This window comes from Calditrichota bacterium (genome assembly GCA_013151735.1).
Classification (GTDB): domain Bacteria; phylum Zhuqueibacterota; class JdFR-76; order JdFR-76; family BMS3Abin05; genus BMS3Abin05.
The window spans coordinates 1-46,446 of record JAADHR010000056.1 but is presented as its reverse complement, the minus strand read 5'-3'; the positions used below and the strand labels follow the sequence as shown (position 1 = coordinate 46,446).

General features: G+C 47.4%; 41 protein-coding genes and 1 pseudogene (1 of these 42 only partly in view). 41 read left to right on the top strand and 1 reads right to left on the bottom strand.

Annotation, left to right across the window (positions count from 1 at the left end; translation table 11 throughout):
- The 28 genes and pseudogenes from iorA to ccsB form a co-directional block, all read left to right on the top strand.
- Positions 1–1,107: pseudogene (iorA, locus tag GXO76_03905) on the top strand (indolepyruvate ferredoxin oxidoreductase subunit alpha); it begins 657 nt to the left of the window's first position.
- A gap of 78 nt (positions 1,108–1,185) precedes the next feature.
- Positions 1,186–1,782, top strand: coding sequence for an indolepyruvate oxidoreductase subunit beta (locus GXO76_03900; GenBank protein ID NOY76996.1), 597 nt, complete (start codon positions 1,186–1,188; stop codon positions 1,780–1,782).
- Between the two features lie 24 nt (positions 1,783–1,806).
- Positions 1,807–2,211: a hypothetical protein gene (locus GXO76_03895; protein NOY76995.1), complete on the top strand. Its 405-nt coding sequence runs from the start codon at positions 1,807–1,809 to the stop codon at positions 2,209–2,211.
- A gap of 117 nt (positions 2,212–2,328) precedes the next feature.
- The gene (locus tag GXO76_03890) at positions 2,329–2,823 is read left to right on the top strand and encodes a hypothetical protein (GenBank protein ID NOY76994.1); all 495 of its coding nucleotides are present in this window, start codon (positions 2,329–2,331) and stop codon (positions 2,821–2,823) included.
- Positions 2,824–2,831: 8 nt separating this feature from the next.
- Complete coding sequence (locus tag GXO76_03885; protein ID NOY76993.1) at positions 2,832–3,743, top strand: bifunctional enoyl-CoA hydratase/phosphate acetyltransferase; 912 nt, start codon at positions 2,832–2,834, stop codon at positions 3,741–3,743.
- A gap of 475 nt (positions 3,744–4,218) precedes the next feature.
- On the top strand, positions 4,219–6,297 hold the full coding sequence (locus GXO76_03880; GenBank protein NOY76992.1) for a hypothetical protein: 2,079 nt from the start codon (positions 4,219–4,221) through the stop codon (positions 6,295–6,297).
- Positions 6,298–6,401: 104 nt separating this feature from the next.
- Entirely contained in the window at positions 6,402–7,901 is a 1,500-nt protein-coding gene (locus GXO76_03875) for a hypothetical protein (GenBank protein NOY76991.1), read from the top strand.
- 15 nt (positions 7,902–7,916) lie between these two features.
- On the top strand, positions 7,917–8,843 hold the full coding sequence (locus GXO76_03870; GenBank protein NOY76990.1) for a hypothetical protein: 927 nt from the start codon (positions 7,917–7,919) through the stop codon (positions 8,841–8,843).
- Positions 8,844–8,865: 22 nt separating this feature from the next.
- Positions 8,866–9,393, top strand: coding sequence for an SH3 domain-containing protein (locus tag GXO76_03865; protein ID NOY76989.1), 528 nt, complete (start codon positions 8,866–8,868; stop codon positions 9,391–9,393).
- Positions 9,394–9,662: 269 nt separating this feature from the next.
- Complete coding sequence (locus GXO76_03860) at positions 9,663–12,347, top strand: beta-propeller fold lactonase family protein (GenBank protein ID NOY76988.1); 2,685 nt, start codon at positions 9,663–9,665, stop codon at positions 12,345–12,347.
- A gap of 566 nt (positions 12,348–12,913) precedes the next feature.
- Complete coding sequence (locus tag GXO76_03855; protein NOY76987.1) at positions 12,914–15,325, top strand: 3-hydroxyacyl-CoA dehydrogenase; 2,412 nt, start codon at positions 12,914–12,916, stop codon at positions 15,323–15,325.
- A 75-nt stretch (positions 15,326–15,400) separates the two neighbouring features.
- Positions 15,401–16,579 carry a thiolase family protein gene (locus GXO76_03850; GenBank protein NOY76986.1) on the top strand — a complete coding sequence of 393 codons (1,179 nt, stop codon included), beginning with the start codon at positions 15,401–15,403 and terminating at the stop codon, positions 16,577–16,579.
- A gap of 125 nt (positions 16,580–16,704) precedes the next feature.
- Complete coding sequence (locus GXO76_03845) at positions 16,705–18,498, top strand: acyl-CoA dehydrogenase (protein ID NOY76985.1); 1,794 nt, start codon at positions 16,705–16,707, stop codon at positions 18,496–18,498.
- Between the two features lie 276 nt (positions 18,499–18,774).
- Positions 18,775–19,512, top strand: coding sequence for an ABC transporter ATP-binding protein (locus GXO76_03840; protein ID NOY76984.1), 738 nt, complete (start codon positions 18,775–18,777; stop codon positions 19,510–19,512).
- Positions 19,505–20,455 (top strand): hypothetical protein, encoded by a 951-nt coding sequence (locus GXO76_03835; GenBank protein ID NOY76983.1) that lies wholly within the window; start codon positions 19,505–19,507, stop codon positions 20,453–20,455. The genes GXO76_03840 and GXO76_03835 overlap by 8 nt, the downstream gene beginning before the upstream one ends.
- A gap of 49 nt (positions 20,456–20,504) precedes the next feature.
- A complete protein-coding gene (locus GXO76_03830) occupies positions 20,505–21,020 on the top strand; it encodes a hypothetical protein (protein NOY76982.1) in 516 nt (171 codons plus the stop codon).
- Positions 21,021–21,092: 72 nt separating this feature from the next.
- Complete coding sequence (locus GXO76_03825) at positions 21,093–21,779, top strand: 1-acyl-sn-glycerol-3-phosphate acyltransferase (GenBank protein ID NOY76981.1); 687 nt, start codon at positions 21,093–21,095, stop codon at positions 21,777–21,779.
- A 97-nt stretch (positions 21,780–21,876) separates the two neighbouring features.
- Positions 21,877–22,617: an NAD-dependent deacylase gene (locus GXO76_03820; protein NOY76980.1), complete on the top strand. Its 741-nt coding sequence runs from the start codon at positions 21,877–21,879 to the stop codon at positions 22,615–22,617.
- A gap of 247 nt (positions 22,618–22,864) precedes the next feature.
- On the top strand, positions 22,865–25,120 hold the full coding sequence (locus GXO76_03815) for a tetratricopeptide repeat protein (GenBank protein NOY76979.1): 2,256 nt from the start codon (positions 22,865–22,867) through the stop codon (positions 25,118–25,120).
- Positions 25,121–25,936, top strand: a complete 816-nt coding sequence (locus GXO76_03810; protein ID NOY76978.1) for a dihydroorotate dehydrogenase electron transfer subunit — start codon at positions 25,121–25,123, stop codon at positions 25,934–25,936.
- Entirely contained in the window at positions 25,936–26,871 is a 936-nt protein-coding gene (locus GXO76_03805; GenBank protein ID NOY76977.1) for a dihydroorotate dehydrogenase, read from the top strand. The genes GXO76_03810 and GXO76_03805 overlap by 1 nt, the downstream gene beginning before the upstream one ends.
- A gap of 27 nt (positions 26,872–26,898) precedes the next feature.
- Entirely contained in the window at positions 26,899–27,726 is an 828-nt protein-coding gene (locus tag GXO76_03800) for a phosphatidate cytidylyltransferase (protein ID NOY76976.1), read from the top strand.
- Between the two features lie 139 nt (positions 27,727–27,865).
- On the top strand, positions 27,866–29,326 hold the full coding sequence (locus GXO76_03795) for a hypothetical protein (GenBank protein ID NOY76975.1): 1,461 nt from the start codon (positions 27,866–27,868) through the stop codon (positions 29,324–29,326).
- On the top strand, positions 29,304–30,128 hold the full coding sequence (locus tag GXO76_03790) for an ABC transporter ATP-binding protein (protein ID NOY76974.1): 825 nt from the start codon (positions 29,304–29,306) through the stop codon (positions 30,126–30,128). The genes GXO76_03795 and GXO76_03790 overlap by 23 nt, the downstream gene beginning before the upstream one ends.
- A 33-nt stretch (positions 30,129–30,161) precedes the next feature.
- Entirely contained in the window at positions 30,162–31,355 is a 1,194-nt protein-coding gene (locus GXO76_03785) for an aminotransferase class I/II-fold pyridoxal phosphate-dependent enzyme (protein ID NOY76973.1), read from the top strand.
- An 87-nt stretch (positions 31,356–31,442) separates the two neighbouring features.
- Positions 31,443–32,750: a citrate (Si)-synthase gene (locus GXO76_03780; protein NOY76972.1), complete on the top strand. Its 1,308-nt coding sequence runs from the start codon at positions 31,443–31,445 to the stop codon at positions 32,748–32,750.
- Positions 32,751–32,995: 245 nt separating this feature from the next.
- Positions 32,996–34,387 (top strand): cytochrome c biogenesis protein ResB, encoded by a 1,392-nt coding sequence (locus GXO76_03775; protein ID NOY76971.1) that lies wholly within the window; start codon positions 32,996–32,998, stop codon positions 34,385–34,387.
- Between the two features lie 18 nt (positions 34,388–34,405).
- On the top strand, positions 34,406–35,224 hold the full coding sequence (gene ccsB / locus GXO76_03770; GenBank protein ID NOY76970.1) for a c-type cytochrome biogenesis protein CcsB: 819 nt from the start codon (positions 34,406–34,408) through the stop codon (positions 35,222–35,224).
- A 42-nt stretch (positions 35,225–35,266) separates the two neighbouring features.
- Here the strand turns inward: ccsB and GXO76_03765 are convergent, their stop codons facing one another.
- On the bottom strand, positions 35,267–35,524 hold the full coding sequence (locus tag GXO76_03765; GenBank protein NOY76969.1) for a hypothetical protein: 258 nt from the start codon (positions 35,522–35,524) through the stop codon (positions 35,267–35,269).
- Between the two features lie 285 nt (positions 35,525–35,809).
- On the opposite strand from GXO76_03765, the gene GXO76_03760 reads away from it, so the two are divergent.
- The 13 genes from GXO76_03760 to GXO76_03700 all read left to right on the top strand — a co-directional run.
- Positions 35,810–36,589: an ABC transporter permease gene (locus tag GXO76_03760; protein ID NOY76968.1), complete on the top strand. Its 780-nt coding sequence runs from the start codon at positions 35,810–35,812 to the stop codon at positions 36,587–36,589.
- A gap of 23 nt (positions 36,590–36,612) precedes the next feature.
- Positions 36,613–37,404 (top strand): ABC transporter ATP-binding protein, encoded by a 792-nt coding sequence (locus GXO76_03755; GenBank protein NOY76967.1) that lies wholly within the window; start codon positions 36,613–36,615, stop codon positions 37,402–37,404.
- Positions 37,405–38,781, top strand: a complete 1,377-nt coding sequence (gene radA / locus GXO76_03750) for a DNA repair protein RadA (protein NOY76966.1) — start codon at positions 37,405–37,407, stop codon at positions 38,779–38,781. It begins immediately after the preceding gene.
- Positions 38,782–38,796: 15 nt separating this feature from the next.
- Positions 38,797–39,966, top strand: coding sequence for a tRNA guanosine(34) transglycosylase Tgt (gene tgt / locus GXO76_03745; GenBank protein NOY76965.1), 1,170 nt, complete (start codon positions 38,797–38,799; stop codon positions 39,964–39,966).
- Positions 39,967–40,016: 50 nt separating this feature from the next.
- The gene (yajC, locus tag GXO76_03740; GenBank protein ID NOY76964.1) at positions 40,017–40,271 is read left to right on the top strand and encodes a preprotein translocase subunit YajC; all 255 of its coding nucleotides are present in this window, start codon (positions 40,017–40,019) and stop codon (positions 40,269–40,271) included.
- Between the two features lie 90 nt (positions 40,272–40,361).
- Entirely contained in the window at positions 40,362–41,327 is a 966-nt protein-coding gene (locus GXO76_03735) for a methionyl-tRNA formyltransferase (GenBank protein ID NOY76963.1), read from the top strand.
- A 53-nt stretch (positions 41,328–41,380) separates the two neighbouring features.
- On the top strand, positions 41,381–42,736 hold the full coding sequence (rsmB, locus tag GXO76_03730) for a 16S rRNA (cytosine(967)-C(5))-methyltransferase RsmB (GenBank protein ID NOY76962.1): 1,356 nt from the start codon (positions 41,381–41,383) through the stop codon (positions 42,734–42,736).
- Between the two features lie 256 nt (positions 42,737–42,992).
- Positions 42,993–43,751 (top strand): PASTA domain-containing protein, encoded by a 759-nt coding sequence (locus tag GXO76_03725; protein NOY76961.1) that lies wholly within the window; start codon positions 42,993–42,995, stop codon positions 43,749–43,751.
- Positions 43,747–44,415: a ribulose-phosphate 3-epimerase gene (locus GXO76_03720; GenBank protein ID NOY76960.1), complete on the top strand. Its 669-nt coding sequence runs from the start codon at positions 43,747–43,749 to the stop codon at positions 44,413–44,415. Before GXO76_03725 ends, GXO76_03720 begins: the two co-directional genes overlap by 5 nt.
- Positions 44,399–45,025: a phosphatidate cytidylyltransferase gene (locus GXO76_03715; GenBank protein ID NOY76959.1), complete on the top strand. Its 627-nt coding sequence runs from the start codon at positions 44,399–44,401 to the stop codon at positions 45,023–45,025. The genes GXO76_03720 and GXO76_03715 overlap by 17 nt, the downstream gene beginning before the upstream one ends.
- Positions 45,026–45,252: 227 nt before the next feature.
- Positions 45,253–45,453, top strand: a complete 201-nt coding sequence (locus tag GXO76_03710; GenBank protein ID NOY76958.1) for a cold-shock protein — start codon at positions 45,253–45,255, stop codon at positions 45,451–45,453.
- A gap of 176 nt (positions 45,454–45,629) precedes the next feature.
- Complete coding sequence (locus tag GXO76_03705; GenBank protein NOY76957.1) at positions 45,630–46,064, top strand: hypothetical protein; 435 nt, start codon at positions 45,630–45,632, stop codon at positions 46,062–46,064.
- A gap of 11 nt (positions 46,065–46,075) precedes the next feature.
- Positions 46,076–46,446: hypothetical protein (locus GXO76_03700; GenBank protein NOY76956.1), on the top strand; the 371-nt coding region annotated here is incomplete at its 3' end.

Sequence of the window (46,446 nt, the reverse complement as noted above, 5' to 3'; positions counted from 1 at the left end):
GGCATGAACTGGGTGGATTGGGGCGATCGAAAAATTGGTATTATTACCAACGGAATTGCTTACCAGTATGCCCGCGAGGTTTTTCCGGATGCATCTTATTTGAAATTGGGAATGACGCATCCCCTGCCCGAAAAGCTTATCAGAGAATTTGCCGAACGGGTGGAAAAACTTTATGTGATCGAAGAATTGGATCCTTTCATTGAAGAACAGGTCCGGGCCATGGGCATAACCGTGACCGGAAAGGAGATTCTTCCCGTCCTGGGTGAACTAACGCCTGACGTTGTTTCCGAGGCGCTTTTAAAGAAGGCTCTGCTTGAGGAAGATTCCGCAAAACTGGATGTTAAACTACCCGCCCGGCCGCCGGTTTTGTGTCCCGGGTGCTCGCACCGCGGCGTATTCTGGGCACTTAAAAAGCTGCGGGCTGTTGTTACAGGAGACATCGGTTGTTACACCCTGGGGGCGCTTCCCCCTCTGGATGCCATGGATTCCTGTCTGAACATGGGGGCGTCCGTGGGAATGGCTGAAGGAATGGTAAAGGTTGCTCCGGAAAAATTCCAGAGGAAGCTTGTGGGGGTGATCGGCGATTCCACGTTTATTCATTCGGGAATTACTCCCCTTATCGACATGGTGTACAACCGAGCGATTACAACCATCATTATTCTCGACAATCGCATCACGGCCATGACGGGACATCAGGAAAATCCCGCCTCAGGAGTAACATTGAAACAGGAACCGACCACGCCTCTTGATCTGGAAAAATTGGTACAAGCCGTTGGTATTACACGTGTCAGAAGAATAGACCCGTACAAGCTGAAAGAAATGACAGCCATTATCCGGGAAGAAATGAATGCCCCGGAGCCGTCGGTCATCATTGCCGATGCCCCTTGTGTGTTGTACAAGAGGGCAGTGTTAGGGCCAACCTATTATGTGGATCAGGAAAAATGTGTGGCGTGCGACCTGTGTTACAAAATTGGCTGTCCGGCAATTATGCCGGGCCCCGATGGCAAAAAGCCCGTTATTGATCCCTTGCTTTGCATCGGATGCGACCAGTGCGCGCAGGTCTGTCAGTTGGATGCGATTCTTCCCATGGAAGAAGAGCCCGGGTAGAACCTTGGAGTGTGCCCTTTAAATGAGGATGTTCAGAAAAAGCCCTGCACAAATTTACGAATAGATTGAGGAAACGGCATGAAGACAATAAATGTAATTTTTACGGGTGTTGGCGGTCAGGGGGTCCTGCTTGCCAGTGATGTTTTGGCGGAAATTGCCCTTCGGCACGGATTTGATGTCAAGAAAAGCGAGGTACACGGCATGTCCCAGCGAGGCGGGAGTGTGATCAGTCAGGTTCGTTTCGGGAGGAAGATTTATTCGCCTCTGATTTCGTTGAATCAGGCTGACTTTATTGTGGCATTTGAAAAATTGGAAGCCGTTCGCTATTTGGATTATCTGAAACCCAACGGGTGGATCATCATAAATGATTATGAAGTGATTCCGGAATCCATTCAATACGACCATGCGGACTACCCGAAAGACGTAGTTTCCATCTGCAAGAAAAAAACCAACCATATTGTTTTGGAAGATTTTACGCATCTGGCGACAAAATTGGGAAGTGTAAAGATCTTGAATATTACCATGCTGGGAACCCTTTCAAATGATCTGGAAATCCCGGAATCTATCTGGACAGAAGTCATTCAGGACAAGGTGCCGAAGAAATTTCTGGAGTTGAATCTGAAAGCATTTCGGGCAGGCCGTGCCGTACAGCAGAACGCGGTTGTGGAAACATAAAACAAAACAGTAGAAAGGTAAGAAATGAAGAAGAATTTTTTTGGGATCGTTTGGATTGGAATGGCATGGGTCATCTTGTTGACGTCTTGTCAATCCAAAAAGAAAGAAGCGGCCCCGTCTTCCGTTATGAAAAATCCACACAGTTTTTCCATGGCGCAAGCCAATCCTCCTTCAGAAAAAAAAGAGGCTAAAATTGTACGCGAAAATCTCGATGGGTTTTTATCCTTTGGTGATTCGCTGGCGATTTATCCCGTCTGGAAGGAACACGGGGCGAAAGCGGATACGCTAAAAGCCATTATTAAGCGGTTGAAAACCCAAGGGGCCGAATTGCGTGAGCTGGCCAAAGGGAAGGATGACCATGCCTTGGTTGTGACCTTTTCTGCCTATCATAAAACAATTCGGGATTTTATGCGGGAAATTCGAAAATAAATTCAAAAAAATAGTATTTGCCGGAAGATTTTGCTTGACATTTTTATTTTTTCCATTAATTTTTGAAAGACAGGTGATTAATCACAAATAAAACGAAGAAAATGAAAGGAACAATGAATGAGAAATCGTGGATTGGTAATGGGTTTGATTTTACTCATGGCGGCTCTGGTGGTCTTCTCGTGTCAGTCAAAAAAGGAGGCCGCGAAAGAAACGGCCAAGGCTCCTCAAAAGGATTTACTGGCGGCAATTAAGGACTTTCACAAGGTTCTGCGCCCATTGCAACACGAGGCCTACCCGGCAGACAATGCCCAGGCGATTCGGGATAGCCTGGATCACCTTTTGTCTCTGGGCGATTCTCTCGAGATAGTACCCGTTCCAAAAGATTGGGAAGACATGTCGGACACGCTCAAAACATTGACCCAAAAACTGGCGGAAAGCGGGAAAAAATTGCGCGAGACAGCAAAATCGGGGGATGACAAGAAACTGCTGGACGCCTTTGAAAATTATCACGATCATTTTGAGTCCATCATTATGGCGCTTCGTGAAAAGGGGAAACTAAAAGCGGAAGACCATGAACACGAAGGCGAAAAGGAAGGCGAAAAAGAAAAATAGGCCAAACCATGATAGTAAATTTTGACGCCCTCTTGAATCACGCACTGGGTTTGGGCAAAAAAATCGTGGCCATTGCCAATGCCCAGGATCGGGCGGCATTACAGGCTCTGGCAGACGCCCGAAAATTGGGGTTGGTTGAGGGAATGCTTTTTGGTGACGAACCCCAGATTCGGGCCATTTTGAGCGAATTGGATGTGCCTGATGCCCAAAAGATTCCGATTTATCATTTTTCGACGGAAGCGGAAGCCGTGCGTAAAGCCGTGGAAGCGGTCAGCCGCCGGTCCGCCGATATTTTGCTCAAAGGGCGCGTCAAAACCAGTACCTTACTAAAGGCGGCCCTGAATCCGGAGGGCGGACTTCGAACCGGCCGTCTTTTGAGTGACGTGTTTCTGTTTGAAAACCCCGCCCGCAGCGGGAATCAGCTGGTTATGATTACCGACGGCGGGGTTACTATTTTGCCCGATCTGGAGCAGAAAATTCAAATCATCCAAAATGCGGTTGAATTAGCCCATTTTCTTGGAAATTCCCTTCCCAAAGTGGCCCTGCTCTCTGCGGTGGAAACCGTCGTTCCAAGCATACCGTCCACAATAGATGCTGCCATTCTTTCAAAAATGAATCAGCGCGGGCAAATTAAAGGCTGTATAATTGATGGCCCTCTGGCTCTGGACAATGCTGTCTCACCGGAGGCCCTGAAAATGAAGGGGATTCAGTCCCCTGTTGAGGGAATGGCCGACATCCTGGTGCCGCCGGAAATGGTTTCGGCCAACCTGCTGGCAAAAAGCACCACTTACTGGGCAAAATTTCGTTTGGGACACGTGATAATGGGGGCCAAAGCACCTATTCTGATTCCGTCCCGGGCAGACACCCCCGATGCCAAGCTGCTTTCGATGGCCATTGGAGCCATTGTAGCCAATCGCTGAAAACGCACAGAGGCAGAAGTCCTTGTGATATTTTGTCCAAATATGGACGTCTTAGTCCATTTTGGGGAGTTCTTCAAAACACAGGCACCACATTTTGATAGCCGCGAGGGCGGGAATAAGGGATTTCGCTTTTTGCGGGTCCTCTTTTCCCGGGATCAGGGGGTATTTGAATCCTTAATATCCTTTTTTTTGTGTTCCTTCCCACCGGCGTGCCTATTAATCCGGCGATAATGCGACGCACCCGTTAAATGAATCATCATTAAAATACCTTAAAATACCTTCTTCCCCAATTCAAACTTGCTAATGAAAGATAAAATTTGCTATATTTATGACGTTATCCATTGAATGGTGGGTTGAGCGATGCCTTTGCCGAAAATATCGAAATGGGCCAATGTATTTTGGCTCGTTTATAACGTGTCCAACACCGTCTTTTATGAGAATTACAGGGAACACAGTAACTATGAGGGTTTAAATTATGAAAAAAATCATTGTTTTTTCAATGGGTTTTCTGGCCTTTCTTTTTGGGGTGAATCTGCTGAAGGCCGAAACGAAATCGATCCGGCCCATTCATGCGACGGTCATCGATGTTTCCGGGGATTGGAAGATTGACGGGGACCTGTCCCGCCAGGCATTGCTCATCAGCTTGGAGGGCGTTGTGAATACCCACGGCCCTCAACTCTACCTGCTTTACGGGAAGAATTATCCCTACACAAATGTTCAGTCCCTTCTGGATTACTATCAGAAAAGACACCATGTTATCCCCGCTCCGGCAGCAACGGTTGAAGCGGTTCTCCAAAAGTTTAAGCGCTACGTAAAGGGTTATGTGGTCTGGGATAAGGCCGTTCGAACCTCGCTTATTGTATCGTTTACCGTGGCCGGGTTGGAACGCGCCATTGTTGTTTCTGAGGACCAGCTGCCGCTTATGAAAAAAATGGGATTCAAGCGCATTGAAGATTTTCGGGGCAAATTCACCGGTCAATCGGATTACACCATTTACAAATGGGCGTACGATCGCTATTGGTCCCGGTGCAGCCACCGGTACATCACCTTCATCGGGGGCGTCGGAGGCGATAGAATGCAGCCGGCTATCGCTGACTTTGGGATGTACCACCGTACCTTTTTTACGGATTTGTCCACACGGGAAACCGATGTTCAGGAATACGCGCTGGCGTCAAAACTCTTCAGTGAAATGGAACCCTTCGGGATTGTTCTGGGATGGCATGCCTACACAAAAGACCTTGAGGAGGAATATGTCACGCTGGCATCCCATTATGCGCTGCGGGTAGAGGGGTTAAACACGGCACCCAACCTGAGTTTCCACTGTCAGATTCCGGCAACACCCGGGTTTAAGTTTGTACAAAAACACCATGTTAATAAAAATCCGAAAATTGAAAAAAAGGTTTATATTACACTCATTCAAAGTGATGGACTGGGTATTGGTGCCTGGTTGAAGCCCGGAAGGGGACAGATTCCGTACGGCTGGGAAGTCATTATGAATTGGATTGATATGGCTCCTGCCATGCTCCAGTTTTATTACGAACAGGCAACTCCCAATGATTGTTTCATCGGAGCGCTTGGCGGTGCCGGCTATATGTACCCAAAGGCGATTCCTCCGGACCGGCTTCCCCAATCCATTCGATTGGCCCGCCAATTTATGGATAAACTGGATTTACACATTTTTGAAATTTTCGACGCCTCCGAACCCGGAACCCGGGATCTTCCCAAAAATGTGGTCGATGCCTATTACAAGGAAATGCCCGATGTTTTTGGCTTTTTTAATGGTTACGGCCCGGCCAATACGTTTGACGTAAGAAAGGGTAAGCCCTTTGTTTCTTACGATTATTACCTCTCGCCCAAAACGTCCAAAGAACAGGCCGTTGCCGATCTGAAGGAATTGGCCACCATTAATCCCAGGCGGCCGTATTTTTTGGCATTTCACGTGCGGGAAAGCAATGATGTCCGGCGTGTCAAGGAAATCATGGATGCTTTGGGCCCGGAATTTGAGATCGTAGCTCCCGATGAATTTCTGATCATGGCCGGAAAATCCCACACCATTACAACCCGATATGAACAAATTTTGCCGCCTGACTTTTCCGGCGTCTGGAAATTGGATAAGAAACTGAGCACGAATATTGGAATATACGCTAATTCGTCCTTCGGATTGGTGAAGAAAATCGCTCAAAAGGGATCTCATTTTTCGATTGAAACAATTTCAAATTATGGGCGGCGCATTCGCAACAGCTTTATGGACATCACAGCGGGAGGCCCTCCGGTCATGGCTCTGGATCGCATCCGAAGAATGGGTTATCTTGGAGCCGTTGACGATTCCATTAAAAGCCGCCTGGTGTGGGGCCCGAACCATAAGAGTCTCGTCTTTCACTCATCCGTGATCCTGAAAACATCTCAGGGAACGTATCCGTTGGAAATCCGTTCCGTTTACCAGCTTTCGAAGGACAAACGGCAACTAATCGTAACCGAAACCCGTTCGTCACAAAAGGGCGGCTCGCCAGCCGTTTTTGTTTTTCAGAAAACCCTGCCGGTTTTTAAGTGGTAACGGAATACAAAACTTAGTTTAGTTTTTCGAATTCAGATTCAATAAAATTAATTCGTGAAAATTCGAGAAATTAGTGGGCTGAAATTTTTAAAGCGTTATCCAATATGAAAAAACCCTCTTCTCAAAATCCGTCTGCTCTTTTATGGAAAGAAAACCTCCGGTATTTGGCCGGAATCGGTTTGGTTGCGCTGGTTCTGTTCGGGTTATTTTTTCTGTTTGTGCGAAATTACACGCACAGCAAAAGGGTCAGTCAGAAAAGCGTGATTCGGGTATTTCCGAAAAACCGGGCCGACCGGCAAAAGCTGCTTGAACTCCATTACATTTCCCGGAGTCATCTGAACGATAGTGTACTGGAATTTCGAGGAAGCTTTTCTGATGTCAGTCGGTTGAAGAAACTGGGTATTCCCTGCGCGTTTATGGCGGAAGCGGATTACAATTTACGCGTTGGGAAGAACTACCCCTCATTCGCCCAAATTGAGAAGAGGCTTTTTGATCTTACAAAAAAATACCCGCACTGGACCCAATTAGACACAATCGGGCGCACGGCCTTTTACAAAAGGCCCATTCTTATGCTGAAACTTTCGAATCACCCGGGAAAAAATCAGGACAAACCGGCCATTCTGCTCATGGCAGGGCAGCATGCCCGGGAGCCTCTTGGCACGCTTTTTCTTCTCGCTCTGGCCGATTCGCTTTTGCGGGCAGAAAGGCGTCATTCTTCGAATAATAGCTTTATCCAAAAGGAAGAAATTTTCATCATTCCACTTGTAAATGTGGACGGATATTCGTATCTTATCAAAAATCATATTAAATTTCCTTTCTGGCGGAAAAACCTACGGGACAATAATGGCGACGGCGTTTTTTCGCCGGCCGTCGATGGCGTCGATCTCAATCAAAATTATGATTTTAATTGGGCGAATTCCGGGGATGCGGATTCCCGGAGCTGGTATTACAAAGGTCCCCGGCCCTTTTCCGAACCGGAGACACAGGCCATTCGGGATGTGGCCCTGAAAAAGCATTTTGTTTTGATGATCGACTACCACGCCTACGGACAGTCGGTGATGTTTCCCTGGACGAAGGAAATTCGGCCGCCGGACTATGACGTGCTTCACGAACTGGCGCTGGGATACGCCCGAAAATGCCGAAAGTACAGGAGCCGTCGTCACTACGAGGTGCGCCCGTTAAACGGGAAAAGCGGATTCAGCGTCAATTGGTTTTATGCCCGTTTTCGCACATTGAGTTTTATGGTTGATCTGGGGACGGAATATTTCCCGCCGCAGAAAAAGGTCGATTTTGTCATTCGGCAGAACATGAAGGGGATTCGCTATATGTTGCGCAGGGTGTTTCAGACGGGAATAGAGGGGCAGATCACCGACCGGATGTCGGGAAAGCCGGTAGCGGCGATTGTCCAAATTCAAAATGATTTTTCTCCTGTTGTCGCCCCTTTACGGAGCGATTCGACGTTTGGACATTACTGGCGCATTTTGTTACCGGGAGAGTACACCCTTTCGTTTCAGGCGGAGAAGTTTAAAACAGCCGTACGAAAAATTCACCTTTCTCAGGGGGAACACAAAATCCTGAATGTTCAATTGATTCCCGTTCATTAAAATGAAGGAGACTGTGTGGCCGGCTCAAAGGAATTCGACTGCGTGGGGCTGGGGCTGTGTCCGATTGATTATTTGTGTGTGGTTCCCGCGTATCCCAAACCCAACGAAAAAACGGAAGCCGTGCGCTTTTCGCAGCAGGGCGGGGGACCGGTGGCAACGGCCATGGTTGCACTTTCGCGCCTGGGCGGAAAAGCGGCCTTTGTGGGAAGGGTGGGCGCCGACACGGAGGGAGAATTTGTTCGGGCCCAATTTCAATGGGAGGGCGTCGATTATTCCCACGTTCTTGTTGATAAAGAGGTTCGCACCCCTCAGGCATTCGTCTGGATTGACGAAAAAACCGGGGAGCGGAGCGTCGTTTTAAATCGAACGGAATGGACACCGCCCGCCTGGGAACAAATTGACCACGATGTGTTTACAAAAACACGGTATCTTCACATCGACGGCCGATTCCCGGAACTGGAAATTCCGGCCGCAGAAATGGCAAAAGCGAACGGAGCAAAAATTGTAATGGATGTGGGCAGCGTCCGGGATGAAATGGAGTCCTTTTTTCGTTTAGTAGATTATTTTGTAGCATCCGAAACGTTTTTTGACCTGCATTTTCCAAACCGGCCGCTGGAAGAGGGCTTGCAGGAAATTCTCCGCAAAGGGCCGTCTGTCGCGGTTGTAACCCTGGGTGAAAGGGGAGTTTGGGGAGCCGACCGGTTTCATCTGTACAAGATTCCCGCCTTTTCCGTTCCTGTGGTCGATACCACGGGTGCCGGGGATGTTTTCCACGGTGCGTTTATTTTTGCTCTCCTGAAAAAGTGGGATTTGAAAAGGCAGTTGATTTTTGCCAGTGCGGTTGCAGCACTGAAATGTACCCAATTGGGCGGCCGGAAGGGCATCCCATCATATTCGGAAACGATTCGATTTTTAAGAGATAATGAACAGTTAGACTTTTAGATCAAACAAAGGAGGCTCTGGAATGAGGCGCATTTTTATAGCCATTGCTGCAATGGCATTACTAACATCCGGTGTTTTCGGACAGACATCCAAAAAAACATATTACGTAAAACCGGTAAAGGAAAATCTTCGGTCAGCACCTGGTGGCAAAATTCTGGGTCAGCTTCGAGCGGGAACCCGGTTAAACGTGCTTTCGAGAAAAGGGAATTGGGCCAAAGTACAGCTCACGGGATGGATGTGGCTGCCCTCGCTGGCAACGGATATTACCGAGGTCAGCGGGTATGAAATCCATGCGGCGCATATTCTTGTGAAGGATCGGGCAACCGCTGAAAAGATTCTGGCAGAATTAAAGGCGGGTGCCAAGTTCTCCGATCTCGCCAAAAAGTATTCAATCGACCCCAGCGCAGCCAATGGCGGCGATCTCGGCTATTTCCACCGCGGTGATCTGCTTCCCGCTTTCGAAAAGGCTGTGTTGAAATTGAAACCCGGGCAGGTGTCGGGTATTGTTCACACCAAATTGGGCTACCACATCATCAAGCGGCTCAAATAAGAACAGAGACCGATGGTAGAAGAGTGCTTTGAACAGACAGACACCACAATAAATTGTGGTGATTGTACAAGAGAGTCCGAGGGTTGTTTTTTTATTGGGGGATTGTTTTTTAAAAAGGGGTACCTGGAGCGGTCTTAAATTCCATAAGAGTGCTTTGAACAATCACCACAATTTATTGTGGTGACTGATTGATTGTGGTAAAATATTTAGAATCCCAAAAAACAGGAAGAAAGAAGATGAAACGAGTCTTTATGCACACGTTTGGTTGGATGGGGGTTTTGTTTGGAATTTTGAGCTGTACACCGGTCTTGGTTCAGAAAAAATCGGCAACGCTGCCGCCGGTTGCACAAGCGGTTAATTACGATGCTCAAACCCTCGCCCGGAACACCCTTCCGGTACTCATGCCGTACAACAAAGTCATCGATCCTGCAGGGAAGTCGGTCTATTTTGGTGATCCCGGAAATGAAGATCACGCCCTGGATTGTGCCCTTTCGCCGGACGGGAAAATTTTGGCTGTCGAAACCCGTTACGGGGTTGTTTTCGTGGATACCCGAAGCCAAAAAGTGGTTTCTCAAATTGAGCTGCGCAAAATAAAATCTTTCAGACGGTATATGAACACGCTTTCGGGAATTATCTGGTCTCCGGACGGGAAGACGGTTTTTTGGAGTGCGGATAATAAGCGAAACGATTCGGCCGTCCTTCGCGCGGAATGGACTCCCGACTCCGGAGCCCGGCTTCTTCCGGATAAGGCCCTTCATTTTAAAGGGCAGAAGAAACCGCATGGGCGCTTCTTAACCGCGATTCCCAATGAGGTGGTTTTATCGGGTCATTTTCTGTTCGTCGTCTTAAACGGAAATAACCAGGTGGTTAAAATCGATTTGCAGTCGGATCAGCCGGTCTGGACAACCACGGTTGGTGTGGCGCCTTTTGGACTTACATTGGCTGCCGGAAAAATGTACGTCACCAACTGGGGAGGGCGACAGCCCAAACACGGTGAGGAAACGGCCGGAACCCCCTGGGACCCGGCGGCGGTGGATTCCGTAACGGGAGCGGTTTCCAACGGAACGGTTACGGTACTGGATCCGAATACGGGAAAAATCCTGAAAGAGATCCCGGTGGGACTGCATCCCAACGACATCGTAAAGAGTCCCGACGAATGGTTTGTTTACGTGGCCAATGCCAACAGCGACAATGTGTCTGTAATTTCGACGGAAACGGAAACCGTAACCGAGACCATTTCCGTGCGCTTGATGAAAACAGCCCAGAATTTTGTAGGCGATTCGCCCAATGGTCTGGCCGTTTCTCCCGATGGAAAGCGTCTTTACGTTGCCAACGGCATGGACAATGCTCTGGCCGTTGTGGAGCTGGGAAAAAAGGCCTCGCGCAGCGGGACGGCTCACTCAAGCCGACTGCTGGGGTTTATTCCCACCGAGACGTACCCGGGGGCCGTCGTTGTTTCCCGGAATGCATCCACACTGTACGTGGCCAATATTGAAGCAATTGGCTCCCGAATTGCTTTTCGGAAGGCAAACGGTGCGGTAGCCTCCCCATCGTCAGCGGGATTTTTTAATGCGCATCATGAAAAGGCGTCGATTTCAATCATTCCTGTTCCGAATGAAAAAACGCTTCAGAAATTTACGGCACGCGTGAAAAAAAATAATCTCACCTTTCGAATGGAATTATCGAAGCTTCTTCCCCGAAAAAATCGGAAGCCGGTACCGGTTCCGGAAAGAATCGGAGAGCCCTCTGTTTTTAAACACGTGATTTACATCATCAAAGAAAACCGCACCTACGATCAGGTGTTGGGTGATATGAAAGAGGGAGATGGTGAAGCCAAGCTTTGTTCGTTTGGAGAGAAGGTTACTCCGAATCACCACAAGCTTGCCCGAGAGTTTTCGCTACTCGATAATTATTACGCCTCCGGAAAATGCTCGTCTGAGGGTCACCAGTGGACGGATTCGGGAATTGTGACCGATTATATCGAAAAAAAGGTACGCGCCTGGTTCCGCAGTTACGACCACATTCAGTACGATGCGATGGTGTACCCGGAATACGGCTTCATCTGGAATGATGCGCTGGCCAATGGGAAACGTGTCCGAATTTTCGGAGAAGCCTGTTTTGTTCAGTGGGATCACAACCGGTGGAAAACCTGGAATGATATTTACACTGATTTTGTTTCGGGGAAAAAGGCGTTCCAATTTGTGAATAAAAGTACCATTGCTCCCGTAAACAAGATTCTGTCCCAGAAATTCCCGGCATACGACCATAAAATTCCGGATATTTTGCGGGCGGCGGCCTTTATTGAAGAATTAAAAGCCTATGAAAAAATGCCCGGCGATCAGCTGCCCCAGTTGATGGTTATGGCTCTTCCTTCGGATCACACAGCCGGAACACGCCCGGGTTACCCCACACCGCGGGCCATGGTTGCGGATAACGATCTGGCTCTGGGGCAGATTGTGGAAGCCGTTTCAAAAAGCCGGTTCTGGAAAAATACCGTTATTTTGGTGACGGAAGACGACTCGCAGGCCGGTTGGGATCACGTCTCGGCGTATCGAACGGTGGGATTTGTGATCAGCCCATACTCCCGGTTGAAGAAAACCGTTCACACCAACTACAACCAAACCTCCATGCTTCGGACGATCGAGCAGATTCTTGGCATTCCGCCCATGAATCAAATTGACGCCAGCGCCAGCCCAATGCGGGATTGTTTTAGCCGTAAACCGGATTTTTCTCCGTACACGGCTGTTTCCAACCAAATTGCCCTGAATGAGATGAATCCTCCGTTGAAGGCCCTTAACGGAGAGGCTCTGAAATATGCCAAACTTTCTCTGCTGCCGGAATTTGACAAAATCGATTCCGGCCGGGATGACATTCTGAATCGGATTATTTGGTTTGCCACAATGGGAAATCGGCCCTATCCTGCCAAGTACGCCGGTCGGGATGATGATGATTAATTTTGATATCAGAGACCCTGCCTGACATGGCGGCGAATTGAAATCATGCTCCCGGTTGAATGGATACTCCGGGAGCATGTCTTTCTGTGGTGTTCTGTACCTCTCGGCGGTACTCTGTGTAACTCCGAAAATAATAACACAGAGAACCCCGGAGAAAAAAAGAGAGAATCATTCAAGTAACCAATCTTGATATCCTATTGAAAAATTTTGCGCTAAGCCGGGATATTTTTATTTTTCCCTTGAGAAAGTGAAAAAAAATTGTTAATATAAATAAGTATTATTCGGAGAATTGTTCATGACAAAAAAATTCTTTCATAAAATGAAGACCCCAGTTTTCATGGAAGGGAGGTGAAACGGATGTCTGTCCTTATCCTTCACCCAAGGTAACCTTCACGTTGTCCGCTCTTTTTTCGCATCAAACCATTCGCGTTTCCAGTAAAATGTCAAGAAAAATCAAGTACTCCAACAAAAGCACAAGATTTCGAATTTAAAGATTTTATTTGAGAAGAGCAGGATGTGTACGGTAAGATAATCACTGGAATCATAAATTAATTTGGAGAATAATCATGGGTTATCATATAAAAAAAGTTGCCGTGTTGGGATCGGGAGTGATGGGATCACAAATTGCAGCCCATCTCGCGAATGCGGGAATCCCATCCTATCTATTGGATATTGTCCCCAACACACTAACGGACGAGGAAAAGGCAAAAGGGTTGACGTTAGAAAGTCCTCAGGTTCGAAACAGATTGGCGGCTCAGGGTTTAAAGAATGCACTTAAAGCAAAACCGGCCGCTTTTTTTGTGCCCGAACGTGCCGAGCTGATCACGGTTGGAAACTTCGACGACAATATGGATTGGCTGAAGGATGTGGATTGGATTATCGAGGTAGTTGTTGAGCGTCTGGACATAAAGCAGCAGCTTATGAAACGCGTGGCGGAACATCGCAAACCCGGAACCATTGTCACGTCCAACACATCGGGTATTTCCATTGCACAAATTGCCGAGGGCCAGTCTGAAGAATTCAAGCAGCACTTTTTGGGCACCCACTTCTTTAATCCCCCGCGTTATATGCACCTGCTGGAAATTATTCCCACAAAAGAGACCGATCCGGAGCTGGTGAAATTTATGGCCGAATTCGGTGAAAAGGAATTGGGCAAGGGAATCGTTTACTGTAACGATACGCCGAACTTTATCGCCAACCGCGTGGGCGTTTTTGGAGTGATCTACACGATTCAGCAAATGCTAAAAGACGGCCTGACCATTGAGGAAGTTGATGCCATCACGGGGCCGGCCACCGGCAAGCCGAAAAGCGCCACGTTCCGAACAGGTGACCTGGTGGGAATCGACACATTAGTACACGTTGCGGAAAACTTATACGAAGCGGCCAAGGACGATGAAATGCGGGAAATCTTCAAGGTGCCCGACTTCATTAAAAAGATGGTTGAAAATAAATGGCTGGGTGACAAAACCGGCCAGGGCTTTTACAAGAAAGAGAAGAGCCCGGATGGCAAGCGTGTGATATTGGCTTTGCGCCCGGATACCATGGAATATGTTCCCCGCGAAAAGGCCAAATTTGCATCCCTGGAAATGGCCAAGCAAATTGAAGATGTGGGTGAGCGCATCAAGGCCGTGGCGAATGCCAAAGATAAAGCCGGTAAGTTTTTCTGGGAAACGACCAGTGCCATTCTAATTTATTCAGCCAATCGCATCCCCGAAATTACGGATTCGATTGTAAACGTGGACAATGCCATGAAATGGGGTTTTAACTGGGAGCTGGGTCCCTTTGAAACCTGGGATGCCCTGGGCGTTGAAGAATCGGTTAAGCGAATGGAAGCAGAAGGCAAACCGGTTCCTGAGAAGGTGAAAAAGATGCTGGCCGCCGGCAAAAAGTCATTTTACAAAAAGGAAAAAGGAAATCTGTATTATTATGATTTTGCCTCGGAAGATTACAAGCCGGTTTCATTCGATAAGGATGTAATTATTCTTTCCCTTGAAAAGGAAAAGGAAGGGAAGATCATCAAATCGAGTGCGGATGCCACCCTGTACGACATCGGTGACGGCGTCGCCTTGGTGGAATTTCACACAAAGATGAATGCCATTGGCGAAGGTATTCTGTCGATGGTCAGCTATGCCGTAAAAGAGGTTGAAAAGAATTACGAAGGATTGGTAATTGGCAACCAGGGAAAGCATTTTTCCGCCGGTGCCAATTTAATGCTCATCCTCATGCTTGCGCAGGAAGAGGAATGGGACGAGCTGGATCGGGCTGTCCGCATGTTTCAGAATGTAAACATGCAGGTGAAATACTCCGAAAAACCGGTTGTTGTGGCCCCCTTCGGGATGACGCTGGGCGGTGGATGCGAAATGACGCTTCATGCCCCGCGCGTTCAGGCGGCAGCGGAAACCTACATCGGCTTGGTTGAAGTGGGAGTCGGCGTGATTCCGGCAGGCGGCGGCACCAAGGAAATGACCCTCCGTACCCTGAAGAGATTTAGCGGCATTAACGATGTGGATGCCCTCCCGTTTATTCAAAATCTCTTTCAGATCATCGGAACGGCCAAAGTGGCAACCAGTGCTCTCGAAGCCAAAAAGCTGGGTTTCCTGCGCGACTATGACCATATTTCAATGAATCAGGACCGGCAGATTGGCGATGCGAAGAAGACCGTTCTGGCGATGGTGAAAGAAGGCTATAAAAAACCCCTTCCGGAAAAAATGGTTGCATTGGGTGAGAATGTCCTGGCGCCTATTTATCTGGCTCTTGATCAGATGCGCGAATCCGGTTACATTTCCGAATACGATCAGCACATTGGCCGAAAACTGGCCTACATCATGACCGGCGGAAATATAACGGCTCCTCAGGAAGTTTCGGAGCAATATTTTCTCGATCTGGAGCGTGAGGCGTTTGTGAGCCTGTGCGGAGAAAAGAAAACGCAGGATCGAATTGCGCACATGTTAAAATACGGCAAGCCTCTGAGGAACTAACCCGGCTTTGGGGTGATTCCAATAAGGCATTTTCACGATGAGGCTTAAAAAATTCTTTAGAAAAGGAGATTTAAAATGATAGATGCTGTCATTGTAACAGGTGTTCGAACAGCGGTAGGAAAGGCCAAAAAGGGGACGCTGAAGAACTTTCGCCCCGATGAAATGGCTGCTGCTGTAATCAAAGAAGCCGTGGCGCGCACTCCCGGTTTAAAGCCGGAAGAAATTGATGATGTCCTGATGGGCTGTGCATTTCCTGAAGCCGAACAGGGTATGAATGTGGCCCGGGTTGCTCTGTTTCGGGCAGGATTACCCGTAAGTGTTCCGGGCGCAACCGTAAACCGCTTCTGCTCGTCCGGTTTGCAGACCATTGCCATGGCTGCCGAAAAAATAATGGCCGGTTTTGCCGATGTGGTTCTGGCCGGCGGGACGGAAAGCATGAGCATGGTTCCCATGATTGGCAATAAGTTCCGGCCCAATCCGTATCTGAGCGACAACTGGCCCGGATCGTTTCTGGCCATGGGATTAACGGCTGAGCGTGTGGTGGAACAGTACCACATTTCAAGGGAAGAAATGGATGAGTTCTCCTACGAAAGCAACATGAAGGCCGTTCAGGCCATTAAGGAAGGGAAATTCAAAGATGAAATTGTTCCCTTGAAATTCAAGGAACGCCAGGTGGGACCCAATGGAAAAATCGTGGAAAAAGAGATCGTTTTCGATATGGACGAAGGCCCCCGCGCGGACACGTCTGTAGAGAAATTAGCCAAATTACGCCCGGCATTTAAGGTGAACGGAACGGTAACCGCCGGAAACTCGTCGCAGATGAGCGATGGGGCTGCCGCCGTGGTGGTGATGTCCAAAAAGAAGGCTGACGAACTGGGACTTAAACCCCTGGCCCGATTCGTGGGTTTTGCCGTGGGCGGCGTGGATCCGGAAATTATGGGAATGGGGCCGACAGCCGCCATTCCAAAGGTATTGAAGCGCACCGGAATCTCATTAGACGAGATTGACCTGATCGAGCTGAACGAGGCGTTTGCATCTCAATCGCTGGCTGTCATCAAACAATTGGGGTTGGATAAGAGCAAGATCAACGTCAACGGCGGGGCTATTGCCCTGGGTCACCCGTTGGGATGCACCGGCGCCAAACTAACCGTCCAGATTCTGAATGAAATGAAACGACGGGAATCCCGGTACGGCATGGTGACCATGTGTATTGGCGGCGGCATGGGCGCAGCCGGCATTTTTGAAAGGCTGTAAACCGGTTCAAAAAAGCTTTATTGCCACAGAGCTTCCGGGGAGCGGTAAGAAGCAACCCAAAGCTCTGTGGCTGAACCTTATTTATTTTAACATAGATCAATTCCCCAAAAAAGAAGAGGTGAAAAATGCAAGAAGCAAAATTGGCGGAAAAGTATATTTTAGGTGGCAGTTTTCTGTACGAAGATATCCCCGTTGAGGAGATGTTTACGCCGGAAGACTTTACCGATGAACACAAAATGATTGCAGAGACAACAAGGGATTTTGTAGATAACGAAGTCATGCCCAAGGCGGATGAAATTGAAAAAAAGATCAAAGAACTGAGTCTGGGCCTGATGAAAAAAGCCGGCGAAATCGGCCTGCTGGGCGTGGATATACCGGAGGAATACGGGGGTCTGGGACTGGACAAAACGTCCTCCATGCTGGTGGCCGAAAATGTGGGTAAATCCGGTTCCTGGGCGGTTACATTTGGCGCCCATACAGGCATCGGAACCCTGCCCATCGTTTATTTTGGAACACCGGAACAAAAAAAGAAATATCTGCCCAAATTTGTAACGGCCGAGTGGATTTCTTCCTACTCTTTGACCGAACCGGGATCGGGATCGGATGCCCTTTCGGCGAAAACGACGGCCAAACTGAGCGATGACGGGAAATATTACATTCTCAACGGCACAAAAATGTGGCTCACCAATGGGGGATGGGCCGATGTTTACATCACATTCGCAAAAGTGGATGGTGACAAATTTACGGCTTTTATTATTGATAAGGAAACCGGTGGAGCAACCTTCAGCAAAGAAGAAGAGAAAATGGGAATCCATGGGTCATCCACAGGCGAACTTATCCTGGACAATGCCAAGGTTCCCGTGGAAAATGTGCTGGGCGAAATTGGAAAAGGCCACAAAGTGGCGTTTAATATTCTGAACATCGGTCGGTTTAAACTGGGTGCCGAAGTTCTGGGAGCCATGAAATTAGTGACCACGGAAGCCGTTCAATATGCCAAACAACGCCACCAATTCGGACAACCCATTTCCAATTTCGGGCTTATTAAGCACAAATTGGGTGAAATGGCTATTCGTACCTGGGTAACGGAATCGATGGTCTACCGGACATCCGGGTTAATTGATTCCATTCTGGAAAGCGTTGAACTCGGCGCCCCCAATTACGAAGATGTCACATTACAGGGCATTGAAGAATACGCCGTGGAATGTTCCATTAACAAGGTGTATGCCAGCGAGGCTCTGGATTACGTGGTGGATGAAGGCGTTCAAATATACGGCGGATACGGATATTCCGAAGAATACCCCATGGCGCGTGCCTATCGTGACGCCCGGATCAACCGCATTTTTGAGGGCACTAATGAAATTAACCGCCTGCTCATTCCGGGAATGCTGATTCGGCGCGCAACCCGGGGACAATTGCCCCTCCTGCAAAAAGCACAGGCATTGATGGACGAGATTCTGGGTTTCTCGATGCCCGAAGAGCCGGGCGAGGAATTCCTGGCTGAAGAGACGCGAATTCTCAGAAATGCCAAGAAAATTGCTCTTCTTTTGCTGGGTGGCGCGGTTCAGAAATACATGGACAAGGTTAAAGATGAGCAGGAAGTTCTGGGACATATTGCCGATATTTCCATGGAAGTGTACGCCATGGAAAGCGCCATCAATCGGGTCAAGAAATTGGCAAAAACAAAAGGCGAAGACAACATTTCAATCTACACCAACCTTGCGCGCGCTTATGTGAACGATTCTCTGAATCGCATCAATTTCTCGGCGCAGCAGGCCATGCCGCTCATTGCCGAAGGAGATACCCTTCGCACGTATCTGACCATCTTGCGGCGGTACACCAAGTACACGCCGATCAATACAGCGGCTATTCGCCGCATGATTTGCGATTATATGGTCGACGCGGAAAAATACAATTTGTAGGATGACAGGAGAAGAAACAAACCTCCCGGTCTTATGTTCCGGGAGGTTTTTTTATGCAAACACGGTCTTCGGTAAATTTGGGAAAGATTGCATTTCTTCCTTGTAAATATCTGTATTTTTTCATAAATTAATTTAAAGATTGCCCGAAAAACCTTGGCCCACGAATTTCATAAATTTTTGTGAATTAGTTTTCATGAAATAAAATTGGCTTAATTTCTGAAATTCGTGGTTCTTAAAGGGAAGTCAATTTATAAAAAGGAAAAATGTAACGTGCCTTTGTTATCGATCGAAAATCTGGTTTTTACAGCGGGCCGACGAACTATTCTAAACCAATTAAATCTGCAAATATTCAGAGGGGAAATTCACAGTATTCTGGGCCAGAATGGGACCGGAAAATCGACCCTGGCCTACGTATTGATGGGGTTAAGCGGATTCAGGCCTGCAGCGGGCAGGATCTATTTCGACGGAGAAGATATTACCCTTTTGCCGGCCTTCGAACGTGCAAAGCGCGGGATGACCCTTGCCTGGCAAGAGCCTGCGCGCTTTGAGGGATTGACCGTAGCTGAGTATTTGGAAATTGCAAAGAAAAACGGCCGCAACCACATGAGCATTCAGGAATGTTTGGAAAGAGTGGGACTGAATCCGGGGAAATATCTCCTTCGAGCGGTTGATGAAACCCTGAGCGGCGGTGAACGAAAACGCATCGAATTGGCATCCATTTTGGCCATGCAGCCCCGCCTGGCTATTCTGGATGAACCCGATTCCGGAATCGATGCGCCGTCCATGGACCATATTATTCACGTCATTCGCAAGGTGGCCCAAATGGGCGGAGCTGTGTTGTTGATTACGCATCACGAGAAAGTGGCTGAAATTGCCGACCGCTCATCTTTCCTCTGCGGGGGAAGGATTTTGAGAACCGGCGATCCAATTGAAATTGCCCGGTTTTTCAGGCTCCATTGTGAGGAATGCCCGCATATTAATCAACCGGAAATGGAGATGAGCGAAAATGCCTGATTATTCCAAAGAGTTTGAAGCTATTGTTGAGGCGTATGAAAAAAGCGGTGGAGACTCCAGGCAGTTGCTGAACAAGGCTTTCGCCAGTCTGGTGGTGAGCGGAAACAGGGTGTTGGCTTCAAATTCCATTCCCGGTGTTCATATTGAAGGTGAAACCATTCCCAATGGTGTCCGGGCAAGAATTGTGGTGGAGGATGGCGTTGCCGTTCGCTTCCCCGTGCATCTTTGTTTCGGAGTAATTCCTGCGGAGGGTATCCAGGAAATTCAGTCCGAGTACCGGATCGGAGAGAATGCTTCGGTGTCGTTTTTGGCACATTGCAGCTTTCCCAATGCGGTTCATGTGAAGCATCTGATGAATGCGAATATTCGGATTGGAAAGGGGGCATCCCTTACGTACTCGGAAACCCATTTTCACGGAACGAGCGGAGGTATTGAGGTGCTTCCCAAAACGGTTGTCTCGGTAGCGGAAAACGGCTATTTTAAAACGGATTTCAAACTGTCCACGGGCCGCGTGGGGAAACTGGATCTGGATTACACCGCCAATCTGGATGATTCGGCCGTTTGTGAAATGGAGACAAAAGCTTACGGAAAGGAAGATGATTTTATTCGGGTAAAAGAAACGATTAATTTGAACGGACGGGGGTCCCGGGGTCTCGCCAAGAGCCGGATTGTGGTGAGCGACCGCTCGGTGAGCGAGGTGTTGGGTGAGGTGATTGGAACGGGCGCGCATTCCCGCGGCCACGTGGATTGCATGGAAATTATTAAGGGAAACCGGGCACGCGCCAGCGCCATTCCCAAACTAATGGTTGTGGACGAAACGGCCAAACTGACGCACGAAGCAGCCATTGGAAGTGTGGACAAAAAGCAGGTTGAAACTCTGATTGCAAGAGGACTTTCGGAGGATGAAGCCGTGGATGTGATTGTGAAAGGGCTGCTGCGATAGCTCACTCGCGGCAGTCAGGCGTAATGGATTAAATCTCAGGAGGAAAAAAATGAGGCGTCTCTCTGTTTTCTTAATGGTGGTTGCATTGGTCTGGGTGGGGTGTTCAAAATCTTCCCGAAAAGGGTATGAAATTGAAAAAGACGCCCGGGGGAATGCATTTGCCGTTGGCGTCATCGGGGAAAAAGATTTATTGCAGGATTTTTCCAGATTTAAGGCCAGCTACGATGCCTATTCGCCCGATTCAGCGGCAGTTTCGTTCTTAAAAAATTTTCAAAAACCGGTTCAAATAGTCGTTGTTTTGGGCACCTGGTGCCCCGATAGTCAGAGAGAAGTGGGGCGGTTTCTGAAAGTCTGGGACCTGGCCAAAAACACGTCCTTGTCCCTGAAGATGATCGCTGTGAATCGATCCAAAGATGCGAAGGGAGGCATTCGAAAAAAATACGCGATCGAGCGGGTTCCGACATTTATTGTGTATTACGGGAATAAGGAAATCGGGCGAATTATTGAACGTCCGAAAACCACAGTTGAGGGTGATCTTGTGGAAATTTTGCAGGCGATTCACTGAGGCTGTTTCCTTGCTTTCGCCGAAAAACAGTGATCGAAAGCAGGTTAGAATGGATTTTTTGGGAGACCCATTATGAGTAAGAATCGCAAGCAAAAGCAAACGAAATCGCGGTTTAAAGAAGGATCAATGGTTTACACAATATCCTTCTTTATCGTTAAATATTTTATGCAGATCCTGTTTTCAGGGGAGGCCCGGGGACAAGAGAATTTCCCCAAAAAGGGCCCTTTTATCGCGGCATTCAATCACAACAGCTATCTCGATATTCTAACCATGTCACTCATTGTGAGCTTTCCGGTTCACGGAATGGGAAAGGCAGAATTGTTCAAGGTCCCTTTACTGGGATGGTGGCTTCGGAAGATCGGTGTGCATTCTATCCTGCGGGACGCAGGAGATGAGGAAGGGTTTCGCTATTTTCTGGAACTTTTAAGAAACGGCGCCCGTCTTTTCATCTCTCCGGAAGGCACACGCAAATGGAAGGATGGAAAGCCCCCGCGTCCGAAAACAGGTTTTGTCCGATTGGCTCAGTTGGCAAAATGCCCGGTTGTTCCCGTAGGGATCAGCTCCACACGGGACATTTTGCCGCCCGGTGCCATTTTCCCGCGATTTAAAAAGGTGGTTGTTCAGGTGGGAAAACCCATCTATTTGCCGCCTGTTGAGGTTACCCTGGAGAATAAAGATATTTTACAGGAGCAGGCCAATAGGGTGATGGATGAGGTGTATAAATTGGTTTTGAAACCGCCCAAGAAAAAGAAACTCTAAATGGCAGGCAGAGCGCAATCCAGAGCTCACCAGGTTCGCAGAAAAAGTCTTTTTAAAACAGGCTCTTGTGTCATTCAAAGCATCAATTGAGAATGAGATGGATACACAGATTCCGGAAGAATTAATTGAAAAATTACATCATGCCCAATCCGTTGCGGTACTGACCGGGGCTGGTATCTCGGCGGAAAGCGGAGTTCCCACATTTCGCGGCGAAAACGGGTTGTGGAAAAAGTTTCGCCCGGAGGAATTGGCTAATTTTGATGCGTTTATGCAGAATCCAAAGCTCGTATGGGAGTGGTACGCGTACCGCCGAAAAATTATCGAAGAGGTTCAGCCCAATCCCGGACATTTGGCCCTGGTGCGGTTGGAAGAAATGATTCCATCATTCGTTGTTATTACGCAAAATGTTGACAATCTGCATCAGCGCGCCGGAAGCCGGAATGTGGTGGAGCTGCATGGAAACATTCTTCGAAATCGCTGCCTTGTGTGCGGGCGGATTGTGGAAAGCGAAACGCTTGATTTTTCGGCTGGAGCTCCAAAATGTCCCCAATGCGGAGGAATGCTTCGACCCGATGTGGTCTGGTTTGGAGAGATGCTCCCGGAGGCGGCCGTTCAGAAGGCATACCGTGCGGCTGAAACGTGCGATGTTTTTATGGTACTCGGAACGTCGGCTGTTGTTTATCCTGCGGCATCGTTGCCGGAAATTGCATTTCGGCAGGGGGCGTTTGTGGTAGAGATTAATGTGGAAGAAACGCCGGTAACCGATTTTGCGCACGTAAGTTTGAGAGGAAAAACAGGAGACCTGCTGCCCCGGATTGTTGAAGCACTGGAGAAATAGAGTTTTTTGGGAGATACTGTTGCTTTGGGGCGAACCATTTTTACCGGTTGGGGTTAAATAGAAAGAAAATGGTCCGACGGCTTCAATCAATAAGGAGCTCTCTCTAAAAGCTGCAAACTGCCGGGAAAATGCAAATTTTAGTTCAACAAAATTCATTCGTAAAAATTTGTGAAATTTGTGGGAAAAGGCCTTTCAGATCAGATTTTTTAGTGTGAAAAAAATAGATAGTGAGGAAAAATTTCTTGTAATGACCTTATTAAGTAAAAAAATTAGTTTATATGGGATTTTTCTGATAATTGTGGTTCTCATTTCCGGGTGCGGGGCCTATTTTAATACCTTCTATAACGCCAAAAAATTTTACGCCGAAGCGGAAAAAAAACGTATCAGACAGGAAAAACAATTACGGAAAAGTCAGACATCCGTTAAATTAACCCGGCGGCAGCGCACCCAACGCCGATCATCCACTATTCCGGAATACCGAAAGGCTATTGAAAAAGCATCCAAAGTGCTGCAGCTTTACCCAAACAGTAAATATGTGGATGACGCGCTGATGATCATTGGCGAATCCTTTTACCATCAGCATGAATATATTAAGGCACAACGCAAATTCAATGAGCTTCTGACGGCATTTCCCAACAGCGAATTTGCTCCCAAGGCCAAACTTCTGCTCGGAAAAACAAAAGTGGCGCTTGGGAAATATTCAGAAGCCGAAAATATTTTGAACGAACTGCTGCTGGATAAAAGGAATAAAAAATATTTCCCGGATGCCCGTCTGGAATTGGGCGATTTGTATTTTCAGCAGAAACTGTACTCCCAGGCGGTTGGACAATACGAACAAACCATCAACAAAATCAAGAATCGTGATATCCGCGCACAGGCACAAATTCGAATTGGGGAATGCTACCTTCAGCTTGGGAATTATGCCAAAGCGGCTACTGCTTTCAAACGGGTTCGAAAATACAAAGCCGATGTCGAATTGCGTTATCAGGCAGATTTAAAGTATGGATTTTGTCTTCGCAAATTACACCAATACGAAAAAGCACTGGATGTCTACAGCCAAATGCTGAAACTCACATTGACCAATTATGAAATTGGAAATGTGTACCTGCAATCTGCGCTGACCATGGAAGAAATGAAGGATTATAAACATGCGCGGGAAGCATTTCAGAATGTGATTGATAATTATCCCAGAACAGCCGCTTCTGCAGAAGCCTATTACAGAATGGGTTTGTATGAATTGAATAAAAACAGGGATTTCGATCAGGCGCTGGAATATTTTCAAAAATCCGAAAAGGAATACTCCCGTGCAGATTTTATTAAAGATGTGAAAAAAGAAATTGAATCGATCAAGAAATTGCATAAATTGGAAGACATAATCTGGGCACTGGAAGATGCCTACGTCCGTAAATTAAACAATGAATATGACGAAAGCGATTCTTTGCTGATTTTATCTGAAGCGGATTCTGCCCGCATCGATTCCGTACGCCTGGATTCTCTTCGAATACGGGCCCGAAGGGATTCGATTAAAGCAGATTCTCTTCGAGCTTTAAAAGGAATTGAACGCGGATCCTATGAAGACAGTCTCTTTACCCAACAATTGCGGGAGAAAAAAGCACGCGAGGATTCCGTTAGAAAGGCAAAATTGAAAGCGATGGAACGCTCCATTAAGATTCCAAAAGATCCTGAAGAAATAAAGAAAATGCTTGTTCAAAAAGATTTTCAGTTGGCCGAATTGTATTACTTTCAATTTTCAATGACGGATTCAGCCCTGAAAGAATATAATAATTTGATAGTCAATTTTCCGGACGATCCCGGGGTGCCCAAAGCCCTCTTTTCAATGGCTTACATTTATCGGCAGGATCGAAAGGATACGACCCGGTCGGATTCTCTCTACCGGGAGATTGTCAGAAATTATCCCAAAACGGACTATGCGGTTGAGGCCCGCAAAATTTTGGGACTGCCTCCGATTGAGGATCAAAACCTGGAAGCAGAAGCCTTGTTTTTACAGGCGGAAAAACTGAACTTTGATCAGAAACGGCCAAAAGAAGCCATCCGGAAATATCAAGAGGTTATTCAGAAATTTCCGAATTCCGTGTTTGCTCCCAAAGCTCAATATGCAATAGCCTGGATTTATGAAAACGAACTCGTTTCAAAAGATCAGGCGTTGAAGGCCTATGAAACACTCAAAGAGAATTTTCCCAAAACACCGTTTGCTGTGGTTGCCGAGAAAAAATTGAAAGCCATACAGGCGGCTGAAAAAGCCCTCTTGGACACGACAAAGAAGAATCAGTCAAAAAAGGAGTTATCTTCTGTTTCTGCAAGGATTGATTCTTCTCAAAAGAAAACGCCTCCTGATACATCATTGGGACAAGGCCCCGAAAACAGACCGTCCATTAATAATCTGGACTCTTTTATTAAAACCGGCAAAAAAACGACCGGGAAAAAATCCGTAGGTAAACAGACAAAAACCGTACAACCTGATTCGGCACAGGAAAAACCTTAGATGAAAACTGATCCGGTTCTGAAACCGCCCAAACCTGTTATCGGACAATATCCGGTTGTTGAACAAACCTGGCTGAATGAAGCTTATTTCAAAATCCGAATTTTGGCTGACGACATTGCCGAGAAGGCCTCTCCGGGGCAATTTGTTAATGTACGGCCGGGCCAAACGTACGATCCCCTACTACGGCGTCCTTTCAGCATCTATCTGGCCGATCCGGAAGAGGGCTGGATTGAATTGGTAATCAAACAGGTGGGACGGGGGACAGAATTACTGAGCCGGCTCAGGGTGGGAGATCAGATTGATATGCTGGGGCCCCTGGGAAGAGGATTTGATATTGAAACGGTTGAAACGGCTATTCTCGCAGGGGGCGGAGTGGGACTTGCGCCCCTGGTGTTCTTGGCGCGGGAATTATCACTATTTCCCAAAGAGATTTATTTTTTTCAGGGGTTTCAAAGCAAAGCCGATGTTTGCTGCCTTGAGGACCTGGCCGCATTGAATATTGCACCTGTGGTAACCACGGACGATGGAAGTTTTGGCAGAAAGGGGTTTGTCACGGAGGCGGTTAAAGACTTCATTAAAGATCGGAATGTTCAATCCGGAACCGAGCTTTTTGCCTGCGGCCCCGAGCCCATGCTCAAAGAAATTTGCAATATTGTAGATTTTTATCATCTTACCGGACAATTTTCACTTGAAACGCGGATGGCGTGCGGAATTGGGGCCTGCATGGGCTGCGCCGTACCGGCATTTGATGGTGAGGATTACAGGCTTGTTTGCAGGGACGGCCCCGTTTTCAGAAATCGAGAGGTGCTCTTGTAATGGTCGATCTGTCGATTACACTGGCAGGATTGAAACTGAAAAATCCCGTCCTAACGGCTTCGGGTACGTTTGGTTATGCGGAGGAATACGCTGATTTTGTGAATCTGTCCCGTCTGGGGGGAGTGGTTACAAAATCCATTACGAAGGAACCGAGGGCAGGAAATCCCCCGCTTCGGGTAACGGAAGTTCCGGGTGGCATGCTTAATTCTATCGGATTGGCCAATGTGGGAGTGGAGGCCTTTGTCAAAGACAAACTCCCCTTTCTCAGGAAAACCCGAACACGGGTCATTGTAAATATTGCCGGAAATTCCGTTGAAGATTATGCAGCCGTGGTTGCGCGTCTGGATCAGGAAGAAGGCATTGATGCGTACGAGATCAACCTGTCATGTCCGAATGTAAAAGAGGGGGGACTGACGTTCGGAAAAAATCCGGCGGAAGTATTCCGCATGACACAGCACATTCGCCTTCACACAAAGCGGCCGTTAATCGTTAAACTGACACCCAATGTGACCTCCATTGGAGATCTGGCACAGGCTGCCGTCGATGGGGGTGCCGACATCTTATCGGCTATTAATACAGTGGTTGGCATGGCTGTTGATGTGAAAACAAGAAAACCGATTCTGGGCAAGATTACGGGGGGATTTTCAGGACCGGCATTAAAATCCATTGCACTGGCAAAGGTTTTCGAGGTTGCCCGGCGCGTAACCGTGCCGATTATTGGAGTTGGCGGAATCTTTTCCGCGGAGGATGTTTTGGAATTTCTTCTGGTAGGTGCGCATGCCGTTCAAATTGGAACGGCCAATTTCATTGATCCGGCTGTGAGCGAGACAATTGTAAACGATCTTCAAACCCTGTGTGAAGATCAAGGAATTGAAGCGGTGAAGGACCTGATCGGAAGGCTTGAAATTCAGGAAAGAGCGGTATTGTTCGGATAACGGGTCTAATATGAAAGGAAACCTATTTTGGGACTGGGTCAACTAAAGTATCGCGTAATCGTTGCCGCAATCGGTGGTCCGGTTATTTTGGCACTGGCGTATTGGGGAAAACTGCCCTTTTTGATTTTTCTGGATTTTGTATTGCTTTTTGCTCTGAAAGAGTTTTACGAAATGGCGGAGCGCAAAGGCGATTTTCCAAATCCTGTCCCGGGCTATTTATTTGCATTACTCATAACCTGGGATTTTTATTTTTTTGATCATGCGTACACGCTTTATCTGATGGCGCTTGCGGTAATTGTGGTCAGTCTGCTGGAGCTCTACCGCAACAGGGGATCCAAATACTACAATGTATCGATTACAGTTTTGGGCATTGGCTATTTGGCTGTACTTTTAAGTTTTTTTATAGCTATTCGTGAACTGCCTGTTCATCTGGCCATTCCTTACAATACGGGTGGAATCTGGATTTTAATGATTTTCCTGACCGTGTGGTTTGGAGATTCTGTGGCCTATTTTGTTGGAAATGCCGTTGGCAGGCATAAACTGGCGCCCAAAATCAGCCCCCACAAGACCATCGAAGGGGCGGTTGGCGGTTTTTTGGGGATGCTGTTGATTCCGGTTTTAGCCGCACATTTTTTCCCAACCCACTTGTCCATTGTGGAGGCACTGGGGGTGGGAGCAATTTGCGGAATATTTGGCCAATACAGCGATTTGACGGAGTCCATGTTTAAACGGGATGCGGGAGTAAAGGATTCCTCCAATCTGATTCCCGGCCACGGGGGCATTTTCGATCGTTTTGATGTGTTGTTTTTAATTTCCCCCTTAATTTATCTTTATCTGAAATATGTTGTTTTTTAAGAAAATTCAATATCGGAAATTTGTAGCGTTTTTGCTATTTGTCTTGTTCTTTGGCATATTTCTTTTTGGATGTGCAACAAAAGAAAAGCACAATGGGCTCATCATCGGACTTCCCGCAGATGCGCGCACATTAAATCCCATGCTGAGCACGAGCTCAATCGATCAGGATATTCAAGAACAACTTTTTCTTCGATTGCTTCAGGAAAAACCGAAACTCAATGCCTTTTCCCCGGAATTGGCCCGACGGTGGACATTCAGCCCCGACCACAAAAAGGTGACCTTTACGCTTCGGTCGGATGTTTTCTGGAGTGACGGTTATCCGGTGACGGCTGAAGATGTGGTGTTTACGTTTCAAAAACAGAAATGCCCGGAACTGGGCTGGATATTTCAATCGGAGAAGAGCTTAATTGACAGCGTGGTGGCCCGCAATGACAGCACGGTCATATTTTATTATTCAAGGAGTTATCCTTACCAATTAACCGATGCGAACGAGGGGCTTATTCTTCCCAAACATGTTCTGGAAAACCTATCGCCGAGTGAATGGAAAACGACCCCGTTTAATCAGAATCCCGTTACGAATGGACCATATCGGGTTAAACGTTGGGTGCGGCAGCAGGCCATTGAATTGGAGGCAAATCCGCTGTATTTTCGAAAGGGATTTCCAAAAATCAAAAAGGTGGTGTTTAAAATTGTGGCTGATGAATCCATTCGATTGTCACAGATCCAAAATGGCGAAATTGATATCCTGGAGGGGGTGAGTGTGCGCCAGGTGGGAAGGCTTCAGAAACGGCCGGCCATTCATGTGGCCAGTTTTCCGGATATGGCATTTGGTTTTTTGGGCTGGAACGAGCGGAATTCCCTGTTTCGAAAGACGCGCGTTCGCCGCGCTTTGGTTATGGCCATTAACCGGCCCATGGTTGTGCGAAATGTTTTTGGTCATTATGCCATTCCCCTTAACAGCCCAATTTTACCCCAGAACTGGGCCTTTTGCGATACCATTCGGCCATTTCCTTACGACCCACAGAAGGCCCTTCACCTTTTGAATGCCGAGGGCTGGAAAGATTCGAACGGGGATGGCTGGCTTGAAAAAAATGGGAAACCCTTTCGATTTGAATTAATGACCAACTACGGCAATCCGGTGCGTCGGGATTTGGCGGTTCTTCTTCAGGCTCAGTTTAAGAAAATCGGGGTCGATGCCCAAATTCAGTTTTACGATTGGTCTGTTTTTCTCGATCGCTTTCGGGAAGGCAGCTACGATGCCGTGTTGTCGGCCTGGAGGGTTTCCAGTAAATTGGAACTGAGATCCTTTTGGCACTCGGAATCCATCTGGAATGGGTTTAATCGATTCTTTTATAAAAACCCAAAGGTCGATGCGTTAATTGATTCAGTAGAACAGATTTCCGATCCGGAAAAAGAAAAAGGACTTTGGTGGAGGCTCCAATCCGTCATTTACCGCGATCAGCCGGTATTATTTCTTTATGTTCCGGATCGGGTGATTGCCTATCGGGATTGTTTGAAAAAGCCGGATTTTCATCCATTAAGTACGTACTACTATCTTTACAGATGGGAATGGAAACGTGGAACAGACGGAAGAAAATAGCCAGAGGGTTGCGCCATTTGAGCTTGTCCTTCAAGTAAAGGGGCTAACCATTAAAGATTTGGAAGGACGTGCGATTTTAGATAATGTAACCTTCGATATGGCGGCCGGTGAGATTTTCGGAGTACTGGGTGAATCCAGTGTGGGCAAAACTACACTGGCCAAATCCATTTTGGGGATTCTTCCAGATTCTCTTTATGCAGAAAAAGGAGAAATCCGGTTCAAAGGGAGAGATTTGCTTCAGTTATCAAAACGACAAATGGAAACGGTTTGGGGAAGAGGGATAAGCTACCTGCCTCAAAATGCGGGGGCTTCCCTGAATCCTGTTTTTAAATTGAGAACCCAGATTTATGACCTGGCACGTCTCCATTCCAGACAAAAAGCGGTTCAACGCAAAATGGTGTCTTCCGCACTTAAACGGGTGTATTTGTCGGATGACGAAGCGTTTTTAAACAAATATCCCTTTCAACTATCCGGGGGACAACAGCAGCGATTTCTCATGGCGGAGCTTTTGGTTGTGCAGCCGCAGCTGCTCATCGCAGATGAACCGACCTCCGCACTGGATGCGTCTGTACAAAGGGAAATTATCGAATTGCTAACAGGCATTCGAGACTCATTTGGACTATCCATTCTGTTTATCACGCATGATCTGGCCATCTTGAGAGAAATAGCGGATCGAAGTTGCGTTCTTCATGATGGAAAGATCGTCGAGATTCAAAAAACAGGGGAACTTATTGAAAATCCGCAGCACATGTACACGAAAAAATTGGTTCAATTAAGCAAGAGGCTGTCTGTTCTAACCTGAAATCTGAATGCAATTATTTAAACAGGAGGCCGAATGACCCCCAACGAATTGCGAAAAATGAGTTTTGCAACCATTTGTGTGCACGGGGCCGGGGGAGTTGATCCCCAAACCGGAGCCGTGTCCTTTCCAATTTACCAGAGTTCTACCTTTGCCTTTAAGAGTGCTCAGGACGGTGCCGATATTTTTGCAGGTCGAAAGGAAGGCTACCTGTACACCCGTTTGGGGAATCCCACCCAGGCTGCTTTTGAAAGGGAAATTGCTTTTCTGGAAGGGGCCGAAGCGGCTCTTGCAACGGCTTCGGGAATGGGGGCGATTACCGTGGCCATTTTAACCGTGCTAAAGGCAGGCGACAAAATGATTGCCGGAAATACATTATATGGAGGGACTCACCTTCTCTTTAAGGAGACGCTGCCTGCTCTGGGTATTCATGTGCACTCAATTGATCCATCGAGTATGGAAGAGATTGAGACGCACCTGAGCCAAGGGGCAAAGCTGGTTTATATAGAAACCCCTTCAAATCCGACACTGCAGATAGTTGATATTGCAAAAATTGCGGCTCTTGCACACCGTCACCAGGCATTCCTCATGGTTGATAACACGTTTGCTACGCCCTATTATCAACGACCTCTGCAATTGGGCGCCGATTGTGTGGTTCACAGTGCAACCAAATATATCGGCGGCCACGGAGATACGATTGCGGGAGTCATTTTGGGAAAGAAGGATTTTGTTGATCGGGCACGAAATGTCATCAATCGGGATATTGGGGCGGCCATCAGTCCGTTCAATGCCTGGCTCTTGCTTCGGGGGCTCAAAACGCTTCCGGTGCGGATGGAGCGGCACTCTGAGAATGCTATGCGGGTGGCCCAGTATTTGAGTTTTCATCCGAAGGTGAGTCGCGTGTGGTATCCGGGGCTGCGTACCCATGAACAACATGAATTAGCCTGCCGCCAGATGGATGGATTTGGGGGAATGGTGACTTTCGAATTAAAAGGCGGCAAAAAAGCCGGCGAAACTCTGATGAATTCTGTGAAACTACTGACCCTTGCGGTGAGCCTGGGAGACGTTGATTCGCTGATCGAACATCCGGCCACCATGACCCATTCTACCTACAGCGCAGAAGAACTGGCGTCTGTGGGCATTACAGAAGGAATGGTTCGTCTCTCCGTGGGGTTGGAGGATGTGGGAGATATTATTGAAGATTTATCTCGCGCATTAAAAAAGGTGTAGGTTTCTATTAAGTAACAGGCTCTGTTGGAGCCACAACTAAAGGTAAGGATAAGTGTTTACCTAACATTAAAGAATAAGGAGGTCAAAATGAGTGCGTTAAAGGAAAAGTTGTTTGAAAAGATCCAGGCGCATCGGCCAAGAACTACACGGCTTGTTAAAGAGTTTGGTGATGTTCATCTGAGCGATGTAACCATCGGACAGGCCATTGGCGGAATGCGGGGCGTAAAATGCCTGGTTACGGACATTTCCTATTTAGATCCCATGGAAGGAATTCGATTTCGCGGATACACGATTCCCGAAGTTTTGGAAAAGCTGCCCAAGGTACCCAATGGTGAGATGCCCTACGTGGAAGGACATGTTTACCTTCTCTTAACGGGCGACATTCCGACAGAAAAAGAGGTAAAAGAGGTTGCCGACGAATTTAAAGAACGCCAGCATGTCCCTCAATATGTTTTTGACGTTCTTCGGGCGATGCCGCGGGACACCCACCCGATGACGATGTTTTCGGCGGCTCTTTTGGCCATGCAGCGGGAATCCGTTTTTGCCAAACGCTACGCCGAAGGCATGAACAAGATGGATTATTGGGACCCGGCCTATGAAGATATGCTGAATTTGCTGGCCAAACTGCCACAAATTGCCGCCTATATCTATCGGATGAAATACCGGGGTGACACAATTATTCCCCCGGATCCCGCCCTGGATTTCGGAGGAAATTTTGCCCACATGATGGGAATTGACAAGCCTTATGATGATGTGGCCCGTTTGTATTTTATCTTGCACAGCGACCATGAAAGCGGCAATGTCAGTGCGCATACCGGCCACCTGATTGCCAGCGCCCTTTCCGATCCCTACTATGCTATTTCCGGAATGTTGGATGGTCTGGCGGGTCCGTTGCATGGTCTGGCCAACCAGGAGGTTCTTCGCTGGATTCAGGGTGTTATGGAGAAAATGGGTGGAAAAGAACCCACCGAAGAAGAAATGAAGAAATTCGTCTGGGATACCCTGAATTCGGGACAGGTGATTCCCGGTTTTGGTCATGCTGTTTTGCGGAAAACCGATCCACGCTATCAGGCACAGCGCGAATTCTGCCTCAAGCATCTGCCCGACGATCCGATATTCAAATATGTGGATATGCTTTACAAGGTGGTTCCGCCGATCTTGAAAGAACAGGGCAAAGCCAAAAACCCGTGGCCGAATGTCGATGCACAGTCCGGTGTTATTCAATGGCACTATGGATTGAAGGAATACGACTACTACACCGTTCTGTTTGGTGTGGGACGTGCGATCGGCGTTTTGTCAAACATTGTCTGGGATCGGGCATTGGGATACCCCATCGAACGTCCAAAATCTGTCACAACGGACATGCTGGAAGAAGCGGCCGGCATCAAAAAATAATGGCAAACAAGGGGAGAGATTTCATCTCTCCCCTTTGGATTTTAAAGTGTTAATTTTTATGAAAATGGTTATTATTTTTGTTTTTATCCCCGAAAAAATGTTGTCATTTTAGGATAATATCATTATATTAATTGAAAATTAAATCTACCCAATTTATGGCGGTGGATTTGCTAAACAATCTCAAATTCTGAGTAGATCTAACTTCTGATAAATTAAAAATAGAAACGGCTGAGTTTAACTGACTTATGACAAAGAAAAAAGAGCGAAGTATTTGGGCAGGGGTTTGGGACCTTTTTCGATCATTTAAATTAGCAATTTTCTTATTGATTATTTTGGGGGTTTTATCGATTATTTCCCTGGTTCTGGGGGAACTCCTTAACACACGCTTTCCGAATTGGGATGTTTATTACGCCAAACGATTTGGCGAAGGGATGTTCCATATCATGAAAGCCATTGGTGTTTTCAATCCCTTTCACTCCTATATTTACCAATTTTTTCTTGTTCTTCTTGCTGCCAATATCGTTATTTGCACGTTCTCCCGTTTTAAATATTACATTCATCAGGCGGTCTCAAAAAGTTTTCGGAAAACTTCCGATGATTTCAGGAATGTCAATCTGAAAACCAATCTTGAGCTCAAAGGAGATTCGGAAAAGATTCTTTCCAATATTCGCTCGATTTTTAAAAAGCGATTTTTTAAATTCTACACATCGAAAGAAGATGGCCACGTGGCCGCTTTTGCCACACGGGGGGGATTTTCACGGTTTGGGTTTATCCTGATTCACTTGGGATTGCTGATTCTTTTGGTTGGGGGTGTTATCACGTCCAAATTTGGATATTCCGTTTACAAATGGGGCGGAAAGGGAGACTTCATTCAGGCACCGGGTTCGCATTTTTGGGTCAGAGTGGATGATTTTAAGATTATTACCAATCCCAAGGGGCAGATCAAGGATTACCTGGCCACGTTAACGGTTGTTGAAAACGGGAAGGATGTTCTGACCAAAAAGATTGAAGTAAATCGACCGTTGCGGTACAAGGGATTTAATTTCTATCAGAGTTCCTATTCTCTGAATGCCCGGGCCATTGAGTCGGCGAAACTAAAGATTGTTTCGCTGGATGGAAAAGAGGATACCACAGTGACGATTCCCTTTAAAGAACGAGTGAAACTGAAGGGCACACCCTATTCGATAGAGGCAACGGATTTTGTTGCTGATTTCCGCCTTGAGAATAATAAGGTGTATTCGGCCTCGGCCCAACCGCGAAATCCGGCCGTGGAAATTTCTGTTTTTAAAGGTGATTCACTCCTGTACAAGGAATGGCTCTTTCTCTATTTTCCGGATTTGCACAAGTTGGCGAATGCGAAATTTAAAACCCACCTGGTCTCATTCAGAGGGGCTTATATGACCGGTTTGGAAGTGACAACAAATCCCGGAGCCGGCCTTATTCTATTCGGGATCGCCATGATGACCCTGGGCATTATCCTATCCTTCTATATGTACCATAAACGCTATTGGATACTGTTGGAATCGGCCAAAAATGGAAGGGTCAAATTGCTCATCGGTGGAGCTTCGGCAAAAGGCAGGCGGGATTTCCGGCGCGAAATGGATGAAATTGTAAAAGAAATCAAACATATTTCATAAAAAGTTAAAGGAGTCGTTATGCAGCAGCCTGGCGATGTGATGTATTTTTGGATCTCTTTCATTCTTTATCTTTTGGGATTTTTGTCCTTTACGCTGTATCTGGCATTCAAAAATAAAGTCATTACGACGACGGCTATTTCTGCAATGGTTGCAGGCTTCATTTTTCATACAATTGCCCTGACCATTCGTTGGGTACAGGCGAAGCACTCTCCCTTTTCCAATATGTACGAATACATGTCTTCCATGGCCTGGATGGCGGTGCTGCTTTTTTTGATTTTTCTCTGGAAGTACAGAAAGCCGATTATCGGTTCATTTGTTTCTCCGATTCCGGTCATGTTAATGGCGGCGGCTTCAATTATGCCCAAGGAAATTTCACAGCAATTAATGCCCGCTTTGCAGAGTTACTGGTTTGAGATTCACGTATCGATGGCGGTTTTGGCAGAAGGGGCATTTGCTGTGGCCTTTGGTGTCAGTATCATGTATTTGCTTCGACAAAAAATGGGGGACAATCCCAACATCAAATCTCTTCCCAGTCTGGAGCTTCTGGATGATATCAATTACAAAGCCATTAGTATCGGCTATCCTCTATTTACGGTGGGAGCGCTTTTTGCCGGGGCCATCTGGGCATACAATGCCTGGGGAAATTTCTGGAGCTGGGATCCAAAAGAGACCGGTGCACTGATCATCTGGCTCTTTTATACGGTTTACCTGCATGCGCGTTACCAGAGAGGGTGGCGCGGCAACAAGGCCGCCTGGATGTCCATTATTGGATTTTTAATGGCACTGGCATCCTTCTTTGGAAATTTAGTGGTAGGCGGTATGCATGCCTACGTTTAGTCTCCCAAAAATAGATTCTCTGAAATCCCGCGATTGTTTCAATCAGCGGGATTTTTTTTGTCGTTTCGTAAGCGTTTCAACCTTCTGGTAGAAAAGAACCCAGGCCTCCGGTGATTTCCGAAAATAGGCCAATATCTTTTGAAGGGAGTCATTTGTAATGGAGTGGGTTTTAAACAGGAGGATCAAAGATTCCTGTTTCAGACTGTCGGGGACAGCGGCCGTTTCGCTTAATTTGGCCTGTGCGTATACGGTTGCCAGGGAGTCCAGAGAAAACGGTGGTTTGGGAGTCTTGGACTGCATTTGACATCCCCACGAGAAAGGAATGACCATCAGAACCACCCAAAAGAGTGCGGCGCCCGTATTTAAATACACATTTTTCAAGATTTCATTCGCTTTTTTGTTGTATTTTTATTGAATATGTATTATGTTTTTAAGATATTATTCCCCGATATTTCCAAAAAAACAGGGAAGAAACGGGAATCCATTAAACAAGTTTGGATCTGTTTTTTGACGGCTGAAATAATTTCATTTTAGTATAGCATGTTTTGGGACAAAAATCAAGAGAAAAGCATTTCGGACACATTCATGCGCGTACTGTATTTTTTCTTGCGTTTTATCGGTAAAAAATCACTCACATTTGTTTCCGAATCCGGAACGGCCTTTATTCTCTTCGTCAAATCCATGCGGGCTCTTTCGTATGTGGTTAAGGACCGGCACCTTGTATTTGAGCAAATGTATGAAATTGGCGTGCGATCTTTACCGCTGGTTATTACGGTTGGCATTTTTACGGGGGCCGTTTCGGCATGGCAGGCCGCGTACCAGTTTAAGGGATATCTGCCGCTCTCTTTCGTGGGGCCGGCTACCGCCAAGGCTATTTTTATTGAATTGGGGCCGGTACTGACGGCACTTGTTTTGGCCGGTCGGGTGGGTGCTTCCATTGCAGCCGAATTGGGCTCGATGAAGGTGACCGAGCAAATTGATGCGCTGGAAACACTTGCGATCGATCCCATTCGCTTTTTGGCCATGCCGCGGATTTTGGCGTCCACAACGATGATGCCCATTCTGGTCATTTTTTCTGATCTGATTGCCCTGATCGGTGCCTTTTTGGTCAGTAATATGTTGCTGCACATTTCAACGGAAGTTTTTTTTAATGGGGTAAAGGAATATTTTATTGTTTATGATGTGTTAAGCGGTTTGGTGAAGGCTCTGGTATTTGGAGCAACCACAGCCATTGCCGGTTGTTATATCGGATTTGAGACCACAGGCGGAGCCGAGGGGGTGGGACGCTCCACCATTAAGGCATTTGTCATTTCCTCGGCACTGATTCTTATGAACGATTACATCATTGCGATGGTTTTATTCTAATAAACGGTGTTTGTGATTTTCAGATGATCGAAATTGAACATTTAAAAAAGAGCTTTGATTCCAAACCCGTTCTGCGGGATGTCAATCTTTCCATTCAACGGGGCAAGGTTACCGTCATTATTGGTCGGTCCGGGTGCGGGAAAAGTGTGCTGCTGAAACTGATTCTGGGGCTTATAAAGCCGGATGCGGGGAAAATTTTTGTAGAGGGACAGGAAGTCACCCACATGAATCAGGAAGAAATCTACAAAATGCGGCGTAAATTCGGAATGCTTTTTCAAAATGCGGCCCTTTTTGATTCCATGACGGTGGAAGAAAATATGGCGCTCCCGCTGATTGAACATTCGGACCTCTCTTACGATGTCATTCAAAAGCGGGTTCGCGAAAAATTAAGTATGGTGGGTCTTCCGGGAATAGAAAATCTAAAACCCGCGGAGCTTTCCGGGGGAATGAAAAAGCGCGTGGGGCTGGCGCGTGCGCTTATGATGGAGCCCGAAATCGTTCTTTACGACGAACCGACCACCGGTTTGGATCCCATTATGTCGGATGTGATTGACAATGTCGTCATTGGGTTCAACAAGAATTTGGGGATCACATCCATTGTGGTGACGCACGATATGAAAAGTGTTTACAAAATTGCCGATCGGGTAGCCATGATTCAGCGCGGGGTGGTTTTATTCGACGGTACACCGGAAGAGCTCCGGCAGACGGACGATCCCGTTGTCAGGCAATTTATTGAGGGAAAAGCGGAAGGGCCGATCAAGATTAATCGGGAAATTATTTACACGCGCCGCGAGGAAGAAGAGAAGCTGTTCTAAATGGCTGCTCAAAAGAAGAAAAAAGAAAAGACCCGTTTTGTGTGCCAGGAGTGCGGTTACGATTCCCCCCGGTGGCTTGGGCGGTGTCCGGCTTGCGGGGCCTGGAACAGCTTTGTGGAGGAAAAACAGACAAGGCCTGCCGTTTCTCAAAGATACAGGGGATTTGAACAATCCCGCCCGGTTCTTCTGTCGGAAATTTCTCTGGAAAAAAGGCCCCGACTTTTATCGGGAAGCGAGGAATTCAACCGGGCTCTTGGCGGCGGCATCGTCCCCGGTTCAATTATCCTGCTCAGCGGCGATCCGGGAATAGGAAAGTCGACACTGCTCTTGCAGAGAATGGCTGAATTTGCAAATTCAGGTCTGAAAACTCTCTACGTTTCAGGAGAGGAGTCCGTTCAGCAAACACGCATGCGGGCTGACCGGCTTGGACTAAAAAGCGACAATCTGTTTTTGTACTCGGAGATTGATCTGTCCGCTGTTTTGGAGACCATCGAGTCACTACAGCCGGAAATAGTGGTGGTCGATTCAATCCAGACCATTTACAATCCGGAATTTGAAAGTGCCCCGGGCAGTGTGAGTCAGGTGCGGGAATGTGCGCTTCGTCTGATGCAATTGGCCAAAACCACAGGCATCCCCATTATCCTCGTGGGGCACGTCACAAAGGAAGGCGCCATTGCCGGGCCGCGGGTGCTGGAACACATGGTGGATGCGCTGCTCTATCTCGAAGGCGACCGGCAGTACCAGTATCGGATTCTTCGAACCGTCAAGAATCGGTTTGGATCGACCAACGAATTGGGGGTGTTTGAGGTTCGGGAAAACGGGCTTCGGGATGTGTCCAATCCCTCCGAACTCTTTTTGTCAACCGACCGGGAAAACCTGTCCGGATTGGCGGTAACCTGCACGATCGAGGGAACCCGGCCTATTTTAGTGGAAATTCAGGCTCTCACGTCTCAGTCGGGTTTTGGCATGCCCCAGAGAACAGCAGCGGGAATCGATCATCGGAGATTGTCGCTTCTTTTGGCGGTTTTGGAAAAGCGAGCCGGACTTCGAATCGGGTCGTTTGATGTCTTTGTGAAGGTGGCAGGCGGATTGCGTCTGGATGAACCGGCTGCGGACCTGGCCGTGGCTCTTGCCATTGCCTCCGGTTTTCGCAATCGGGTGGTTCATCCCAAAGCCGTTCTGGTTGGGGAAGTCGGATTGGGAGGGGACATCCGGTCGGTTTCGCAAATTGACCGCCGGGTTTTGGAGGCCGAACGGCTGGGATTTGAAAAGATTCTTGTTCCCAAAAAATCGCAGGAGGCCATTTCACGGAAACCAGGCATTGATTTAATTGAGATCAAAACAATTCGAGAGGCTCTTGAAGCCGCGTTGGAATAAAAGGAATGGGGAGTTTTGAAACCCTTTTTTGAATTAATTGCAGAAGATCCGAAAACGGGCGCACGGGCGGGTGTCCTGCATACCGATCACGGCGATGTGGAAACACCTGTTTTTATGCCTGTCGGAACCCAGGGAACCGTTAAAACACAATCGCCGCAGGAGCTTCTCGAAAATAAGGCCCAAATTATTCTGGGGAATACGTACCATTTGTATCTGCGCCCCGGGGGGGATTTAATTCGGAAAGCCGGTGGGCTGCACCCGTTCATAAGCTGGCCAAAGGCCATTCTAACGGATAGCGGGGGATACCAGGTGTTCAGTTTATCCGACCTGCGCAAACTGAGTTCGGAAGGGGTGCGCTTTCAATCGCATGTGGACGGCTCGAAACATTTATTCACTCCGGAAAGTGTTGTGGATATTCAAAGACAGCTTGGTCCGGATATCATGATGGCGCTGGACGAGTGCACGCCCTATCCGTGTACAGTCGAGTATGCAAAAAAATCGCATGAATTAACCGTCGAATGGGCAAAACGGTCTAAAGAGCAGTTTGAAAAAACGCAGGCATTGTACGGATATCGTCAATTTCAGTTTGGCATTAATCAGGGCAGTACGTACCGGGAATTGCGGCAGGAGAATCTGGAAGAGCTGCTTGCCCTGGATTTTGACGGATATGCTATTGGGGGTCTTGCTGTAGGAGAGCCTAAATCGGAATTATATGAAATTACGGAATTTGTGGCTGCACAAATTCCCAAAAACAAGCCCCGCTATTTAATGGGTGTGGGGAAACCGGAGGATCTGGTTGAAGTGATTGCGCGAGGTGTCGACATGTTTGACTGCGTGATGCCCACACGAAATGCCCGGAATGGCACGGTTTTTACCCGGGAAGGACGGCTGGTTATCAAGAATGCGACGTACAAAGACGATTTTCGTCCGATTGATGAAACGTGTTCGTGTGCCACATGCCGTAATTTTTCAAGGGCGTACATCCGGCACTTGTTTTCTGTGGGAGAGGTGTTGGCGCTTCGGTTGGCAACATACCACAATATTCATTTTTATCTGGACCTGGTTCACAGGGCCCGAAAGGCCATTCTCAGGGGACAGTTTAAAGAGTTTCGCGAAGAATTCTATTCCAATTATCACGTAATCGAGGTCAATCAACATCAAAAACCAATTAAGAGGAGGAAGTAAACGTGCTACTAAATATCCTACTGCAGGCAGGGAAAAGTCAGGGAAATACGATGATGGCTTTGTTGCCTTTTATTTTAATTTTTGTCGTGATCTGGTTGTTCATGATTCGGCCCCAATCGAAAAAACAAAAGGAAGTGCAGGCCATGCTGAAATCTCTGCAGAAGGGGGATAAGGTGGTCACGATTGGCGGCATTGTGGGAACGATTTCGGGTTTTAAGGAAGCCGATGATACCATTATTTTGAAAATTTCGGACAATACGAAAATTGAAATTACCCGTGCAGCCGTCGCCAAAAAGTTAAGCTAAAATGGGTAACCGCAGGCTTTACGCCTGCGCACGCACTCGTAAAGGGTGCGGTTACGTAAGGTGCGAATACACTAATATTCGAGGGTATGTGTGCGAGTTGTTTTTATGGGAACGCCTGATTTTGCAATCCCAACGCTTCAGGCGCTTCTCAAAAGCAAACATCACGTTGTGGGTGTTGTTACCCGGGAAGACAAACCAAAAGGACGAGGACTTCGCGTAGAGCCTCCGCCCGTTAAAGTGTTTGCTCTGAAAGAGGGGTTGCCGGTTCTTCAGCCGGAATCCCTTAAAGAGCCCGAATTCTTGCAACAGCTGCAAAATTGGAAAGCGGATGTTTTTGTGGTGGTGGCCTTTCGGATTTTGCCGCCGGACGTATTCACAATTCCTCCGGTCGGAACCATTAATCTGCACGCGTCGCTGCTCCCGAAATACCGGGGGGCTGCGCCGATCCAATGGGCTTTGATTAATGGTGAAACAGAAACGGGTGTGACAACGTTTTTTATTGACGAACACGTGGACACCGGGACGATTCTTCTTCAGGAAAAAATAGCCATCCGGCCAGACGACACGGCTGAGGAATTGCACAACCGGTTGTCGGTCCTTGGAGCCCAGGTAGTTGTTCGTACCCTGGATTTGCTGGAAAAAGGCAAATTGCAGCCGAGGCCGCAAGTTGGTACTCCTACCCGGGCGCCAAAAATCCAAAAAAACGATTGTGAAATTGACTGGAGTCTCCCGGCTGAAAAAATTGTGAATCTGATTCGCGGTCTTTCACCGGCACCCGGGGCCTTTACCCATCTTGAAGGAAAGCTTCTAAAAATATTTCGGGCAAAGGTTGTTTCGGATGTGGAAGCGGGTCATTTTGTTCCGGGAGAAGTTGTGGATACCAGCGCGCAAAACGGACTTGTTGTAGCGGCGGGCAAAGGGGCGGTGGCTCTTTTGGAGCTCCAATTGGCAGGGAAAAAACGGTTGCCGGCTGCCGATTTTTTGCGCGGACATCCGTTGCAAACGGGAACCGTTCTGGGTATGAAACAGCTGCGCATTGCTAAAAGCCCACCCTAAATTGCGGGTATAAGGCCAATCGCCTTTGCGAATCAAGTGAAAGCTCAAAATAAATGTTTACCCAAGACTCAAAAGACAGTGAGCAAACCAAAGGTCGCTGGGTGGCCGTTTGGACATTGGTGCAGTTCTGGAAAAGAAAAACGTTCCTTGCAAAGTATCTTCACTCGGAGTTTCGAAAAAACCGCGTTCCGCCGATTGATCGTCCGTTTGTAACAGAATTGGTACAGGGTACGGTACGCTGGCACTTGTACCTGGATTGGATTCTCCGGCAGTTTGTTCATAATCAATATGACAAATTACCGGATGTCATTCATGCCATTCTGCAGATTAGTCTGTACCAGAAATTGTTCTTAACCAAGATTCCTGATTATGCCATCGTAAATGAAGCGATTAAACTGACCCGCCAGGGCCATCAGGAAAAGTTGGTGGGATTTGTGAACGGGGTTCTCAGAAATGTCCTGAGAAATGTGGACGAAATTGATTATCCGGATGAACGTGAAGATCCGGTTCAGGCGCTTTCCGTTCTGTTTTCATTCCCGGAATGGATGGTCCGCCGTTGGACGGAGCGCTACGGTGTGGAGTTTACGCGCTCGCTTCTGGAAGCGCTGAATCGTCCTCCCGCAACGTCTGTGCGGGTAAATACGTTGAAAATAACCCCGGAAGACTATTTTGAGATTTTGCAGGATGAAGGATTTCATCCCCAATTCGGCCTTTACTTGCGGGAATTTTTGCTTGTTCACAAGAGCCGCTGGGTCGAGAAATTCCCTTTTTATCACGAGGGTAATTTCTCCATTCAGGATGAAAGCGCCGGCCTTGTGGCTCACGTATTGGATCCACAGCCCGGGGAAACTATTTTGGATATGTGCTCAGCGCCCGGAGGAAAAACCACACACATTGCCGAATTGATGAGGAATCAGGGACGGGTCATTGCTGTGGATTTGTACGCACACCGCCTGCAGGTCGTTGAGGAGAACGCAAAACGACTGGGCTTGGATTGCATCACATCCCTGGTGGCAGACGGCCTGACACTGAGTTTAGAGCCTGTGGATCGTGTTTTGGTTGATGCGCCCTGTTCGGGCCTGGGGGTGATTGCCAAAAAGCCTGAGATTAAGTGGCGGCGGACACCCCGGGATATTCGGGAAATGGCAGACCTTCAGTCGGGTCTTCTGGAAAATGCTGCCAGGTTGGTCAAGAAAGGGGGCATCCTTGTGTACAGCACGTGCACGATTGAGCCCGAAGAAAATGACCATCAGATTGAGAAATTTTTAGAAAATCACAAAGATTTTGTTCTGGAACCTCCCGACGCATTTGTGGGTGAAAAAGTAACGGACTCCGGGAAATGGGTCAAAACCTTTCCCCATATCCACGGGGTCGACGGATCCTTTGTCGCGCGATTGAAAAGGATTTAGATTCATCCGAATCAAGTGTGCGTTTGAAAGAAACAGATGACACACCGCGTCCCTCGACAGGCTCGGGAACCGCGGCGGATTCGCAATGACAAATACTTATTTTTTCTAAAAAAAGAACTTTCTATACAGCTCCTGGCTGAGACTGTGAAGTAACCAATTGTGTTGGATTAAATTTGCCGGAATTGTGATTTGAACCTAAATACAGGGTGATCGTGTGGAAGACGAAACATACATTGCAAAGAAATCGAAGAAAGCAATGATCAAAAAACTATTTCTTTGGTCAGCGGCTGCTTTTATCGGGTTGATTGTTTTTGTGATTACGTGCGATCAGGTCATCATGCCGCTTTATGTCAAACACGGTAAAGATGTGGTCTTGCCACAGGTTGTTGGGCTGCCTTTTGCGAAAGCCGATAGTCTGTTAAAAACGCAGGGTTTTAAGGCAATATTGGATAAGGAAGTCTACAGCTCAAAATATCCCAAGGGAACAGTTACCTTTCAAAATCCCTTTCCGGAATCGATTGTCAAAAAAGGACGACGTGTTTACCTGACGGTGAGCAAGGGTGAAAGACGCGTGGCTGTTCCGAAGCTTGTCGGAGGATCTGAACGGGATGCCGAATTGAAACTCCGCAGACTCGGTTTGAAGGTCGGTAAGAAGAATTATGAATTTTCCACCTATTTTCCAAAAGGCGTTGTGGTGAGTCAATCGGTAGCACCCAACGATACCCTTCAGGTGGGGCAAAGTGTAGATTTTACAGTCAGTCTCGGGGATATTCCGGAGCACTTTATTGTTCCCAATCTGGTGGGCAAGAGCCTGAAAGAGGCAACCTACATTTTACTGCATTCGGGCCTGAAAGTGGGCGTGGTTTCGAAGGAAGTCAATAACGAGCTTCTGCCCGACACGGTTATTCGCCAATCGGTACCGGCGGGAACCGAAGTTGAGATGGGGCAGGCCATTGATTTGGTGGTAAGTGAATTTGATTCGGAAGGAGGCCATTCTGCATCCCCGGAAAATTAAAATCGCGCCGTCGATTTTGTCGGCGGATTTTGCTCATCTCGCCGAGCAAATCAGGCTGGTGGAAAATGCCGGAGCCGATTTCATTCATCTGGATGTGATGGACGGTCATTTTGTCCCGAATATTTCATTCGGGCCGGTGGTCATCCGAAATCTTCGAAAGGAGACAACCCTCCCCTTTGATGCCCACTTAATGATTACGGATCCGGATCGCTATCTCGAAGATTTTAAGAAGGCAGGTGTGAATATTTTGACCGTTCACCAGGAGGCCTGCACACACCTGCACCGAACTATTCAGCGAATAAAACATCTTGGAATGAAGGCTGGCGTGGCGTTAAATCCGGCCACCCCGCTGGAGATGGTTGAGGAAATTCTTCCCGACATTGATCTTTTGCTCATTATGACCGTTAATCCCGGATTTGGCGGACAGGCATTCATCGAGACCATGCTTTCAAAAATAGAGCGGGCGGCACGGCTGCTTGAGACCCTGCCTCAGCCCGTTGAGTTGGAAATAGACGGCGGAATTGATGCCCGGACGGCAGAACAGGTAACCCGAGCAGGTGCAACGGTGCTGGTTTCCGGATCAGCCATTTTTCAAAAAGAGGATATTCCCGGGGCGGTGCGCGAGATTTTGGCCCGGGGACGAGTCCATGAACGCAGGATCTGACGTGGCGTCCGATCAGAATTTTCAGGAAAATAAATCCTTTTGGAGAGAAACCCTGCGAAAAACCATCCACGTTACGGGGCTTCTCATTCCCGTAGCCTATTGGTACTTTCCGGAATTTTGGAGTGTTTTTCTTCTTTCCGCAGCGTTGCTGGTGGCTGTCGTGGTGGAAATTCTGCGATTTCGGAATCAAACCTTCCAAAAACTCTTTAATCGTCATCTCGGTTTTTTGCTTCGGCCTGAAGAACACGCATCCATTACGGGAGCCACGTATTGGATTGTTGGTGCGCTGATTACCATTCTGATTTATCCCAAAGACATTGCCATATTTGCAATTAGTATGCTTATTGTATCTGACGCCCTGGCGGCCTGGGTGGGCAAAGGAGTGGGCCGGATACGGATTCGATCGAATAAAACGTTGGAAGGCAGTTTGGCATTTTTTTTATCGGCATTTTTAATAGCCCGAATTATGCTTCATTGGTCGGGACCACTGGCCGCGGCAGGAGCACTGGCAGGAACTGTTCTTGAGTGGGGTGTTTTTCCGCTGAATGACAATCTTACTGTTCCCATTGGCAGCGGATTATTTCTGGTTCTCTTAAAAGCCGTTTCTTAGGAACCTTTTTACCGGATTGCCCCGTGATATTGCCTGAAAGGAGTAAAAATTTCATCTAATTGGCTAAAAAATATAAAAAAATATTAAATTTTTAAAATTTTTCTTGACAATCACTGAACTAATCATTACATTCAATACGTATTATTTCGTACGTCTTGTGGAAGATCAATTTTTAATTCACTGGATTTTTCACAGGCGGTTTTTAGTATTATTAAGGAGGTTTTTTAATGACTCACGGTAAAGTAAAATGGTTCAATGAAAACAAAGGTTATGGATTCATTGAACAGGAAGATGGACCAGATGTCTTCGTGCATTACACGTCAATTGAGGGCGATGGCTATCGTTCCCTGGCAGAAGGTGATGAGGTAGAATTTGAGGCCGTACAGGGCGAAAAAGGACTTCAGGCGTCTCGGGTTGTTAAAGTATAAAGGGGGGCGATCATTCTTGATCACGAACCTACACATTTAGCACCAACCCCGATTTTTCAATCGGGGTTTTTTATTTGCAAAAATAAGTGTTGAAATTTACGTCCAAAACATGCATATTTTAAAGAGAAAAGAATGTCGTACCCGCGGCACAAGGCGAAAAAAACCGGGAGAGTCTGATGGATTTTTCATTTAAAGATTCTGACATCCAAAAAATAGCTTCTGTTCTGAAAACAACGGCCCATCAATCCGGAAATTCCTGGCGGATGATTGTGGCTGATCCGGAAGAGAATCGGAAACTTTCTGTAGAGATTTATTCCAATATTCCCATTGGATCCCGAAACGGGAATTTAATCTCCGTTTACACACAGGATTCCCATCTTCAATTACATTTTTGTACGGCGTACGTTGTCAGTGAATCATTGGGTGAAGTAACCTTTGTTTCGGAGTCACCCGAGAAGATTTCGGGGCTGATTATTGAAAGCGGTGCCTCTTGTTCGATGTATGCTAATGTGGACAGGCAAGTTCTTTCCGGTGATTTTACTCGATTGGGTCCGGAAGTGGTTTTATCGGGTGTAGCACTTTCTCTTACAGAGAAGGTGTTGTCAGAATAGCTGGATTCCGGATGAAACAGAAGAATTTTGAAGAAATTAAGCGATTTGTGGAGAGCGAGGGGGCTGCCAAAATCGGCGTGGCCCGCGTAGATGATTCCCTTAAGCAGATCTTTAATCTTTCCCCAACCGAATGGCAAAACTGGCCGTATGCCCTGTCCATTGCTATTCGTCTTTCCAGAGCGGTATTTGACAGCCTGGATGATCATCCGACCCTGTTGTACAAATGGCATTATAAGCAGGCGAATGCCCAATTAGACCGGATTGCCTTTCATCTTACGAACAAAATTCAGGAAATGGGGTATCGGGCGCTTCCGATTGCGGCCTCTCAAATCATCGACTGGCGGAAACAAAGTGCCCACGTATCGCATCGTCACGTGGCTGT

Bases quoted from the DNA above. Each gene is read 5' to 3' on its own strand.
- ccsB (NOY76970.1), top strand. From the start codon at position 34,406: ATGCAGCAGCCTGGCGATGTGATGTATTTTTGGATCTCTTTCATTCTT.
- GXO76_03890 (NOY76994.1), top strand. From the start codon at position 2,329: ATGAGAAATCGTGGATTGGTAATGGGTTTGATTTTACTCATGGCGGCT.
- GXO76_03715 (NOY76959.1), top strand. From the start codon at position 44,399: ATGAACGCAGGATCTGACGTGGCGTCCGATCAGAATTTTCAGGAAAAT.
- GXO76_03885 (NOY76993.1), top strand. From the start codon at position 2,832: ATGATAGTAAATTTTGACGCCCTCTTGAATCACGCACTGGGTTTGGGC.
- yajC (NOY76964.1), top strand. From the start codon at position 40,017: ATGATGGCTTTGTTGCCTTTTATTTTAATTTTTGTCGTGATCTGGTTG.
- GXO76_03725 (NOY76961.1), top strand. From the start codon at position 42,993: ATGATCAAAAAACTATTTCTTTGGTCAGCGGCTGCTTTTATCGGGTTG.
- GXO76_03760 (NOY76968.1), top strand. From the start codon at position 35,810: ATGCGCGTACTGTATTTTTTCTTGCGTTTTATCGGTAAAAAATCACTC.
- GXO76_03765 (NOY76969.1), bottom strand. From the start codon at position 35,524: ATGCAGTCCAAGACTCCCAAACCACCGTTTTCTCTGGACTCCCTGGCA.
- GXO76_03855 (NOY76987.1), top strand. From the start codon at position 12,914: ATGGGTTATCATATAAAAAAAGTTGCCGTGTTGGGATCGGGAGTGATG.
- GXO76_03775 (NOY76971.1), top strand. From the start codon at position 32,996: ATGACAAAGAAAAAAGAGCGAAGTATTTGGGCAGGGGTTTGGGACCTT.
- GXO76_03845 (NOY76985.1), top strand. From the start codon at position 16,705: ATGCAAGAAGCAAAATTGGCGGAAAAGTATATTTTAGGTGGCAGTTTT.
- GXO76_03825 (NOY76981.1), top strand. From the start codon at position 21,093: ATGAGTAAGAATCGCAAGCAAAAGCAAACGAAATCGCGGTTTAAAGAA.
- GXO76_03900 (NOY76996.1), top strand. From the start codon at position 1,186: ATGAAGACAATAAATGTAATTTTTACGGGTGTTGGCGGTCAGGGGGTC.
- GXO76_03875 (NOY76991.1), top strand. From the start codon at position 6,402: ATGAAAAAACCCTCTTCTCAAAATCCGTCTGCTCTTTTATGGAAAGAA.
- GXO76_03780 (NOY76972.1), top strand. From the start codon at position 31,443: ATGAGTGCGTTAAAGGAAAAGTTGTTTGAAAAGATCCAGGCGCATCGG.
- GXO76_03710 (NOY76958.1), top strand. From the start codon at position 45,253: ATGACTCACGGTAAAGTAAAATGGTTCAATGAAAACAAAGGTTATGGA.
- GXO76_03815 (NOY76979.1), top strand. From the start codon at position 22,865: ATGACCTTATTAAGTAAAAAAATTAGTTTATATGGGATTTTTCTGATA.
- rsmB (NOY76962.1), top strand. From the start codon at position 41,381: ATGTTTACCCAAGACTCAAAAGACAGTGAGCAAACCAAAGGTCGCTGG.
- GXO76_03860 (NOY76988.1), top strand. From the start codon at position 9,663: ATGGGGGTTTTGTTTGGAATTTTGAGCTGTACACCGGTCTTGGTTCAG.
- GXO76_03785 (NOY76973.1), top strand. From the start codon at position 30,162: ATGACCCCCAACGAATTGCGAAAAATGAGTTTTGCAACCATTTGTGTG.
- GXO76_03810 (NOY76978.1), top strand. From the start codon at position 25,121: ATGAAAACTGATCCGGTTCTGAAACCGCCCAAACCTGTTATCGGACAA.
- GXO76_03795 (NOY76975.1), top strand. From the start codon at position 27,866: ATGCTGAGCACGAGCTCAATCGATCAGGATATTCAAGAACAACTTTTT.
- GXO76_03880 (NOY76992.1), top strand. From the start codon at position 4,219: ATGAAAAAAATCATTGTTTTTTCAATGGGTTTTCTGGCCTTTCTTTTT.
- GXO76_03835 (NOY76983.1), top strand. From the start codon at position 19,505: ATGCCTGATTATTCCAAAGAGTTTGAAGCTATTGTTGAGGCGTATGAA.
- GXO76_03830 (NOY76982.1), top strand. From the start codon at position 20,505: ATGAGGCGTCTCTCTGTTTTCTTAATGGTGGTTGCATTGGTCTGGGTG.
- GXO76_03820 (NOY76980.1), top strand. From the start codon at position 21,877: ATGGATACACAGATTCCGGAAGAATTAATTGAAAAATTACATCATGCC.
- GXO76_03705 (NOY76957.1), top strand. From the start codon at position 45,630: ATGGATTTTTCATTTAAAGATTCTGACATCCAAAAAATAGCTTCTGTT.
- GXO76_03895 (NOY76995.1), top strand. From the start codon at position 1,807: ATGAAGAAGAATTTTTTTGGGATCGTTTGGATTGGAATGGCATGGGTC.
- radA (NOY76966.1), top strand. From the start codon at position 37,405: ATGGCTGCTCAAAAGAAGAAAAAAGAAAAGACCCGTTTTGTGTGCCAG.
- GXO76_03755 (NOY76967.1), top strand. From the start codon at position 36,613: ATGATCGAAATTGAACATTTAAAAAAGAGCTTTGATTCCAAACCCGTT.
- GXO76_03850 (NOY76986.1), top strand. From the start codon at position 15,401: ATGATAGATGCTGTCATTGTAACAGGTGTTCGAACAGCGGTAGGAAAG.
- GXO76_03865 (NOY76989.1), top strand. From the start codon at position 8,866: ATGAGGCGCATTTTTATAGCCATTGCTGCAATGGCATTACTAACATCC.
- GXO76_03805 (NOY76977.1), top strand. From the start codon at position 25,936: ATGGTCGATCTGTCGATTACACTGGCAGGATTGAAACTGAAAAATCCC.